This is a genomic window from Morganella morganii (assembly GCF_041099235.1).
GTDB lineage: Bacteria > Pseudomonadota > Gammaproteobacteria > Enterobacterales > Enterobacteriaceae > Morganella > Morganella morganii_E.
In genome coordinates this window covers 1-40,773 of record NZ_JBFZSO010000016.1, presented here as the reverse complement: position 1 = coordinate 40,773, position 40,773 = coordinate 1, and the positions used below count along the sequence as shown (strand labels likewise).

The window sequence follows — 40,773 nt, the reverse complement described above, 5'->3', positions numbered from 1 at the left end:
TTCATTAAGGCACCTGTGTTGTTCTGAGGTGAGCATATCACCTCTGTTCAGGTGGCCAAATTTATTAAACCACTACAAAATATCAATTTGAAAGAATCATCGTAACCGGTTCATCTATACCTGCATCCATAAGAGATCTGCTAGAGACAGAAACAAGCAAAACACTTAACAGGCGTGAAGTTGAGATAGCCAAAATTGTAAAGGAAGAGGTAGATATCGATTTTGGAGACTACGCATGTGTCAGTCCTGATTACTCAGATGTCACTTTTGAAGGTGGGGTGATTAGACGGATGACTGCACCCAAGCTATTTTACCCTTATGATGAATATCGTCTTTTTATAATGCGAGGAGCAGCTTTAGATACACACCCCAAAGGGAACGGTCAGTATGCAGACCTGTCTCAGATACTAACTGGAAAAGCATACTATAGAAAACCAGCATTTTCGTTCGGTGATAAATATCTACATGAAAAAGCTCATCATATCGGAAGTGATGCGACACCTAGCACAGTGCCTAAACCATTAATTAATCTACACATTACTTATCTAATGAAGACTCCTGTAATCTAGGAGATCTCTTGGTAAGAGTCTGGGATATAGTTTCTTGAACATCTTTAACTGTTGTTTTCATCGCTATATCCTTTGCTAGATGCATCTTGTTTAATTTGGTGCTGATATCCAAATTACACTTGCTAATCATGGATAACATTTCATCTTTCCATAGTGTTTGTAACGCAATCTCCTTGTTATAAAATGAAGAATTTCCAGCTTTTCGATACGGCTTTAGTTTAACCGTCCCTTCAATACATTCCGCCACGATAATCCCCCAATATTTAGGGCATTCTTCTAAAGCCTTTTTTAATTTGATTTTGGTCGTGACCAACGTGATTTTTCTGAATGCTTGGTCATAATAAAATCCCTGTCTTTTTAAGCGGTTTATATTGTCATTCTCACCCTTAATCTCATAGCAATGGGGCTCTTTATGCAATGCAACAACATCCGCTATGGCATTTCCCCTATGGATGTGGAGTTCCTCCACTATTCGACTAGGTTTGTGGCTTAACCTTGAGATGTAGTTTATTAATGCTTCTCTAATTTCTTTATCATTAAGTTTCATGGTACGTTTTATCTTCTTGGAGTCAGTTAATAATACAACAATAAATGAAGGCATGAAATGAGTAGCTACTTCAGTCTAAACAAGGGCAGATAGCTCATCTAATGACTTGATCGCTACAAGTTCAATCTGCTATCTGATCTGTTGTCATGATAATAGGTTCTTTCGTTATGGGATGTTTAGGGTGCTCAACACCAAGGTTTTTTGCGATTTTTTGCGTGAGGTTTAGAGGAAAAAGTGGGAACTGCTCTCTGATATCAACGACACTGTCTGAAAACTCAGATAAGTAAAAGAGTTCACTTTCTATTGAGGACATCATATGGTGATCTCTTTGAGATTTCCGACCATATATAATTGAGCGTATACCTTTAGACTTTACGTCCTGAATCCTAAGCCAAGGCTTATAGTCTGCACCTTGACCAATTCCATATTTACTCTTTAGTGCACGTTCAAAATCGGGCAACGATTCTAGTTTTCGTCCACGTCCCATAACACATAATCCAATAAAGCTTGCCTATTCTCAGCATAGTGCTCACGCACACTACAGGCAAACTTTATTGCTTAAAAACACCCTTATGGGCTAACTTTATTGCTTACGGGCAAACTTTATTGTTTCTACATAAAACGGCAGTGCCTGCGCACACGCCCGGGCTGAACTCCACGCCCACTGGAAGTTATAACCACCGAGCCAGCCGGTGACATCAACCACTTCACCGATAAAATAAAGGCCCGGCACATCGCGGGCTTCCATGGTTTTGGAGGAGAGCACCTGTGTATCCACGCCGCCGAGTGTGACTTCGGCGGTCCGGTAACCTTCTGTGCCGTTCGGCTGTACCTGCCAGTTCTGCAATTTTTCGGTGATTTCCTGCTGTGCGGCTTTGGATAACTGGTTCAGCGCAGTATCCGGCAGGTCACCGGTTGCCTGTAAACACTCCACCAGCCGTTTTGGTAACAGCTTTGCCAGTGCATTACGCAGGCTCAGATTCGGATGTTTTTCCCGCTGCACGGTGAAAAATTCCGCCAGATCGGTGCCCGGAAGTAAGTTAATGCTCACATACTCACCAGGGTGCCAGTAGCTGGAGATTTGCAGAACCGCAGGGCCGGACAGGCCACGATGGGTAAATAAGATATTTTCCGCGAAGCGGGTGCCACCCTGTGCGGTGACTGTGGCAGATACTGCCACGCCGGACAGTGTCTGTAAGGCTTCCAGCAGCGGCTTATGCAGCGTGAAAGGGACCAGCGCGGCGCGGGTCGGCAATACCGGCAGGCCGAACTGCTCCGCGAGGCGGTAACCCAACGGTGTTGCACCCAGGCCCGGCATCGATAATCCGCCGCTGGCCACCACAAGTGAGTGAGCGCTCACAACCTTTCCGTTTACGGTCACACAGAAATCATCCCCCTGTTTCTGTACCTCTGTCACTTCACTGCGCAGGCGGATAACCACATTTCCCTGCTCACACTCCGCCAGCAGGAGATCAACTATCTGTTGTGCAGAATCATCACAGAAAAGCTGGCCGAGAGTTTTCTCGTGATAGGCAATCTGATATTTTTGCACCAGGGCAATAAAGTCCCACTGTGTATAACGGGCGAGCGCTGACTTACAAAAATGCGGATTTTTGCTCAGATACGCCGCCGGTTCGGTATACAGGTTGGTAAAATTACAGCGCCCGCCTCCGGACATCAGAATTTTCCGTCCGGCTTTTTTGCCGTTATCCAGCACCAGTACCCGCAGCCCGCGCTGCCCTGCCTGCGCGGCACAGAACAGTCCGGCGGCACCCGCGCCTATTACAATCGCGTCAAACTTTTCCAAAATAGTGTTCTCTGTGTCTTTAAATGTGGAGAAATTCCGATAAATGTCTTAAATTTGTCATGATGATTAAATCAGGCCAAAAATTTATTCTTTTCAGAAAAGGAGCCTAATCCGATGATATACAAGGATTAATAATTCCTTAAGCTGATTTGATGAAGGTATCAAATCAAAAAAAGGCCATATTTCACTTCCCCGGGACGCATTTGTCGCTGATAATGCGCCGCGTTCATGTCCAACAACTGGCTTAACGTCTATGCTACATCTATTTACAGGCCTGGAATTTCACACCGGCCTTTTGTTAGTACTGGCACTGATCTTTGTGCTGTTTTACGAAGCCATCAACGGCTTCCATGATACCGCAAACGCGGTAGCAACTGTTATCTATACCCGTGCAATGCGCGCGCAGCTTGCTGTCGTCATGGCGGGTGTGTTTAACTTCCTCGGGGTACTGCTCGGCGGTCTGAGCGTGGCGTATGCGATCGTGCATCTTCTGCCCACGGACTTACTGCTGAATGTCAGTTCGGCCCATGGTCTTGCCATGGTCTTTTCCCTGCTTCTCGCCGCTATCATCTGGAACCTGGGCACCTGGTACTTCGGTATCCCGGCCTCAAGTTCTCATACCCTGATCGGCGCCATTATCGGGATCGGCCTGACCAACGCAATTGTGACCAACAGTTCCGTGGTTGATGCGCTGAATATTCCGAAAATGATCAGCATTTTCCTTTCTCTGATTCTGTCACCGCTGGTCGGCCTGGTGATCGCCGGATTAATGATCTGGTTCCTGCGCCGCTACTGGAGCGGCACGAAGAAACGCCGCCGTATCCACTTAACACCGGCAGAACGTGAGAAAAAAGACGGCAAACGCAAACCGCCATTCTGGACGCGTACCGCCCTTATCCTTTCCGCAGTCGGCGTCAGTTTCTCACACGGCGCAAACGACGGGCAGAAAGGTATCGGTCTGATTATGCTGGTTCTGATTGGTGTCGCCCCTGCCGGCTTTATGGTGAATATGAATTCCAGTGATTACGAAATCGCCCGTACGCGCGATGCCGTGGTCAACCTGGAGCAGTATTACACCACGCATAAGGATGCACTGGCACACGCCATTGAGCTGACCCCGGCACTGAACACGGAGAATACCGTTCTCAATGAACAGTTCCACTGTGACAGCTCCCGTACCGGCATCGTATTAAGACAGGCTCAGGATCTGCTCGGTAATATTCATACCTATGATGATTTATTGCCGGAACAGCGCAGCCAGATGCGTCGTCTGCTGATGTGTATTTCGGATACCGCTGCAGAAGTGGCAAAATTACCGGAAACCAAACCGGAAGATGCGCGTTTCCTGAAACGTCTGTCCAATGACCTGCTGAATACTGTTGAGTATGCGCCTATCTGGATCATCATTTCTGTCGCGCTGGCGCTCTCTCTGGGCACCATGTTCGGCTGGAAACGTGTTGCAGTGACTATCGGTGAGAAAATCGGTAAGAAAGGCATGACATACGCCCAGGGCGTGTCTGCGCAGGTCACCGCGGCTGTCTCCATTGGTGTGGCAAGTTATACCGGGATGCCGGTATCCACCACCCAGGTGCTCTCCTCTGCGGTGGCAGGTACGATGATTGTTGACGGTGGTGGTGTTCAGACCAAAACCATCAAAAACATCATGCTGGCCTGGATTCTGACACTGCCGGTGTCCATTATCCTGTCCGGTGTGCTCTACTGGATCTCCCTGCAGATTATCTGACAGCGGGTTGCTATCCTCTGAAACTGAAAAGCCTGACACGTGTGTCAGGCTTTTTTTTGCATCCGGTAACCGGTTACGGCCAGATAATCATCATCAGCAGAGAGGCAATCACAATCCCGCATATCGCACTGATCATGGTGAACTGACGGCGGATACGTTCGCAGCGCAAAATCACTTCAGGATCATGATGAGTGAGATATTCCCGCTGATTGATATAGCGGATAAGGCGCAGCTGCTTCTGCCACTGGGTGTGGTCAGTAAACGCATTATTGCCGCCGACAGCGTGGTAGAGCAGCGGGTCGCTGTCACGCAGGACGGAGAGTAATGCCCGGGTGGATGAATAAAACCGGATCATGTTAATCAGACAAAGAAAACATAACGCCCAGAACAGTGTAAGTATACTGAACATAATCCACTCCTTAGACTATCTGCGGAGAAGGAACCGGTGATATCAGTGTCTATCACATCATACTGACAGTATTTTATGTATTCAGTATGAACAATGCTGTGAAGTTCCACAAACTCTCGCATTCTTTCACGATAATCTTCTGAAAATATCCGTTTTGCCACTCTCAACCTTGTGAGAAGTGCGCAGACTGGTATATCTTATAAATCAGACATTCTCTGCTGCCTGATAAAAGCATTGAGTTGTGATCAGCATTACACTCTTTAATGATATTAAGCAGTTATAGTATTCATAAAGGATAGCGGCGCAAGCCCTGCCAACCCCTTAACCTTTTGAACGGAAGGAGTTTCTTATGGCATATAAACATATTCTGGTCGCAGTCGATCTTTCGCCTGAAAGTGAAGTGTTAGTAAGCAAAGCAGTTTCTATGGCAAAACCTTACAACGCCAAAGTTTCTCTGATCCACGTTGATGTCAATTACTCTGACTTATACACCGGACTTATCGATGTTAACCTGGGTGATATGCAGCAGCGCATTACTGAAGAAACCAGTAATTCACTGAAAAACCTGGCGAAAAACTCTGGTTATGAGATTCAGGAAATGCTCAGCGGCAGCGGTGATCTCGGCCAGGTATTAGTCGATGCCATCAGAAAATATGATATGGACCTGGTTGTCTGCGGACACCACCAGGATTTCTGGAGCAAACTGATGTCTTCCGCCCGTCAGCTGATTAACACCGTTCATGTCGATATGTTAATTGTTCCGCTGCGGGATGATGATAACGCATAATCCTCTGCTGAAAAATTATTCATGTAAAATGCCTGCTTATGCAGGCATTTTTTTTGGCTGAAAATGCGGCGGTCTTGCCGGTGAAAAAGGGCGTCAATGAATTTTTTTTGTTATATATGAAAAAAACAGCTTGAAAACAGGATATAAACAAGAGATAAATTCAAGTGGTAAATGCAAACACATCTCACATTATTCGAAAAATAAAACAAAAATGTTCGGGATACCTCACAAAGTAACGTAACCCGATATCATTCGTGTCACAGATATGCCGTACGCGAAAATATTCCGGAGAACCTGCCCCGGGAAACGAGTGCGCCCTGCATAACTATTGCATGAATGAGAAGGGCATGACAGACAGGAAATCAACATGAGTAACTTTATCTCTTTGGAAACGTTTCTGGAAAGTGTTCAGCGCCGTGACCCGTCACAGCCGGAATTCCTCCAGGCCGTGCGCGAAGTTTTCTCCACACTATGGCCGTTCCTTGAAAAGAATCCGCAGTACCGCGATCAGAACCTGCTCGCCCGCTTTGTTGAGCCGGAGCGTGTGATCCAGTTCCGTGTGACCTGGGTTGACGATCAGGGTCAGGTGCAGGTTAACCGCGCATGGCGTGTGCAGTTCAGTTCTGCTATCGGCCCGTTCAAAGGCGGTATGCGCTTCCATCCGTCCGTAAACCTCTCCATCCTCAAATTCCTCGGCTTTGAGCAGACACTGAAAAATGCGCTGACCACACTGCCGATGGGCGGCGGAAAAGGCGGCTCTGATTTTGATCCGAAAGGCAAAAGCCAGGGTGAAGTAATGCGTTTCTGCCAGGCGCTGATGACCGAGCTGTACCGTCATCTGGGTGCGGATACGGATGTCCCTGCGGGTGATATCGGTGTCGGCGGCCGTGAAGTCGGCTACATGGCGGGGATGATGAAAAAACTGTCCAATAACACCGCCTGTGTGTTTACCGGCAAAGGCCTCTCCTTCGGCGGCAGTCTGATCCGTCCGGAAGCCACCGGTTACGGGCTGGTTTACTTCACTCAGGCCATGCTGGAACGTCACGGAATGAGCTTCGACGGTATGCGTGTTGCGGTTTCCGGCTCCGGTAACGTGGCGCAGTACACTATCGAAAAATGCCTGTCACTGGGTGCGAAAGTGATCACCGCATCTGACTCCTCCGGTACCGTGGTTGACGAAGACGGTTTCACCGCCGAAAAACTGGCGCGTCTGACCGAAATCAAAGACCGTTACGGCCGTGTGGAAGAGTACGCAAAAGAGTTCGGCCTGGTGTATCTGAAAGATCAGACGCCGTGGGCTGTTCCGGTGGATATCGCTCTGCCGTGCGCCACTCAGAACGAGCTGGATCTGGCAGATGCTGAAGTACTGATCAAAAACGGCGTTAAAGCGGTGGCGGAAGGCGCAAACATGCCGACCACTATCCCGGCAACCGATGCCTTCCTGGCCGCAAATGTCCTGTTTGCACCGGGCAAAGCAGCGAATGCGGGCGGCGTGGCAACATCCGGCCTGGAAATGTCACAGAACTCCGTCCGTCTCGGCTGGAAACGTGATGTGGTGGATGAACGTCTGCATAACATCATGCTGGATATCCACAATGCGTGCGTTGAGTACGGCAGTGAGGAAAAACAGACCAACTATGTGCAGGGCGCGAATATCGCCGGCTTTGTGAAAGTCGCTGATGCCATGCTGGCGCAGGGTGTGCTGTAAGTCGTTAAACTGTTACTGAACAATGTCACAGTGTCGAAGGGGGTATGACAAGCGTTACGGAAGTCTCACTTGTTGCCCCTTCGCGAATCGGGAACTGCCCTGTCCCCTTTTCAGATATTATTCAGTGTTATCCCTCTGCTTTCACGCAAGGGTAGATATCAAAACGATGATTTTTGGTTTCAATCGCCGCTGCCGCTTTCTGTCCGGCTAACGGCTCCGCATAATCCGGCCGTTTCACCACCACACGACGGGTTGCCAGCGCCAGCGCAGGCGCCAGCAGAAGATCCGCATCCTCATCCGCGCCCACCAGCGACTGAAACACCCGCATTTCTTTCTTCACCAGCGCGCTTTTCTGCCGGTGCGGATACATCGGGTCGAGATAGACCACATCCGGCGGTGGTGTGATGTCCGCCAGCGCATCAATCCCGGACGCATGGATAAGGATCATCCTCTCCTGCATCCATTCCCCGATTTCACTGTCCCGGTAAGCCCGCTGTAAACCATCATCCAGCAATGCCGCAACGACCGGATGACGCTCAATCATCCGCACATGACAGCCCAGCGAGGCCAGCACAAAGGCATCACGCCCGAGACCGGCTGTCGCGTCCACCACTGACGGAAGATAGGATTTCTTAATCCCGGCAGCCTTTGCCACCGCTTCACCGCGTCCGCCGCCGAAACGACGGCGGTGAGCCATCGTCCCCCCGGCAAAATCCACACGGATCCCGCCGAGTTTCGGTTCATCGCACTTGCGCAGTTCCAGCCCTTCCGCCGTCAGCACCAGCGCCATCGGCGCGGTATCATCATGTTGCAGGCCCCACCGCGCCGCCAATACATCAAGGGCGCAGCTGTCTGCGCCCTGTTCACACTGTAAACGAATCTTCACGTATTACCCGTTGATTCCGTAGCCTTTTAACATCGCATCCAGTTCCGGCTTACGGCCGCGGAAGCGCTCAAACAGGACCATCGGCTCTTCCGAACCACCCCGGCTGAGAATGTTATCCAGGAAAGATTGCCCGGTGACCGGGTTGAAGATACCTTCCTCACTGAAGCGGGAGAATGCATCCGCCGCCAGCACATCGGCCCACAGATAGCTGTAGTAACCCGCAGCATAACCACCGGCAAAGATATGACTGAATGCATGCGGGAAGCGGTTCCACGGCGCAGCAGGCACCACAGAGACTTTCTCTTTCACAGACAGCAGTGTCGGCATTACCTGAGCGCCGGTTGCCGGGTCATATTCCGCATGCAGGCGGAAATCAAACAGCCCGAACTCCAGCTGACGCAGAATAAACATCGCAGACTGATAATTCTTCGCCGCCAGCATATTGTCGAGCAGTGACTGCGGCAGCGGCTCGCCGGTTTCATAATGACCGGAGATAAAGGCCAGTGCCTCAGGCTCCCAGCACCAGTTTTCCATAAACTGGCTCGGCAGCTCAACCGCATCCCACGGCACACCGTTGATGCCGGAAACATCCGCCACATCAATCTGTGTCAGCATATGATGCAGGCCGTGTCCGAACTCATGGAACAGAGTCAGCACTTCATCATGGGTAAACAGCGCCGGTTTGCCGCCGACCGGTTTGTTAAAGTTACAGGTCAGATACGCAACCGGTTTTTGCAGGGAATTATCTTTGTGACGCATACGGCCAATGCAGTCATCCATCCACGCCCCGCCGCGTTTGTGCTCGCGGGCATACAGATCCAGATAGAAACTGCCGCGTAATTCACCGTTCTTATCAAATAAATCAAAGAAGCGGACATCCGGATGCCAGGTTTCCACCCCGAAACGCTCTTTGGCTGTGATCCCGTAGATCCGGCGGATCACTTCAAACAACCCGCTGATCGCTTTTTCTTCCGGGAAATACGGACGCAGCTGCTCATCACTGACAGAGAACAGATGCTGTTTTTGCTTATCTGCAAAATAGGCCATATCCCAAGGCTCGAGTTTATCAACGCCGTAATGTTCTTTGGCAAAGGCGGCCAGCTGAGCCACTTCCTGCTCACCCTGATGATGGGCGCGCTCCGCCAGGTCATTCAGGAAATCCAGCACCTGCTGCGGGTTTTCCGCCATTTTGGTGGCGAGGGATTTTTCCGCATAATTTTTAAAGCCGAGTAACTGTGCCAGCTCATGACGCAGCGCTAAAATCTCCGCCATCACACCGCTGTTATCCCACTTACCGCCGTTCGGCCCCAGCTCGGAAGCGCGGGTGCCGTAGGCTTCGCTCATCTCTTTGCGCAGCTCGCGGTTATCGGCGTAAGTCATTACCGGCAGATAGCTCGGCATATCCAGGGTAAACAGCCAGCCCTTTTCACCTTTGGACTCCGCCAGTGCCTGTGCAGCCGCAACTGCACTCTCCGGCAGACCGGCCAGCATGCTTTCATCGGTGATAAGCTTGCTCCAGCCCATGGTTGCATCCAGCACATTATTGCCGAACAGCGAACCCAGCTCAGACAGACGGGCAGAAATCTCGCCATAGCGCTTCTGTTTCTCCGGTGGCAGACCAATGCCGGATAACTCAAAATCACGCAGGGAATTTTCCACTGACTTGCGCTGTGCCTGAGACAGTGACGCAAACGCAGGGCTGTTTTTCAGTGATTTATAGGCGTTATACAGCCCTTCGTGCTGACCCATCCAGGTGCTGAATTCTGACAGCAGCGGCAGGCACTGCTCATAAGCTTCACGCAGTTCAGGGCTGTTTTTGACAGAGTTCAGATGACTGACCGGCGACCAGACCCGGGATAATTTATCCCCGGCTTCAGCCAGCGGAAAACACACATTTTCCCATGTAAAATCAGGTGAATGACTCACCACCTGCTCTACCGTCTGACGATAATTATCCAGCGTTTCTTTCACCGCAGGCACAATACATTCCGGATTGATGGCAGAAAATGCCGGTAACTGATTCTGGGTCGGGGTAAGCAAAGGGTTCATCATAAACCATCCTGTTGGCTGCTGGTGCATGTCCGCCGCAGCGCACATACACATGAAAAATGAAAATCGAAACTCTCTATAAGATGGGGACACACTCAGGCAAGTTCAATGATTTTTAGTGTTATTATGCTGATTAAAAATCATTCTCGTAAAAAATCGCACGATACTGATGTATCTCAAAGGAAAAAGCGCAAGAGAACTTTTGAATCCCTGCCGGAAAGCGTATACTGTGCAACCTCAAAATGGAAGATCATCGTCCCCGGTGGGGCGGCCGGACTTCAAATCCGGTTGGGGCCGCCAGCGGTCCCGGGCAGGTTCGACTCCTGTGATCTTCCGCCAATCAAGTTCAACACACCTCTCCTGAAGTCAACTATCCCTTTATATTTCAATACAAAGTCATCACTCCAACTCAACTCAGTTCAACTGAAGTCAATCCACATCAACCCCAATTCGGGGGTGTAAAATAGGGGTGTATTTCGGTATGGTATACCGGCACCCCCAAATCACTTTTTTCTTTGTCATAGACTGAGCGCTCGGAGGTTTTGGTTATGGCCCTCACTGATATAAAAATTAAGGCAGCAAAACCACTGGATAAACCCTACAAACTTTCTGACAGTGGCGGCCTTTATCTGCTCGTAAACCGTAATGGATCTAAATACTGGCGATTAAAATACCGCTTTGCCGGTAAAGAGAAAATGCTCTCCATCGGAGTGTACCCGCAGGTCACATTAGCTGAAGCCAGAAATCAGCGCGATGAAGCAAAAAAATTACTGGCACAAAACAAAGATCCGAGCGAAGAAAAACAACTGGCTAAACTGGAAAAATATTTATCTTCAGAAAGTACCTTTGAGGCCGTAGCCCGTGAGTGGCATACATCAAAAGCAGATCGTTGGTCACTACGTTATCGTGAGGAAATTATCGATACCTTTGAAAAAGATATTTTTCCATACATCGGCAAGCGCCCCATAGCAGAAATAAAGCCTCTGGAGCTTCTGGAAACGCTGCGTAGAATGGAGAAGCGCGGAGCCTTAGAGAAGATGCGCAAAGTTCGTCAGCGCTGCGGAGAGGTCTTTCGTTACGCAATCATCACGGGCAGAGCTGAATACAACCCTGCACCAGATTTAGCTACTGCTCTAACCCCACCAAAGAAACAGCACTTCCCATTCTTAACCGCTGAAGAACTGCCGTATTTCCTGAATGACTTAGCTGGATATACAGGAAGTGTGATTACTAAAACAGCGACTAAAATTATTCTGCTGACAGCTGTACGTACACAAGAGCTCCGCTTTGCCCGTTGGCAGGATATTGATCTAGAAAAAGGGATTTGGGAAATTCCTGCTGAAGTGATGAAAATGAAGCGCCCACATGTAGTGCCATTATCTAAACAGGTGATCGAGCTGTTTAATTCACTTAAGCCGCTATCAGGGCATTATGAGCTTGTATTTATAGGGCGTAACGACCATAGAAAGCCGATCAGTAAGGAAAGCGTAAATCAGGTTATTGAGTTGTTGGGGTATAAAGGAAGGCTAACAGGACACGGCTTCCGCCACACGATGAGCACGATATTACATGAAAAAGGATTCAATTCAGCATGGATTGAAACCCAGCTCGCACATATCGATAAGAATGCGATCCGTGGCACATATAACCATGCTCAGTATATGGATGGACGCAGGGAAATGATGCAGTGGTATGCAGATTACATGGATGAGTTGGAGGGGAGTTTAGATAATGTTGTTAATATGAATTTTAAGTAATACTAAATAGCCATCTTTACGCGTAGGCGTAAAGATGGCTATTGTGCTGTGCTTTATTTTTTTATATTATAAAATATATAAGGTATTTAAGCAGTATGGATAAAGATCTCTGAAAGAGAATGGGACTTTTTGTTGGGATACTTACACAGTGACCCCCGGAGGAAGAAGCGGATTCCGTGAAGCGGCTGGAAAAGTTAAGAAATCGACAGGCAAAAGGAAAGGCGGAGTAACGTAAGTCTGGGGTGAATTGATTAAATAATGCACAGGTTAGTGAGGTGGCTGCGGAACGGTGGATACAGTCTGTTTTCCCTCAGGATTCACTGATTTACCCACAGAATTTCTGGATAAAATGCCTTGCTCTGCTCTTCCTGTCAATGCTATACGTTTTACCGGACAGTTCGGTAAATCGGTTCTGAAATCAGTTTACCGGTTTCCGGCGTGTAATGGATACCGTCAGCAGTACGCAGAACAATCCCGTTTTATGCGATCTGTTGTTCTCGTTGTTCACTCTCTGCGAGAAAGTCTAAGTGAAGTAATTTGGCTTTAAACTGCTCGTCACCCAGTGAGATTCTCCAGCGTTTCTCCATAAACTCGAACAATGCGAGACCTCGGGAAAGAATAGTCTCAGGTAGCCATTCCTCTAACTGAGCAATTTCATTTTCGGCTGCTGAACCGTTGTAATAACCAATGCCTGAACCATTATTCTTCTTGTCATCGAATCCATCGTTTTGCAGGCTGGAGTTTTTTGCTCGGCTCAATGGTACTAAGTTGCCTAGGGAGTTAGCTAACCATGTAGTTTGCTCTTTGGTCAAATTTCCGAAGCGATCCTGCCAATATTGGTTAGAAGGGGTCTGTGGGAATATATGCTCAATGGTGATCTTATCTTTGCTTGTCGCTTTGAGATCATTCCAACCAAGTTTCATGGTTTCTTGTTTGCCACGTTTGGTTAGCCAAGCGTCATATTCAAACAAGAAGTAACGCAAGCCATCCCATTTAAAGAAACCTTGTTCTCCTAACTCATACTTTTCTGCAATGTAGCTGTAAAACCGAGCTGGGTCGTAGTAGTAATCGGCCCATTCATTGATCGTACCGATGACTGAATTGATGGTTCGATTGCCTTTCAATAACTCTCTTGCCATACCAAAAAACTCAGAATCGCCAGTATTAGAACGACGATGACATAGCGAAAATAGGGTGAAGTTATAGCGCTCCGCTGCTGAAAGTAGGTCGTTAATCTCTTCCAACGGCTGCCTGGATACAAACGCGGCGAGCAGGAGAGGTCTGAATGCACGGAAGCTTAGACGTTGCAATCTATCAAGTAGCAACTTGTTCTTATCGTCATTATAGTTAGGAAGATAGAAGTATGGGTTGTGAATATAGAACCAATGACGAATTGATTCTTGTAAGCTTTCGACGTAATCACTGATTTCTTCTACTGATACACGCTCATCTTCATCCTTTGGATGAGTAACATTGCGAGCGGTGAACTTCTCGTTTAGAAGGTATTTAATGTAATCGTCGCCTTTGTTACGGCTGTACTTAAAGTACATTGTCCAATGGTTACGTAAGAAAATGTCTTCATCAAGAGGGCGCTCAGGATTCTTGCCGAGATATTCGTACATGGTTTTCCACGCACTGTTAATTTTACTACGTAAAACTTCATGCCCTTCGTGATTGTGGAAAAGAGTCGATAGGTAGATCAAGCGGTTTTTTAGCAGCTCAAGACTAGTCAGAGGCTTACCACGGTTGTTCATCGTTTCGAATGTGACGAACACATCAATCTCTTCGTCAATCTCGTAGAGATTAAATTTAATTTTTTGAGTGAGCTTCTTAAAAATTAGTGCAATTTCGTCTTCAGAAAGAGTCGATAATTTACCTTTGAAGTAAGATTTAGCCACTTTGAGGTTTTGCGTGTATAGGGTTTCCTGGTGCTGGTTACTATGTGAGTGTTCACCAAAGATGATGGTTTTAAGGTACTCATCGCTAGGGTTGTCCTTTTCGTACCCGAAGATGAAGCTTTGTCGCTGTCCATCGTCTGCTTTGTGTAATACATAGCGGCTGCGTATGGTTTCAAGCGATTGATAGTTGAGTTGAGCGTCTTCGCCTACTGACTCCAAAATAGCTTGAATCAAAATCACTGATGTCGTTAAGCGCTGTTGCCCATCGACAATGTAGAAGGGTTTGAATCCAACGCCCTCTATAATCCATTCGTCTTGTTCCCACTTTTGCCATAATTTTTGTGCAACAGGTTCTAGTGTCACAACACCAGTATAATGAACTCGTCTTGGATCAAGTTGAATGATGTCTTCCCAAAAGTCATCAAGTTGGATTGAAGACCAAGCATAGCCGCGTTGGTAATCAGGAACCCTGAGTATTCGTCGTTCAAAAATATCGTTTAGACTTTGTAATTTCATTATTATGATTCCTGAAACTTTGGGGAACTGGTCGGAGTCATTACTGATCCTTTTATCACCGCTAACAGCCGTTCTCTTTCAGAGACAATTCAAGCCCTGCACACTCAGTGCAGGCAGCATTTTTTAAATTTATTACCACTGCCGCACGGACATGGGTCATTACGCCCCGTCAGTCCAGCCTCACGCCGGACGGGAGGGTAATCCCCCCATTTTCCACAGAGATTTTCAGTAGAATGTGGTTAACTGAGCCCGCTTCTGCATTGGCGTAATACCGCCCAGGCCCATATGTGGCCGCTCATGATTATAATGCCATAACCAATTTGTCGCGACCTCCTGCACTTCGCTGATGTGACTAAAAATAGTCTGATTCAGCCAGTCATAACGCATTGTCCGGTTAAAGCGCTCAATATACGCATTCTGCTGCGGCTTTCCCGGCTGGATATATAACAGCGTTATTTTCTGCTTTATTGCCCATTCCTGAAGCTGATGGCTCAGATATTCCGGCCCGTTGTCACACCGGATACAATCCGGTTTTCCACGCCATTCTATAATTTGCTCCAGCGAACGGATAACACGGCCGGCCGGTAATGAAAAATCCACATCTATTGCCAGTGCTTCACGATTAAAATCATCAATAACATTGAATGTCCGGAATGACCGGCCATCATCCAGTTGGTCATGCATAAAATCCATCGACCAGGTTTCATTTATTTTTTCAGGAACCGTCAGTGGCGCTGGTGGTAACCGGATAATCCGGGTTTTCGGTTTAATCCGTAAATTAAGTTTTAACTCACAATAAATACGATACACACGTTTATGATTCCAGCGGAAGCCTTTTACATTTCGCAAAAATAAAAAGCACAACCCGAATCCCCACTGATTATTTTTTGTTGTCAGCTCAGTCAGTAAATCTGCAATCTGCTGATTTTCATCACAAAGTACCGGCTGGTAACGGTAGCCGCTTTCACTGATGCAAAACACGTTACACGCAAGCCGGATACTGATGCCCCTGATCGCCACAGCAGCCTGAGGCAGCTCACGGCGCTGCGGCACGGTTACCACTTTTTTTGCATGGCTTCCTGAATAATCTCGGCTTTAAGGCGTTCTTCGGCATACATTTTTTTCAGTCGCCGGTTTTCATCCTCAAGCTCTTTCAGACGGGCCATCATGGACGCATCCATCCCGCCGAACCGTGAACGCCATTTATAAAAACTCGCGCTGCTCATACCGTGCTCGCGGCACAACTCAGGAACCGGTGTTCCGGCTTCGGCCTGCTTCAGGATCGCGATGATCTGACTATCGGTAAAACGTGATTTTTTCATATGAATCTCCCCGATTCATGTTACGAGAAAATTCCACTTATGAACACTCTGGTTTTTCGGGGGGATTACCATTGCATTGTCACAGACACCTAGAAACAACCTGAAGTGCATAATAACGGACTTATCTAGCAGTAACTCTAAATTTATTTTCACCGTAAGCTACTATGATGGAATATGTTATTTTCTCAAAAAAGAAGATATGGGGGAGGGAAACTTAAACCTTGGTACGTGAACCACAGATAAAACGAACCAGTATATCACGTAAACTAAGGAGTAATTATACTCTCAGGGAAGTCAGAAAGTTGCCAGAGGATGTAAAGAATGGGTTGGGTTGGTAATGGCTAGATAAACAGCCCAAAAGATATTATTGCAACATAATTGCTTATCATAGCTAAGTTAGTTCTAGCCAGTGAAATGAGGTTTGATTTGTAATAAGGCAAAATGTAAGTTTTGGAATAAATGTAAAATATCAAAAAGAATCACATAAAAGCACTTCAGAAAAATATTTTATCTGCCAGTAACCAACTAAAAATCGCAATTATAGCTTGAAATATAAATAATAGGGTCTTATGCACTGGCTAATTTTCGAACATCTTTAAAGCTTGGCACTTAGAAATATCAAACATACTTACTGTATATAATTAAAGAAATGAAAGCCATTAAATAAATAGCACCATAGACATTAAAAGAAAAATAATCAACCTCAATGAAATTGATAAAAAAATCTTACTAAAAATGATAACACAATGAAAATTAAATTTTAACCTCATGATTTAATTATAGTTTTAGAAAAATATTACATTTGCCTTTCAAGAGAAACACCAATGTCAGCCGCCATTTTTTGTATAATTCTCCATTCTAACGGCCATTCCTTCTGTAAAATAGACTTACGTCTTTTAATTAACCAGTAAACGAAAATGGTAACACTCTGTTCATAGAAACTGCTTTTATTTTTACCATCACGAATCAATGATTCTAACTCAGGTGTATCTTCAACAAATTTGTATAATCTACTTATGATGTCAGCATCAATGGTTTTTTTGAATGTATCCAATATTAATATGGCCGATTTTTGATTATTTGGTTTTTCCTTTATTAAAGTCATATAAAGTTGATCGAGTGTTTTCTGAGTTCCTATATAAGCATCAGGTGAATTGTTCAGGGCTTTAGCAACTGAACAAAAAAAATCATCAGTTGTTTCAATTAATGCCATACTTCTTGCTACCGTTCTATGTATATCAGGCTCAACGATAGTTTTAGCTTTATAAATGGCGTCATGCGTTAACTCTGCATAAGCGTGTTGCAATAGAGTTCTCACCTGTATTTCACAAGGAATTCCTTCCTCAATAAATACTCCATTATGATCAAATGATTGTTTGGCTGTTACGATGAAATGAACAGATTGATATGTAAAAATTAAAGGTGTATTTAGGCGCTCTTCATCATAATGTCTTGAAGTCTTATAGAACCATTTATCACTTCTTTTTATTACATCGCATACATCATCTATATCCGATGTAAGCAATACAACAAATCTAACACCAACTTTATCTTCGATTTCTTTATAAGGGTCTTCATATGATTTTTCTAATCTATGAAAGGCTTTATCAATTAGAGATTCTTTTTCTTTAACTCTTGGCGTCGCTGGTTGTTTCAAAAAGCTATTAAGATTGCGGCATTTATTATCAACGAGTTCCGTACATATATTGGAAACGACAAAGTCCCCCCATGCTCTATACATAGGCTCTTCTTGGTTCCAACGTTGCAAAAACTCTGATTCATTCATAGTTTTATTCTTGAAGTATAATTTTATCTTTAATAAGAATAGTAGTCCATTCTGCAGGTTCTCCGTTCTTATCTAAGTCACCTTCCGTAGACTCAATAACTATATTATTTTTAAAAACTTCTGCTGGGGCTGTAATTTTAATGTTTTTGCTAAAATTTAACTTTCTTGTTTTTAATTTGCTTTCGATATGTTCGTTATCTCTTGTAAAAGCTGTCTGTGGAATTCCACTTTCGCTTGCATACTCAAGATAAAGATCTTTAACTTCATCATCGAAGAATCTCTCTGCATACTCTTTTGCTGAAATGACATCGGATTTCTCATGCTTCAAATAAGTAACCAAGGCGTTTTTTAAGTCATTTCTTTTTTCTGAGCTTATATCTAGTTCATTTAGGAAATCACTAGTCTTCTCATAAAAGTTTTTTGTTGTGCGAGCACTTGTTTCAGGATAGCCGCAACCTAAGAAATGTTGATAAAAATATTGAGCAGCAGCTTTTCCATCAGATTTGCTTATTTGATAATCAGAGATCATGACATCCCATGATTTGTTCAAATCATCTTCTTGAGCAGTGTTACTTGATTGGAAAAAACCTGCTGTCTTATAGAGTTTTGTTGAGGGAGTAAGAAGTATTTCTTCAACAAATTTTAACGAGATTTGACCTGTTTTTGGATCAACAATTTTTTCATAGGCACTGTAAATGTCTGCTTTAATTATACCGATAAATTTTCGCTTATTTACTCCATAGTCACCAGTGAATATAACAACGATGCCTCCGGGTATTGCTCTTCTTGTTTGGGCATCAGCTAGCTTGTTTGCTATATTATAAGTTTGATCGATATATTCATCCCCTTCTTTACCAAATAAATTGGTAGCCATGAAAGGTACATATCCTTCACCGTGCTCTATAATTTTCATTTTGACGGCTTTTGATCCATCACCAAGAGCATCTATTACTCGGGATTTAAATCCCTGCAAGGCATCTTCATCAAATGTGATAAAAGACGAACCTCGTGTAGGCTCAACTTTTAAACCCTCGTCATCTCGCTGATGAATTTGATGAATAATAATTTTATCAATACTCAACTTGCTAATATTCATTGCGGTGTAGTTCCATTGTTTTTATTGTCTGAAAGATTATTTTTACTTTCAATATACTCTTTGTTAATATTATTCCATTCTTGACTGTCTTTTTCCCAGATGGCTTTATATTCATTAAAAAGCTCATCCACATCAAGTTGATTTATATCCGACCTGATTTTCAAATAATTAACTTTATTTTTAAGTTGATACATTGATAACAAGGTGGCTTTTTGTCTAAACCATAATTTCTGATAATCAAATCTTGCAGTCCAACCACTTACCAATGTAAGTGCAGCGCTAAAGATAAGCGCGATGTTTTTTTGTATTTTCTCGTGACCGACAAAGTCAAAAGCTAATATCAATGTTGTTGCCGTGCTGAAAAGAAGAGAAATCAAGAAAAAAAACTTCAATTTCGTTTTATTGCTCTTAGTCTTGTTTTTTATTATTTCAACACTTTTATCTATTTCTTCTAATAAAAATTGTAATGAAGTTTCTTTTGACAATTATTCCACCTGAAACATTTTCCAATGTATACTATTTCCACGCATGTACTGGTAAGAGCTCCTACCAGTACATGGCGGCATAGCTACCGCACTTCATGCACTTGTACTAATGCATGGAGATTTCTAGCTAACTGAATCGCACATTTTTTAAAACTATAAATCATAAATTGCGCAAAATCGAGCTACCATCTCAAAACATATGCTCAATATAAAAGAATTAAATTCTATAGATCAGAGAATTAGAAATGCTCTCTTTTCAAACCAGCATTGTGATGTAACTGCTGCAAATAGTTCCCATACCACTGCATCATCTTTCTCCTCCCCTCGAGATACAACACATGGTTATAAGTCCCACGAATCGCATTCTTATCAACATGCGCAAGCTGGGTCTCAATCCATGCGGTATTGAACCCTTCCTCATGCAAAATCGTACTCATCGTGTGCCTAAAACCATGTCCAGTAACCTTCCCCGTATACCCAATCCGTTTGAATACCTGATTAATACTCGCTTCACTCATCGTTTTACGTGGATCATTGCGCCCAGGGAACACCAACGGATATTGCCCAGACATTACTTTGAGCTGCTGTACGATTTCTAGCGCTTGGGTAGAGAGGGGTACAAGATGAGGCCGTTTCATCTTCATACGCTCTGCAGGTATTTCCCACACCGCTTTCTCAAGATCAAACTCACTCCAGAAAGCACCTCGAAGCTCGCCAGTGCGAACTCCCGTAAGGATCAACAGACGAGCGGCAAGAACAACCAGCGGGCTTCCGGTATAGTCAGATAGGGCTTTAAAGAAGTCTGGTAACTCCTCAACAGTAAGGAAGGGATAATGCTTCGATTCATGCCCTGACATCGCGCTGGTTAGATCCGCTGCAGGATTGTATTCCGCACGACCAGTCACTATGGCGTAGCGAAAGACTTCACTGCAGCGCTGGCGAACCTTCTTGGCCTTCTCTGTCGCGCCACGGCTTTCCATTCGACGCAGCACATTAAGCAGAACCAACGGTTTGACTTCATTCACCGGCAGTTGGCCGATATAGGGGAAAATATCTTTATTGAAGGCTTCGATAATATCGGAGGCATAGCCTTCTGACCATCTGCTCACCTTCGTACCGTGCCACTCAAGTGCCACAGACTGAAACGTGTTGTTGAGTTGCACATCGCGAACCAGCTTTTCTTCTTTCTTGGCAAAAGATGGATCGATACCCTCAGCCAGCTTTTTCTTGGCGTCATCACGCAGTGCTCTTGCTTGCGAAAGCGATACTGCTGGATAGACACCAAAAGCCAGACGTTTCTCTTTTCCATTGAAGCGATACTTCATCCGCCAGTATCTGGAACCAGAGGGAACAACCTCAAGATACAAACCAGCACCATCTGCCAACTTATAGGCTTTCTCTCTGGGTTTAGCCGCGTCTACCTGTCTCGCATTAAGTTTCATTGGGGGCATCTCCCTAGACCGAACACAGAATGCCCCCACTTATGCCCCCAACTGTGACTTGATTTCGGTTGAGTCCAGTTGATAACAGGAGATAAAATACGGGCCATAAACCGCATTATACGGGCTTTTAGTTGAATTCGGTAGACTTGGGAAGAGTTTGAAATGGTGCCAATAATAGGAGTCGAACCTACGACCTTCGCATTACGAATGAAAGCAACACCCAATTATGCCTATATAATTCTGGTCTCTGATGGAAAACAGTTGTTCACGGTCGATTCTGCCGATCATTACAAAGTGCCGGAAGCAAGGTGACTCAGCTTCATGATTACTCACGGGACTCTGCAATACGGGCCTGCAGCCAGGCGTCAACCTCACTTGTCAGCCACCGGGAACGGTTTCCCAGCTTAATTGGTTTCGGGAACTGCCCTTTCTGGATCAGCTTGTAAAACCACTTATCCGTTAATCCGGTTAATTTCGTGATCTCTTTCATCTCCATGAGAGGGTCGTCAAGCAGGAAAGGGGTAGTGGTGGTATTGATGGTATTCATGGGGAATCTCCTGTCTTTGTTTAATTAAGGCAGAAGTGCTATCGATGACGCAGCGGATATCACTTCTATAAGATTCCCCTTGTCTGTAAAAAAAGATTTACCGGCGTGTTTTACGCCGTTTGTTTCTGATGGTTCCCCGCCAGAATGTCCGGTCGATCCCCGGCACCTGCAGTTTCACCCACTGGTCTGTTTTGCAGATATAGTTCACAGCGGTCATCAGGCCTTCCCGTCGCTGGCTCTCACTGCGGTGCAGCATGCCAATGCCGCAGATACGGTAATCTGATTTAAAGCGGTTGCAGTTAAAGTAGAGCCCCTGTCCCTCGGTGATGGTTTCCTGCCAAAACTCACCGATGAGCCTGGCTATCGTGATATCCTGTCTGACATGCTGGCCGTTGAAGAAAAACAGGCAGTGGTAGTGAAAGCCTTTCTCACGACCGTATTCCAGTTTCAGGATATAACCGACGCAGTGTTTAAACAGGGGTAACCGCTGTATTGCTTTGTACAGGGCAATCCGGTGACGGGTTAAATCCCCGGCCGTGACTCTGTGACAGACCCGTTTTCCGTAGGACAGATCTGTCCGTACCACCAACAGCTTTGCATGGCGTTCAAACAGGTTTTCAATATAGCGGCAACAGAACCGGTAATTCTTGCGGGCACTGTTCTTAAAGGTACTGACAGCGTTTTTATACTCCTTGCTGTCCACTGACTGAATAAACTCACAATAGGCGTCATTTAACTGTTTAATATCCTCCTCTGAGTCAGGATAGTATTCCGACAGCATCGGAACATAACGAATATGATATTTATCAGCAAGAGAAACAATGAGCGGAATAACCGGATGTAACTTACGGCGGTTACCGGTGACACGGGAAAGTGAAAGGATGTTTTGTATTAATTCATAAAACAACTGACCAGTTTTAGTGGCCTCGATTTGTAATTGATCACCAAAGCAGTGCCCTTTGAAAGGTAAAGACTGACTCTTTCTTTTAATTAATGCAGTGGTGTGTGACGCGATTAGCCGGAATAACTCACGATCTGTTGTGTCATCGGTAATCTCCGTACCATTATTGTAGATTTGTGACAGTGCTAGTATTTCACTGGTTATATCGTCATTCATGATTAATTTCCTCTGGTTGATGATGGTGTTTCTGTTCATACAACAGAGGGATGCATTTATTTTTTTACTGAGGCGGAAGGTTCATAACAGATGGATTTAAAAGATGATTAATGACATCCATTCTGAGTGATCCTTCAGATGTGGATAACAACTGAATTTACCCACTGAGATTAATTAATGAAAATTATTTATGAAGAAGGGTAAGCAATTCAGGGTTATGTCACTATTATCTGTATCAGTAACAGGAGTGCCATCAGATATGTTTGGTTATTCGATAAAGAGATGCGGTTATCAATAATTAAAAAGATGAATATGAGAATAGATGTCATGATTAATCTGATAACAATAACTCCGGGTAAGATAAATATAATAATAAATAATCCTTTTTGATTGCTACCTGAGTTTATTAAAACAGTATGCACAGACAGTATTTACAGCGGGCTTCACGATGAACAAGATACCTGAAAGTTAGTCTCCTCTCAGAAGTAGTCACGGGAAAAAATAAGTAACCGTGAACATCATCTTTTCCTGTAAAAAGTACTGCCTGACCCAGTATTTTCAGATAACCATGTAAATTACATGATAAAAACACTTCATTTTCAACTCATTAAAAAGACAATAAAACTATTCTTAATCTACGTTATCACGACAACGTCACTTTTTCAGAGACCAAAATAAACTACAATAACGACATACTGACTACGTAGTAGTGGACGGATTATGAACGATAAAAGCTATGAGATTGATGAGTTGCTGAAAGTGAAAGACCTGAGGAAAACGGGTATTTTTGTATTTTTCATGTCAACAGAGCCCGGGTTTGAATGGGTTGAAAATAAATATTTATCAGGTGACAGAAATGACAAGTCACGTTTAAGGGATTTAATCCATGAAGTTATTGGCATGGCGAACAGTAATTACAATTACCTTACCAATAAAGTTTTAAATGATGTAAACAATAACCTTATCAGTATTGATAAGTTTGAATGGATTAAAGAAGACAGTGTTGCCTCTGCATATTGCTGGGTAATGTTAAATAATATAAAGCCCTTAACCATAACAAGCGATAAATATACTCAGGCAATTCAACAGTCAAACGTGGTAAAACCCACTGTTAATAGTTGGTCGGGCAATAAAGAATTCAGGGGTTTACCTGTATCACAGCAAATAGAATACATCAAAAGTAAATTTGGTATAAAAGAGAATCATGTCAACACTGAAGAGATGTATCGCGACTCCCAGACTGTCTTTGATCATATGAACCTGAAGTTTGGTGAAAAAGAAAATATTATAAATATGCTTAAGGATGAATGGATAAAATCCTTCACCGCAGTAAAAAATATAAAGTGGCTGAGTAAGGATGATGATGATGCCTGTAACTGGATATGGGATTATATCTGTAACTACTCTGTCGATAATATAAAGATACCTGTCTGGCCTCTCCGGTTCTTTAACCCCGAAAGTTCCGGAGATAAATATATTTGTTTTTATGCCGCCCTGCGGGCATGGAATGATAACCCCGGAGGGAAGAAGTATTTTTTATACTCTCTTAAAAAGGCATGGCAGCAGCGTTCTTTCCGGAAAAAACAAAAAAATAAAAAAACACTGAGCTGCAGTCTGGATGATGAAGTAAAAAAACATCTGGAAGAATTGGCTGAAACCTATGAAATGACGATCACCGATTTGGTGACCCGGTTAATTGAGAATGAGTACAGAACACCGAAAAAATAATTTTACGGAATCAGTGATTTTTCAGATACACATTAACCAACTGATATGACAGGGGAAACAGTGGCTCGGATAACTGACCGGCGACACACCCTGTCGTTTCCCCGTTTTTTACCCCCCGAAAACAGCGATTTTCCGCGTCATATCCTGTCAGACCCCCTTGTTATGCTGTGGTTGTCTTAAATCACCTGTAAGGAATTTCTGTTATGGCAACCTACCGTATCGACCCTGACCTCGCGTTTATCGGTCAGTGCAGCAATGAGGACCTCGGTCTGCTGGTCTCCGTCCTGACTCATGACAGCAAAGACGGCAAAAAGCGCCTGGCGGAGTCTCTGACCACCTCCCCGGAATATCAGCTCTTTTACCCCGACCATCAGAAGTACTGGCCTGCCATCTGTGCCGAACTGCAGGCCTTCGGGGCCAACAGTCTGGTCACGCTGCTGCGCGGCAACAAAGGCGTGCTCTACCGTGAAATCCTGCACGATGTCTGCGACAAGCTGAAAGTGAACTACAACAAAGAAAGTCCGGTGGAAACCACCGAGCTGAACCTGCTGATGAAAGTCCTGGAGAAAAGCCTGCGGGAGATGTCACAGGACGAGCTGGTCCGTTTTGCGGACGGACTGAAGCTGAATCTATCCGCGCCGACTCCCCAGCTTATTCTGCTCGCGGTACAGGCCGCCGTCACCAGCTCCGGTGTCGCAGCCCTGCAGTTTGCCACCGTTGCTGCTGTCGGGGTGATTGAGGCGATGGGCGGCATTGCCACCTGGGGGACACTCTTTGCCGCCAACCGGGCACTGGGGGTACTGGCCGGTCCTGTCGGGATTGCGCTGAGCTCCGCCTGGCTGATAGCCGATATCGCCGGTCCCGCTTACCGGGTCACCGTTCCGGCCTGCATCATTGTAGCGTACCTGCGCCAGAAGGCCCTGGCGGCCTGATTTCCGTATTCCGTTATTCCTGTTTTCTCTGACTGACTCACGGAGGCTGCGCTCATGCATACGTCAGATTCACGCCATGACCGGCTTGCATTCCGGCTGGCCATGATTATCAGCCGCCTGTTCCGCGGCGAAACACTGTATCCGGCACAGCTCGCCCGTGAGTTTAATGTCTCGGCCCGCACACTGCAGCGTGATTTCAGTGAGCGCCTGGTCTTTCTGGACACGGAGCCGTATCTGGGCGGATACCGGCTGACCGCCGGTCAGCGCCCCTACCGGACAGACAGCGATATCCTGTACTTTGCCGATATCACCCATATCACCCCGCTGTTCCCCTCGCTTGACCGCAGGCTGCTGTCCGTTCTGCTCAGTCCGGAAAACGGTGCCCCCTGTCTGGTCTACCATGAGCCACCGCAATCCGCCCCGACGCTGTTCGGCGGCTTTTATGTGGTGACACAGGCGATTGTCCGCAGGCGACTGCTCAGCTTCCGCTGTGACGGTCAGGAACATGAGGGCATGGCTCCCTACAAGCTGATTTATTTTCAGCGGGACTGGTATCTGTGCGGGGAATGGCAGTCTGCCCTGCGGGTGTTCCGGTTCAGTCAACTGCAGAACATTGCCGTGTCCGGACGCCGCTTCCGGCAGGATGCGGTTATCGCACGGACAGTCACCCGGCCCGAATTTATCACCGCATTACCCCATTATCAGTTTATCCGTTCATTACCTTAATAAGGATGTCACCATGAAAAGAAGTCTGACACTGCTCGGTTGTTTACTGCTGTCCGCCCCGGTTTTTGCACTACGCATGCCCGGTGAGGTGCAGCCTGACCGTTACACTTATTACCTGACCCCGGAATACGGACAGCAGCTGAAAATGCAGAACGACGGCAAAGGCCGGAAACCTTCGTTGCAGCCACTCCCTGCCGGAGAACTGAAAAGTGAGACAAGAGCGGATTTATCCAAAGGCTATCCGGCCCCGGTGGCCATGACCTGCATCAGCAGTATTTACTATAACACCGGTGCCCGGGCCAACTGGCTGAAGGTGGGCTGTATCGATAATAACGGTCTGGAGTATGAAACCAGTAAGAAATGGCCGCCGAAATCCGTCGCGGAGCGGGTCTGTAAAGCCGGAGAGGGAGACTGTGAGTCCTTCCTGCAGATGGATACTGACAGCTGGTCCGGTCCGCAGTAACTGAGGCATGCAAAAAGGAAACACAGATGTCTGTTTTTAAATTAATAGCCACCACGCTCGGTGTGGCAACGGTGGCATTAGCCACGTACTGCGCCTGGCAGTCGGCATCTGAGGTGGCAGACAATGAGAACGCCACCGCAGCGGAAAAGCTGGCGGCAGGCCTCAGCGCGGCGCTGGCCTGCTCAGCCGTGCTGGGCGGTACCCTTGACCGTCTGCTGGGTCGGCTCTTTCCCCGCTGACCTGTACAAAAGACCAGTTTATTACATTACCCCTGACGGCAGACATTCACAGTCTGCCGTTTTTTTATGCGCCATTCACAAACCAGTACCCCACTGTTTCACCCCTAAATACAAAGGAGTTTCACGATGACGTTATCAGCACTTCTGCCGCAGGAGCCCGCAGCCATCAAAAGCAATCTGGTTCATCTCCGTGGCAGAGACTCATTCTGGCAATTTTATTTCGGCAGCGTGCCGGACTGGCAGCGCCTGGAAGGCGATATTTTTAAGATGATGGATAATCTGTGTGACATTTATCACGGTGCCTTCTGGGAATTCAGCATGCTCACCAACGGTGGCGCATTTATCTGGCCTGACATGATTGAAACGTCACTCCCGATGGTTAACCGGCATAACGGCAATGACGCGGAACTGAGCCCCGAAGCGGCCGGTATCGCGGTATGCCTCATCACTTACAGTCTCTGGTCATTTAAAACCGAAAGTCCGGAGATGGTGGAGTATTTTTATCAGTTACGGGACTACGCCCAGCAGCATGACGAGTGTGCCGCTATTTTTCATCTGATTGATTAACCGGGAGCTACGCCATGAACAATATAGCAGCACCCGCATCACCGGCAGCTGTCTGGCAGACACTGCTGACTTACCTGCTGCAACAGCACTACGGCCTCACTCTGAATGACACGGAATTCAGTGATGAGCGCGTGATTGAGGCCTGCCTCAGCCGGGGGATGTCGTTGTGTGAGGCACTGAATGCCTTTGCGGGGAAATACGCACTGGTCCGCACTGACCGGTGCAACAACGGTATCACTGAGCCGTCACACGGTATCACTGCGACCGATATTCTGCGGGCACGGAAGGCAACCGGTCTGATAACACTCCGCAGCAGCCATATCCCCCGCAGACACTGCACCGTATAAAAAGCCCGTACCTCATCTTATCTCTTTCTTTATCCCGTTCAGTCCCGGCGCTCATCTGACAGCCACGTTATCTGTTTAATTTTACAGGAGAATTACTATGACCCGTTTAGCCTCGCGCTTCGGCAGGGCGAATATCATTCGTCGTGACCGCCCGTTAACCACCGAAGAATTATACTGCACTGTACCCAGTGTCTTTTCAGCAGAAAAACATGAATCCCGCAGTGATCGCTATACCTATATTCCCACCATAACCCTGCTTGAGAGCCTTCAAAAGGAAGGTTTTCACCCGTTCTTTGCCTGCCAGACCCGTGTCCGTGATGACAGCCGCCGGGAGCACACCAAACATATGTTGCGCCTGCGCCGCCATAACCAGATTACCGGTATCCAGGTACCGGAAATTATTCTGTTAAACAGCCATGACGGTACCAGCAGCTATCAGATGCTGCCGGGATTATTCCGTGCGGTCTGTCAGAATGGGCTGGTCTGTGGTGATACTTTTGGTGAGGTCAGAGTGCCGCACAAAGGTAATGTCGTCGATAAAGTGATTGAAGGGGCATATGAAGTGCTGGAAACGTTTGATGCGGTGGCTGAAAAACGCGAACAGATGCAGTCCCTGCGGTTACCGCCTCCGGCACAACAGGCGCTGGCATATGCAGCTATCACGTACCGGTTCGGGGATGACCACCAGCCGGTCACGGAAGAACAGGTGCTGCAACCCCGCCGGTGGGAGGACAAAAAAGATGACTTATGGACGGTGTACCAGCGTTTGCAGGAAAACCTGATTAAAGGCGGGTTATCAGGACGTACTGCAACAGGAAAACGCTCCCGTACCCGATCAGTGACCGGTATAGATGGTGACATCCGTCTAAATAAGGCGCTGTGGGTGATGACTGAAAAAATGTATGAACATTTAGGAAGTCGTCAGCCTGTATGAAGATAGTGTATAATTGCCACAATGTTTAACCTAGAAGATCGCTGTTGCCCCTTAATAAGGCAATTTGTTCCGGTATAGTTTATACCTTGGGGGTGCATATGGGGGTTTATTATTAATTCAAATAGATATTTTTCTTTTAAATCATACTGTTTTCCTTCATATGCGACTCCTGTGATCTCCGCCAATTATCTTCTTCTGCACATCGCTAAAACCTACCCCGGTAATATCATCAGCACACAACTAACCGGTGTGAGTATTTTAACATTTATTTTTCCGGGTATATTGGTAGCATCTGTGTTCATTCCGCTGAGATAACAACCTGTAAAACAGAGGCCGTGCAATGAGTGATAATCTTCCTGAGGCACCACAGGGCGAATTTATTCTGTTCCGAAGTGAAGATGGTCAGACTCATGTCGAATGCCGCTTTGAATCCGATACGCTGCAGTTATCTCAGTCCTCGATTTGTGAGCTTTACGGAAAAGCTAAAGCCACGATTAGTGAGCATATCAGCAACATTTTTACTGAAGGCGAGTTAGTCGAAAATTCAGTTGTTCGGTTTCACCGAACAACTGCGGATGATGGTAAACAGTACAATGTAAAATACTTCAATCTCTCAGTGATCCTCGCTGTCGGTTACCGCGTCCGCTCCGTTCGCGGCACACAGTTTCGCCAGTGGGCAACACAAACGCTGGAGCAGAATTGTAAGCACACTCGTTTCAATTCCACACATTTTTTGATATTTCGTTATTTTTGGCTAATAATGGGTTTATTCACAATGCCATTTTTATATATAAAGATGGCAATAGTCACAAACACTATTTTATACTTTTATATCATGACAAGAAATAAATTCATAATAGCATAAACGAAGAGCGCTAGGAGTATTAGTTAATGCGGGAGAAAATAAATTAAAATATGGCTTGAATAGATTCTTATCTTTTCTTAAGTCACCACTCCAATCAAATTTCTTAACTGTTCTTGATATAGTCTCTAGAAATAGTTTGTCATTGATTTCTTTTACTAATGTGTCACATACCACTGCAATTTCTTGAATGCCGTGAAAATCAACTGATATTGGTTTCTCCAAAAATTTACAATACTCATCTAACCCTAGAGAAAGAGCATTATTAGACCCTAAATGGCCAGAACGATGGACAACACAATGACGTAAATTGCATACGGTATCATAGTCAAAGAAAGCGGAATTAAGAGAAGGTATTTTACTATATCCTCCCAAATTGATATCTAAAAAAGCATTTAAGCTTTTTACTATATTAGATGAGGATGTGAATGATGCATTCTCTAGCAATGCTTCTGGAAGAAGTGTTTTTTGGTGATGTAGCGCTGCACCATAAGTTACAGTTGAGGAATAGCTATGTCGTTTAGAATGCTCATCTATGATAAGTAATTTTCTAATAATGCTTCTAAAGTATGTTTCCACGCTCGATACTAGCCCCAGAATAACTAAATTTGCTAGTTGGTACCATTCACTATTTAACGATGTTGCGAGTGAAAAAAATTGTTGTTTTTCAGCAGAAAAGAGTCCAGCCCCCAGTAACTTTATATTACTGGTTTTCTTATCGTGAAATATATCAATTGGTGATTTTTCTGGTTCTGAATAAGAATCATCAAAAAACGTTAATGATTTAATACTTGATGTAGCCCTAACACCAGAAATATTAAAATTAAAATTTTTTTTCATTTGCTTAGCCATTAGTACAAAAACTCGTTTGTCCATTCATTGATTTTTATAATAATTTTAGCTGCGTATTTATCGCCTACACCTTTAACCTTTCTTAATTCAACAGCAGAATTATCTGATGTCAAAACATCTTCAATAGTTTGGTATCTTGTTTTCCCAATAACTCTCTTTTGGAAATCAGTGAATGGCAATTCAATAAGTTTAGTTGACATACAATTTTTAAATGTAGAACTTTCAATTAGTTGCATGCCACATATATGGCAGTACCTCTGCCCCTCTGCAATTCTTGGTGCTTTACAGTTATCGCAAGGTGGTAAATCTAAAGAAATATTATTAATTTTATTTTCATTTAAAAGTCTATTAAATTTCTTTCTAACCGGATGCTTTTCTGATGGACCTTTTAATATATTTAATAATACAGAAGCATTAAATCCTTTGCTTTTTGTAAAAATTCTTTCTTTTATTAATAATGCAAGATGAGGGATAAACCTTTTAATTTTCCGCTCTGTACCATGAGAAATATCTTCTTGGGAGTAAATAATACCTGCTTCAATAAGAAATTTAATCATTCTCTCTGCTTTGATATCAATATCCTCGATACCAATAACTATATTTTTTTTATAATCATTGGGGAACTCATCAATTTTTTTATGGTTAAATGATTTAATTGTTTTTATAATCTCAGAGATCATTTCATCGCCAGTTTCGATGATTCTATTATATTGAGGCATTTTTTTTGCAATAGAACGATATTCATTTAGTATATTAGTACATTTTTCTGAGAGGATAGAATTAAACTTTGATTGGGGGCTTTTTCTATCAGAATCAATATACGACCTTAAATACATGATATATGTACGAGGTATACCAAATGCAGCATACATAAGAAGCTCTCTAATATCTTTGTCAATATCTAAGCTATTACCAAATCTAGTTGAAACAATTGCATCCATAAACTGTAAATAATCTTGGTCTTCAACATTCATCCAAATATCAACTCGCTCTGCATCTTGCCCAACATGAAAACGAGGACCATATTGTGTTGTTCCTGGGTATACAGATGCTTTAGGTGATATTTTTATAGTTTTTAGGCTTCTAAATATGTCGAAAAACTCAATCATATAGTCATTTGTGAATGTTAAAGCGGCATCATCTAAAAAAACAACAGCTCTTTTTCTGTCATTTTTTTCAATTGCATCCTCAATTAGTTTTTGAACCAAACTAATATTTAATTCAGATAAGATAATCGAGTATGACTCATTATATCTTTGTTTTTCCACATCAGAAATAAATTTTTCTAAAAAATCCAAATCAAAAGATATGTCGTTTATATATATATATTATACTCTTTAGAGCAGGATACTATTATTTTTGCTAAAACCCAAGCATGGAAAATATCAATAGCATTTGAGTTATCATGTAGATATGTCTCTAATCTTAAGTAATGATTAAATGATACATATAAAGGTAATGGGCGACTGTAATCTTTTCGACATTTAAAATAAGCACATCTCATTTGGTGGGTCTTACCTGCACCTCTAGGCCCCACAATTAGCTTAGCTCCAACCTGAATTAACTTTTTTTGTATATTGTCAAAATGCTTACTTGTTGCAGTCCATTTGATTAGGTCATTTTTTTCAATATAATCTGCACGCTCCTCATATTCAGCTTCATCAAAAAGGCTTAGATTTAAAGTATCAGACATTTGAGGCGACTCCTTTACCTTTTAGGGAAAATACAGTAAAATACTGTAAGTTTATACACATGAATGAAGCTTATAAAAACGTGATTGATTTTAACCAATACTATACTAGTAAAAGCATTAGTGATCTACTCTCAGGATTTATCACGCTATCTGAACCTAAGACTTGCTTAGAACTTAGTGCTGGAGAGGGGGCTCTACTGGATGCGCTAAAAGCGAGATGGCCTTCGATTCTCTGTACAACTATAGATATTGATCCTACAAATCATTTATTGCTAAAAAAAAAATTTCCTCAAGACAAGCATTATTGTACAGATGCCACAAGCCAAGAGTGTAACAATCTTCTGAATGGTCAAAAATTCGATTTAGCTGTATGCAATCCTCCATTTCAGATAATCAAAACAACTAAGAATATCAACAACTATATTTCTAATATATTTGGAGAGGAGTTTTCAACTAAAGGAAAAATTCGTGCTGAGTTGGTTTTTTTAGCAATCAATATTTTTCATATAAATACCAATGGTGTTTTAGCCATTATTGTTCCTGAGCTTATAGTAAAAGGAGTTAGATACCAAAAATTAAGAAAAATTTTATTTTCTAATTTTAAACTTCAATATTTAATTGAATGTAAACACAAGTCATTCAGGAAAACCGAGGCAAAAACTTTTATTGTTATTTTAAAAAAAGAAGTTGTTAGTGAGGTATATAAGTATTTTCACATAAAATATGATTCACAATCATTAATTTACTCAGAATATTGTAGTAATGTTGAGAATTTATATGTGAATAAAAACACACCATATAATACATTATCTCATAATTTTGAAGTTATCAGAGGAAATTTATCTGGTAAGCTATGTAGAGATTTAGACTGTAATTACATTCATACTACAAATATGAATCCTGATATGGATGAAATAATTTTCGATGAGTCAAAAATATCGAAAAATCATCGCATTGGAATATCTGGAGATATTATCATATCTCGGGTAGGCACACGAGTTTTAGGAAAAACAAATTATCTTTCTAAAGGAAGCGCTGTTATTTCGGACTGTGTCTTTGCAGTTAGATTTAAAAGAGAATTTGACAGAGAAAAATTTATTAAATATTGGTCAAAACACCGTAGCAATTGGATAAATGAAAATGCCACAGGGACATGTGCAAAACATATAACTAAATCTAGTTTAGCATCTCTAATTATTTCCATTATTTCTTAAATACAAGTTATTTTTATTTATAAAACACACTCTTTAAAACACAAGTAACTATTAACCATGCCATCTAAATAAAATAATTACTGAAACATAGTTTTTTATTGAGAATTACTTACTCGTGAACGTATTTAACTTTTGATACTTCAATGCTATAGACACAATTATTATAAATCGTGTAATACCTGCTTTATTATTTGTAAAGGATGAAAAATCATTCTATTATTGATATAACCAACATTAATAATGTAATAATCTTCCAGAAGCACCACAGGGCGAATTTATTCTGTTCCGAAGTGAAGATGGTCAGACTCATGTCGAATGCCGCTTTGAATCCGATACGCTGCAGTTATCTCAGGCTGAGATTGCAAACCTCTATCAGATAACACCTCAGGCAATAACCCGGCATATTAAAGCCATCTACGGAGAAGGTGAGCTTGTACAAAATTCAACTTGTAAGTCTTTCTTACAAGTTCGCCAGTGGGCAACGCAAACGCCGGAACAGTATCTGCTCAAAGAGTTTGTGATGGATAACGGGCGGCCGGTGTATTTACGGGTAAAAGAGATTTTCACACTGGCGGCAGACTACGAACCTTCAAATAAAGAAACCACGTGTTTCTTTCAGACCATCCAAAACAAACTACATTTTGCCTGATTATTAACGCCCGGTTTATGCCGGAACCAGACGTTATAAATACTGAGAGATAGCTGCTGACTAGAAATCAGTCTTAGAAAAACCGGTCATACCGTCCAGTTCCATTTCGCGGCCTAATGCCGTCATCGGATGGACAATGATCAGGCCCCGCACCGCTTTCTTCAGCTTGCCGATATCAGCCTGTTCTTTCTTCGTGATAAGACGTTTGAACGGCATATCCACCAGCTTCTGTGCTTCTTTGCTGAGTTTCTTGCTGCGTTGTTCCTTCAGACGCGCAATTTCAGTCTCCAGCGCGGCTTTTTCTTTCTCAAGTTCTGCGTACTTTTCCGTTTCGTTCTTCTGCAGCATACCTGCCATCTGGTGACGGGTAAGGTCTAAACGGTCGCTGAGAAGCTTGATTTGTGCTTTTTCGTTTTCTTTCATTTTAATTAACCATGACTAAATTTCCTGCCGGCAAGTATACACCATTCTGTATTAATCCTGCTCAGTAAACGCATTCAATATCAGCACTGTTACCTGCAGACAAAAATCCCCGGTCCGGACGGCGACTGATGGTAGAAAACAACCGGAAAACACGAATCAGAACTGTCCCGGATAAGGGAGTGTGAATATCGCATCTTTTTTCATTCCGCAGAAATAACGTAATATTATAGAAAATAAATACCTGATTCTTACCCGAATGGCTAATTTCCCGTCATCAAATAACATCAAACGATTACCTTTTAATATTTTCACATCTTTAGCCTGTCAGATAGTAATTTGAGGAAGAAAAAAAACGAATAAGAAGGTAGTTTTACAGAACAGCTATATTTTTATTCCATTTTAACCGATGGGATATTTTTATTTTAACGGAAAACTGACAGGGATATTTTATGAAAGTGTTATTTGGCTGTTTTCTCTTTATTTTTATGTCCGCATCCGGCTATGCCTGCTGGGCACCTAACTGTTACGGGGCTGTCGGTTTTGACCCGAAAACCGGCCAGACATCTGCGGGTACCGATTATTCAACTGCCAGGGAAGCTGAACAGTCACTGAAAGAAGATTGCCCGTCCTGCGAGTATATGACATTCAATAACTCTTGCGGCACTATTGTGTATTCCCGCCGTTATAATTTTACCGGAACATATTATGGCGGCAGTGATCGGGATCTCCGGTCATATGCACTCATACAGTGTGAAGAGAAAATAAACGATATCAATCTGAATAAAACCCGTAATGATAAACGCCGTTCCAAAGTACGCAGCCTTGCAGAAACAGACTGTAAAATTACAGTTTTAGCCTGCACGTACCGCGTCTATTAACCATTTTTTAAGCAAAGATAATGATTATCTTTATAGTGATAAATAGCTTCCGGGATGATAAATATGATCACAAAAATGAAACTACTGTTATGCGTATTCCCTCTGATACTGACAGGATGTGCAGGCTATGATTTATCCGGCCTTATCGGCGGAGAAAGCACACCAAAGAGTGATAATTTAAATATTGCCGCATACAGAATGTATGGTAAAACAATAACATGCTCTGAGATTGGTAACAGTGTATCCAAAGCATATCAGCTTAAAAAGAAAGGTAAAAGCAAGGAGGATATTTACTGGGAAATAACACCTGAGGACAGCACCTATATCCGGCAGGATATTTACACGATTCTGATTGATGTCGGTATGGCAGCTGATGCAGAAAATTACAAATTATTCACAGAAGCCTGCCGGAAAAACCTTAATACCTATCAGTCCTTATATGACGATTCATCCAAAAGTTTATATGCCCGCGTTGATCTGATTTATAACTTTGTCTATAACCAGGAATTAAAAAATTATCGGGCCAGTTTTTCCGGCGGACTTCATGCACCGATGTACCGTTACGGCAATTCAAAGAATAATACGGGATATGAATTTGTCCGGAATAAAAGCCGCGGCGGACTGGATGAAACCAGTAATGAGATCAATAACCTGATCTATGAACAAATGATTGAAATTCTCTATAAACCCGCATATATGGGCGAATCAAGGCACCCCGGTAATATTATGCCGTCACTGGACAGTGTCAGAAGAGAAATGGCACCGGAACTGGTGCTGAAACTGGTTAAATAACGGTGAATATAAGACACCGGCTGAGTCTGGTGTCTTTTTATTTTCAGACAAAAAATCCCCCCGCCGATATCCCGGCTCCCTGATACATCAGCAGCCCCGCAATAATAAATATCCCCCCGGCGATCAACCGGAGAATATCGCCATAATGCCGGTTTGGTTTTCTCCCCGGATTACGGGACAGGCGCAGTGCCAGGAAGCGCATGCTGTGGACAAACCAGGCTATCATACAAAGTGTGATGCCGGTTCCCAGCGCCATTGCGAATACGGCAATAATTCCCCAGTGAAAAACACCTATAACTGATGAGAACAGCAAAACCAATAATGCCCCTGAGCACGGGCGGCTGCCCATGGCCAGAATCATACCGGCTTGTGTCCGCCAATTGCCGGTGACTTTATTTCCCGGCATAACATGCTGGTGACCACAGCTGCATGTCTGAATTTGTCCGCTTTGCAGATAAACCGGTTTTAACACTGCCGGAGATTGACTACCCGATACGCGGATTGTTTTTATTTGCGGTTTATTGACCGTTGGCCTGATAAATAAACGGCGTAATGCGCGGATAACAATGATACTGCCAAAAAGAATAATAAATGCATAGCTGGCTTTCTCTGTTATCTGGCTGACATTATTTAACTGACGTACTGACAAATTTAATATAAACAATACAACAGAGACTAAAACAATGGCCACGGTACCCTGAAGCAGAGAAGCCAGGAGACTTAATAACGCGCTGTGGCGTAATTTGGCCGGATGTGTGGCGATATAGGCAGAAAGGATAACTTTACCGTGGCCGGGACCCAGTGCGTGCAATAAGCCGTATAAAAAACTGAAAAGGGTCAGCAGTCCGCCCGCTTTCAGCGGATCAGACACCACTTTCTGAATCAGCGCCGCCATTTCAAAATTCAGTTCCTTCTGTAATCCTGCACTGACATGCAGCAATGACGGCCACAGGCTGTACAGCAACCCGCCCGCGCAAAAAACAATAAGCACGACAGTGAGCTGAAGAATAATCCGTGAATATGATGTCATCCGTTATCTCACTCCGGGCAATGTAAGGTGATCTGCTGTGCAAACTGGCGACCGAGCGTCAGGTCATCATCCGGGGTATCGCCGGTATCCAGTGACAGCGCGTAATCTTTCAGGGTATCCGAAGGGTCTGCTTCGGTGAAAATTAACCGGCACTGTGATGCATCCGGCGGAGAAAGGTGAACCGCACCTTTGCCGTTGTAGGTCATGCTGACAAAAAAAGTCGGCTCATACGTTTTCAGTTCAATGGTGCTGCCGGTTAACGGTATCGGATGTAATAGTGAAATACGGAACGACATCACAATCTGCAATCCCTCACGCGTCATCCGGTAAGTGTCCGGAAAAAGTTTAAGAGGCTGTTTTTTATTCTGATAATTCAGTTCGGAAAAATAAGATTGTGCAATGATATTGGCCATCACAGAAGCCGCCTGCTTCTTCCACTGCGGGCTGTCTTCTTTGGTATTCATCAAATCATACAGAATATCTGCGGAAGTCATCGGATCCATTTTCCAGACATACTCAATGCCGGTCAGAGTCTGATTCTCTGTTACCAGCGTTGTTTCCATATCGATAAAACTGTGCGGGTGTGCAAGTGTCTGCGGACTGAACATCAGCAAAACTAAGAAAGAGAACAGTAACGTATTCATTCTTCTGATTAAATTCACAGATTATCTCACCTGGTAAAAGATGTTATAACATAACATAGTGCTGCGGATGAAAATACTGTTTTCTGAAACACGGTTGCGGACAGAAAAAACATCATAAAATGACGAAAGTGCGATCCCTGCCACAGATATCCACCATTCATTCACCTGTTCAATAAAACATCATAAAGATATAAGTCACACCGCCGATAACTCAAATATACCCTTATTTGTTTCGGGAGTTTTGTATGTCCTGGTATCCATCCCGCATTTCAACCCGCCTGACTATCGGAGGCATCCTGCTCCTGGCCGTCACTACTGCCATTATCATTGTTGTTATGCTGTGGCGGGGTCAGCCCCGCGTTGTGGAAATTAATACTGCATTAATTGAAGAAACCGGACGCGGCCTGACATCCAGGGTCAGTACTATTTTATCTCAGACGGACGGAAAAACTGTCAGTCTGGCGCGCCTGGCGGAGGTGCTGCCCAATGATGAGGCGCTGTACCGCTATATCCCGCCCAATCTGATTGAAAGCAACAGCCTGATCACCGGTGGCGGGATCTGGCCGGAGCCGGGGGCATTCACGCCGGGAATTGAGAAACGCAGCTTTTTCTGGGCACGGAACCCGGCCGGTGAGCTGGTTTTTTCTGATGAATACAATGCGGAAGGTGCCGGAAATTATCACAATGAAAGCTGGTACAGAAATGCGCGTGAGCAATCCACCGAAAGCTGCTTATGGTCAGATGTTTACAGAGATGCTGTTTCCGGTGTGAATATGGTGACCTGCAGTGTGCCGTATAAAACAGACGGAAAATTTGCCGGTGTGGCGACAACAGATATCCGCCTGGATAATATAGCCGCCATTATGCAGCAATACGGCAACAGCACCGGCGGCTATGCTTTTGTGACTGACCGCCAGGGGCAGCTGATCTATTTTCCGGGTGATGACAGTAAGCAATTCAAAACCTTTGATGAGCTGGCCGCACAGTCAGCCTGGCTGGCACCGGTGGCGGCAAGCCTGAAGCAACCACATTCTGAGCAATCCGCTATCGACAGTATCCGTATTGATAATGACGGGCAGCTGAACACCGCTTCACAGGTGATGCTGTTCCCGATGGCTGATACCGGATGGGTTATCGGTCTTGTCACACCGGAAGAGCGGATCACCGGGCTGGCAAAAGTGATGATGCAGGATGTACTGGAAGCCCTGCTGCCGATTATGGCGCTGTTGTTGCTGGGCTCCTGGCTGGTTGTCCGCAGGTTGATCACCCGCCTCGATGAGACCCGTAAAGCCCTCGATGATATTGCGCACGGAGAAGGCGACCTGACACGGCGGATGGAAGTGCGTGGTGCCGATGAGATCTCAGCTATCTCACAGGCATTCAATCTGTTTGCCGATAAAATCTCATCTATGTTGCTCACGGTACGCAGCAGCAGTTCTGTTGTGGCCGGGAATACCGTTAATCTGGCGGATAATAATAACGAGTTATCAGCACGGGTCACACAGCAGGCAGCGGCGCTGGAGCAGAGTGCTTCCGCAATGGAAGAACTGAACGCAACAGTGCATCAGAACAGTGAGAATACCCATCAGGCCGATGAGCTGGCGGAAACCACCGCACAGACCGCAAGCCGCTGCGGGGATATGATGCGTGATGTGATTTCGACAATGAACAGCGTCAGTACATCATCCGGACGAATGGTTGAAATCGTGTCGGTGATCGACAGTATTGCATTCCAGACCAATATTCTGGCATTGAATGCCGCCGTCGAGGCAGCACGCGCCGGTGATTCCGGGCGGGGCTTTGCAGTAGTGGCAACCGAAGTCAGATCACTGGCTCAGCGCAGTGCACAGGCAGCACAGGAGATTAAGGCGCTGATTGATGAGTCTGTGCAGAATGTCAAAACCGGCAGTAATCAGGTGCATGAAGCCGGAGAAACGCTGGCAGATCTGGTGATGGATGTGTTGCAGGTAAGACAGCTGATGAGTGATATCCGTGTTGCCGGTGAGGAGCAGAGCAAAGGGCTGTCCGAGGTAACGATGGCAGTCTCAGAGATGGATACCACGGTACAGCAGAATGCCACACTAATTGATGATGCCGCTTCACGGACACAAATCCTGCGAAGAGAAGCCGAACAGCTTTCGCAGATGGTATCGGCCTTTAAATTACCGGAACCGCGTTAATAATACAGATACGTTTCCCGGCAGAAAACTTTCTGCCGGGAAACGTGAGATATCAGTCCAGATCTGATGCGTCGTGACGTTCACGTATAAACCGGTCTGACGGCTCTCCGCCGCTGCGGTTAACCCGGCGTCCGCGCTGAACAGCCGGACGTGCCGCTATCTGCTTCGCCCAGCGGATCACATGCGGATATTCGCTGACAGACAGGAATTCAGCCGCGTTATACAACGTACCCAATACTAATCCGCCGTACCATGGCCAGGCGGCCATATCTGCGATAGTGTAATTATCACCCGCGATAAATTCATGCTGACTGAGCTGACGATTCAGGACATCAAGCTGACGCTTGGTTTCCATCGCATAGCGGTTAATCGGATACTCATATTTTTCAGGTGCATAGGAATAAAAATGGCCAAACCCGCCGCCGACAAATGGTGCTGATCCCATCTGCCAGAACAGCCATGACAGTGTTTCTGCCCGTTCAGGTTGTGTTTCCGGCAGAAACAGAGAAAATTTTTCGGCCAAATAGGTCAGAATTGCGCCGGATTCAAAGATCCGTATCGGCTCTGCATCACTTCTGTCGACCAACGCCGGGATTTTTGAGTTCGGGTTAATATCCACAAACCCGGAACCAAACTGGTCACCTTCGCCGATATCAATCAGCCAGGCATCGTATTCCGCATCGCGGATCCCTGCTGCCAGCAGTTCTTCAAGCATGATAGTAACTTTCTGACCGTTAGGTGTTCCCAGCGAGTAAAGCTGCAATGGGTGTTTACCAACAGACAGGGCTTTTTCATGTGTCGCCCCGGCAACAGGACGGTTGGTATTGGCAAATTTTCCGCCGTTTTTCTGTTTCCATTCCCACACAGCAGGCGGGATATAGGTTGGATCAGCCATGAAGATTCTCCTTTGTATTCTCTGCCGGATTTACGTGATCAGTTATTCAATCTACCTTCCGGTGCGCAAAATACAAACTGAATTATTTTGCTGATCGTTGTCAGTATTTCAGAAAAGGGGAACAGGCTGTTTTCAGGGAGGATTTCAGTGCGGGATATCAGAGGAAAAAATGCAGGTTTTCTTTCCCCAAACGCAAAAAAGCCACCCAAAGGGTGGCTTCTTCACTTAATAATAACCTGGCGGTTCCCTACTC

The 40,773-nt window shown here is 44.6% G+C and carries 38 protein-coding genes, 1 tRNA gene and 3 pseudogenes; 20 read left to right on the top strand and 22 right to left on the bottom strand.

Annotation, left to right across the window (positions count from 1 at the left end; genetic code table 11):
• Window positions 1–95: 95 nt before the first annotated feature.
• Complete coding sequence (locus AB7038_RS17570; RefSeq protein ID WP_369453724.1) at window positions 96–569, top strand: beta family protein; 474 nt, start codon at window positions 96–98, stop codon at window positions 567–569.
• On the opposite strand, the gene AB7038_RS17565 is transcribed toward AB7038_RS17570, so the two are convergent.
• The 3 genes from AB7038_RS17565 to AB7038_RS17555 form a co-directional block, all read right to left on the bottom strand.
• The gene (locus AB7038_RS17565) at window positions 538–1,116 is read right to left on the bottom strand and encodes a sce7726 family protein (protein ID WP_172412286.1); all 579 of its coding nucleotides are present in this window, start codon (window positions 1,114–1,116) and stop codon (window positions 538–540) included. The genes AB7038_RS17570 and AB7038_RS17565 overlap by 32 nt on opposite strands.
• A 121-nt stretch (window positions 1,117–1,237) precedes the next feature.
• Complete coding sequence (locus tag AB7038_RS17560) at window positions 1,238–1,603, bottom strand: hypothetical protein (RefSeq protein WP_440590471.1); 366 nt, start codon at window positions 1,601–1,603, stop codon at window positions 1,238–1,240.
• 96 nt (window positions 1,604–1,699) lie between these two features.
• Window positions 1,700–2,923 (bottom strand): NAD(P)/FAD-dependent oxidoreductase, encoded by a 1,224-nt coding sequence (locus AB7038_RS17555; protein ID WP_369453723.1) that lies wholly within the window; start codon window positions 2,921–2,923, stop codon window positions 1,700–1,702.
• A gap of 253 nt (window positions 2,924–3,176) precedes the next feature.
• Here AB7038_RS17555 and pitA point away from each other — a divergent pair, with 253 nt between their 5' ends.
• Window positions 3,177–4,667, top strand: a complete 1,491-nt coding sequence (gene pitA / locus AB7038_RS17550; RefSeq protein WP_015422357.1) for an inorganic phosphate transporter PitA — start codon at window positions 3,177–3,179, stop codon at window positions 4,665–4,667.
• A 73-nt stretch (window positions 4,668–4,740) separates the two neighbouring features.
• On the opposite strand, the gene uspB is transcribed toward pitA, so the two are convergent.
• The gene (uspB, locus tag AB7038_RS17545) at window positions 4,741–5,076 is read right to left on the bottom strand and encodes a universal stress protein UspB (protein ID WP_004904572.1); all 336 of its coding nucleotides are present in this window, start codon (window positions 5,074–5,076) and stop codon (window positions 4,741–4,743) included.
• Window positions 5,077–5,425: 349 nt separating this feature from the next.
• On the opposite strand from uspB, the gene uspA reads away from it, so the two are divergent.
• Together uspA and gdhA are read left to right on the top strand one after the other, a co-directional pair.
• Window positions 5,426–5,863: a universal stress protein UspA gene (uspA, locus tag AB7038_RS17540; RefSeq protein WP_004904570.1), complete on the top strand. Its 438-nt coding sequence runs from the start codon at window positions 5,426–5,428 to the stop codon at window positions 5,861–5,863.
• 367 nt (window positions 5,864–6,230) lie between these two features.
• On the top strand, window positions 6,231–7,571 hold the full coding sequence (gene gdhA / locus AB7038_RS17535; protein WP_369453722.1) for an NADP-specific glutamate dehydrogenase: 1,341 nt from the start codon (window positions 6,231–6,233) through the stop codon (window positions 7,569–7,571).
• A gap of 127 nt (window positions 7,572–7,698) precedes the next feature.
• Here the strand turns inward: gdhA and rsmJ are convergent, their stop codons facing one another.
• On the bottom strand, window positions 7,699–8,457 hold the full coding sequence (rsmJ, locus tag AB7038_RS17530) for a 16S rRNA (guanine(1516)-N(2))-methyltransferase RsmJ (protein WP_368890178.1): 759 nt from the start codon (window positions 8,455–8,457) through the stop codon (window positions 7,699–7,701).
• A gap of 3 nt (window positions 8,458–8,460) precedes the next feature.
• Entirely contained in the window at window positions 8,461–10,509 is a 2,049-nt protein-coding gene (gene prlC, locus AB7038_RS17525; protein WP_369453721.1) for an oligopeptidase A, read from the bottom strand.
• A 241-nt stretch (window positions 10,510–10,750) separates the two neighbouring features.
• On the opposite strand from prlC, the gene AB7038_RS17520 reads away from it, so the two are divergent.
• Window positions 10,751–10,845: transfer RNA gene (locus AB7038_RS17520), tRNA-Sec, on the top strand.
• 209 nt (window positions 10,846–11,054) lie between these two features.
• On the top strand, window positions 11,055–12,263 hold the full coding sequence (locus AB7038_RS17515) for a tyrosine-type recombinase/integrase (RefSeq protein ID WP_153642972.1): 1,209 nt from the start codon (window positions 11,055–11,057) through the stop codon (window positions 12,261–12,263).
• Window positions 12,264–12,742: 479 nt separating this feature from the next.
• Here AB7038_RS17515 and AB7038_RS17510 read toward each other — a convergent pair whose 3' ends face one another.
• The 9 genes and pseudogenes from AB7038_RS17510 to AB7038_RS17470 all read right to left on the bottom strand — a co-directional run bounded on the left by AB7038_RS17510 (window position 12,743) and on the right by AB7038_RS17470 (window position 22,472).
• Window positions 12,743–14,677: a DUF262 domain-containing protein gene (locus AB7038_RS17510; protein WP_153642971.1), complete on the bottom strand. Its 1,935-nt coding sequence runs from the start codon at window positions 14,675–14,677 to the stop codon at window positions 12,743–12,745.
• Window positions 14,678–14,781: 104 nt separating this feature from the next.
• A pseudogene (locus AB7038_RS17505) lies at window positions 14,782–14,871 on the bottom strand (SEC-C metal-binding domain-containing protein); the annotation flags it as partial.
• Window positions 14,872–14,902: 31 nt separating this feature from the next.
• Window positions 14,903–15,999, bottom strand: a protein-coding gene (locus AB7038_RS17500; RefSeq protein WP_153642970.1) for an IS3 family transposase whose coding sequence is annotated in 2 segments (ribosomal slippage) — window positions 14,903–15,747 and window positions 15,747–15,999 — 1,098 coding nt in all. Because the reading frame shifts where the segments join, the coding sequence is not laid out codon by codon here.
• A gap of 796 nt (window positions 16,000–16,795) precedes the next feature.
• Window positions 16,796–17,785 (bottom strand): GTP pyrophosphokinase, encoded by a 990-nt coding sequence (locus AB7038_RS17495; protein ID WP_063926979.1) that lies wholly within the window; start codon window positions 17,783–17,785, stop codon window positions 16,796–16,798.
• 4 nt (window positions 17,786–17,789) lie between these two features.
• Window positions 17,790–18,881 (bottom strand): nucleoid-associated protein, encoded by a 1,092-nt coding sequence (locus AB7038_RS17490; RefSeq protein WP_063926980.1) that lies wholly within the window; start codon window positions 18,879–18,881, stop codon window positions 17,790–17,792.
• Window positions 18,878–19,366, bottom strand: coding sequence for an SLATT domain-containing protein (locus tag AB7038_RS17485; protein ID WP_063926981.1), 489 nt, complete (start codon window positions 19,364–19,366; stop codon window positions 18,878–18,880). Before AB7038_RS17485 ends, AB7038_RS17490 begins: the two co-directional genes overlap by 4 nt.
• A 239-nt stretch (window positions 19,367–19,605) precedes the next feature.
• Window positions 19,606–20,808, bottom strand: coding sequence for a tyrosine-type recombinase/integrase (locus AB7038_RS17480; RefSeq protein WP_153642968.1), 1,203 nt, complete (start codon window positions 20,806–20,808; stop codon window positions 19,606–19,608).
• A gap of 325 nt (window positions 20,809–21,133) precedes the next feature.
• Window positions 21,134–21,355 (bottom strand): helix-turn-helix transcriptional regulator, encoded by a 222-nt coding sequence (locus tag AB7038_RS17475; protein WP_153642967.1) that lies wholly within the window; start codon window positions 21,353–21,355, stop codon window positions 21,134–21,136.
• Window positions 21,356–21,452: 97 nt separating this feature from the next.
• Window positions 21,453–22,472, bottom strand: coding sequence for a YagK/YfjJ domain-containing protein (locus tag AB7038_RS17470; RefSeq protein WP_194830256.1), 1,020 nt, complete (start codon window positions 22,470–22,472; stop codon window positions 21,453–21,455).
• A gap of 720 nt (window positions 22,473–23,192) precedes the next feature.
• On the opposite strand from AB7038_RS17470, the gene AB7038_RS17465 reads away from it, so the two are divergent.
• From AB7038_RS17465 to AB7038_RS17425, 9 genes and pseudogenes are all read left to right on the top strand, one after another.
• On the top strand, window positions 23,193–24,200 hold the full coding sequence (locus tag AB7038_RS17465; protein WP_153642965.1) for a hypothetical protein: 1,008 nt from the start codon (window positions 23,193–23,195) through the stop codon (window positions 24,198–24,200).
• Between the two features lie 203 nt (window positions 24,201–24,403).
• On the top strand, window positions 24,404–25,132 hold the full coding sequence (locus tag AB7038_RS17460; RefSeq protein ID WP_054424844.1) for a DUF3944 domain-containing protein: 729 nt from the start codon (window positions 24,404–24,406) through the stop codon (window positions 25,130–25,132).
• A 54-nt stretch (window positions 25,133–25,186) separates the two neighbouring features.
• A complete protein-coding gene (locus tag AB7038_RS17455; RefSeq protein WP_153642964.1) occupies window positions 25,187–25,858 on the top strand; it encodes a helix-turn-helix transcriptional regulator in 672 nt (223 codons plus the stop codon).
• A gap of 13 nt (window positions 25,859–25,871) precedes the next feature.
• Window positions 25,872–26,321, top strand: coding sequence for a hypothetical protein (locus AB7038_RS17450; protein WP_153642963.1), 450 nt, complete (start codon window positions 25,872–25,874; stop codon window positions 26,319–26,321).
• Between the two features lie 26 nt (window positions 26,322–26,347).
• Window positions 26,348–26,560: a hypothetical protein gene (locus AB7038_RS17445; protein WP_004241440.1), complete on the top strand. Its 213-nt coding sequence runs from the start codon at window positions 26,348–26,350 to the stop codon at window positions 26,558–26,560.
• Window positions 26,561–26,686: 126 nt separating this feature from the next.
• On the top strand, window positions 26,687–27,127 hold the full coding sequence (locus AB7038_RS17440; protein WP_153642962.1) for an antirestriction protein: 441 nt from the start codon (window positions 26,687–26,689) through the stop codon (window positions 27,125–27,127).
• A gap of 14 nt (window positions 27,128–27,141) precedes the next feature.
• Complete coding sequence (locus AB7038_RS17435) at window positions 27,142–27,474, top strand: TA system toxin CbtA family protein (RefSeq protein WP_153642961.1); 333 nt, start codon at window positions 27,142–27,144, stop codon at window positions 27,472–27,474.
• A gap of 97 nt (window positions 27,475–27,571) precedes the next feature.
• Window positions 27,572–28,408, top strand: a complete 837-nt coding sequence (locus AB7038_RS17430; protein WP_214051324.1) for a DUF932 domain-containing protein — start codon at window positions 27,572–27,574, stop codon at window positions 28,406–28,408.
• A 340-nt stretch (window positions 28,409–28,748) separates the two neighbouring features.
• Window positions 28,749–29,105: pseudogene (locus AB7038_RS17425) on the top strand (virulence RhuM family protein); the annotation flags it as partial.
• 123 nt (window positions 29,106–29,228) lie between these two features.
• On the opposite strand, the gene AB7038_RS17420 reads toward AB7038_RS17425, so the two are convergent.
• The 3 genes from AB7038_RS17420 to AB7038_RS17410 are packed head-to-tail and all read right to left on the bottom strand — an operon-like array spanning window position 29,229 to window position 31,815.
• The gene (locus tag AB7038_RS17420) at window positions 29,229–30,122 is read right to left on the bottom strand and encodes a hypothetical protein (protein ID WP_369453720.1); all 894 of its coding nucleotides are present in this window, start codon (window positions 30,120–30,122) and stop codon (window positions 29,229–29,231) included.
• A complete protein-coding gene (locus AB7038_RS17415; RefSeq protein ID WP_369453719.1) occupies window positions 30,122–31,420 on the bottom strand; it encodes a zinc ribbon domain-containing protein in 1,299 nt (432 codons plus the stop codon). Before AB7038_RS17415 ends, AB7038_RS17420 begins: the two co-directional genes overlap by 1 nt.
• Before the next feature lie 17 nt (window positions 31,421–31,437).
• A complete protein-coding gene (locus AB7038_RS17410; RefSeq protein WP_369453718.1) occupies window positions 31,438–31,815 on the bottom strand; it encodes a hypothetical protein in 378 nt (125 codons plus the stop codon).
• A gap of 59 nt (window positions 31,816–31,874) precedes the next feature.
• Here AB7038_RS17410 and AB7038_RS17405 point away from each other — a divergent pair, with 59 nt between their 5' ends.
• Both AB7038_RS17405 and rhuM read left to right on the top strand, forming a co-directional pair.
• Window positions 31,875–33,029, top strand: a complete 1,155-nt coding sequence (locus tag AB7038_RS17405; protein WP_369453717.1) for an N-6 DNA methylase — start codon at window positions 31,875–31,877, stop codon at window positions 33,027–33,029.
• A 277-nt stretch (window positions 33,030–33,306) separates the two neighbouring features.
• Window positions 33,307–33,675 (top strand): annotated as a pseudogene (gene rhuM, locus AB7038_RS17400) (RhuM family protein); the annotation flags it as partial.
• 63 nt (window positions 33,676–33,738) lie between these two features.
• On the opposite strand, the gene AB7038_RS17395 reads toward rhuM, so the two are convergent.
• Window positions 33,739–34,101 carry a YibL family ribosome-associated protein gene (locus tag AB7038_RS17395; RefSeq protein WP_123569790.1) on the bottom strand — a complete coding sequence of 121 codons (363 nt, stop codon included), beginning with the start codon at window positions 34,099–34,101 and terminating at the stop codon, window positions 33,739–33,741.
• Window positions 34,102–34,550: 449 nt separating this feature from the next.
• Between AB7038_RS17395 and AB7038_RS17390 the strand changes: the two genes are divergently transcribed.
• Both AB7038_RS17390 and AB7038_RS17385 read left to right on the top strand, forming a co-directional pair.
• Window positions 34,551–34,979: a DUF4189 domain-containing protein gene (locus AB7038_RS17390; protein ID WP_369453716.1), complete on the top strand. Its 429-nt coding sequence runs from the start codon at window positions 34,551–34,553 to the stop codon at window positions 34,977–34,979.
• Window positions 34,980–35,042: 63 nt separating this feature from the next.
• Complete coding sequence (locus AB7038_RS17385; protein ID WP_368890356.1) at window positions 35,043–35,771, top strand: hypothetical protein; 729 nt, start codon at window positions 35,043–35,045, stop codon at window positions 35,769–35,771.
• Window positions 35,772–35,814: 43 nt separating this feature from the next.
• Here AB7038_RS17385 and AB7038_RS17380 read toward each other — a convergent pair whose 3' ends face one another.
• Complete coding sequence (locus tag AB7038_RS17380; protein ID WP_369453715.1) at window positions 35,815–36,801, bottom strand: nickel/cobalt transporter; 987 nt, start codon at window positions 36,799–36,801, stop codon at window positions 35,815–35,817.
• 8 nt (window positions 36,802–36,809) lie between these two features.
• Window positions 36,810–37,463: a DUF1007 family protein gene (locus AB7038_RS17375; protein WP_349419589.1), complete on the bottom strand. Its 654-nt coding sequence runs from the start codon at window positions 37,461–37,463 to the stop codon at window positions 36,810–36,812.
• A gap of 227 nt (window positions 37,464–37,690) precedes the next feature.
• On the opposite strand from AB7038_RS17375, the gene AB7038_RS17370 reads away from it, so the two are divergent.
• Window positions 37,691–39,625, top strand: a complete 1,935-nt coding sequence (locus tag AB7038_RS17370) for a methyl-accepting chemotaxis protein (RefSeq protein ID WP_369453714.1) — start codon at window positions 37,691–37,693, stop codon at window positions 39,623–39,625.
• A gap of 52 nt (window positions 39,626–39,677) precedes the next feature.
• Here AB7038_RS17370 and yghU read toward each other — a convergent pair whose 3' ends face one another.
• Window positions 39,678–40,520: a glutathione-dependent disulfide-bond oxidoreductase gene (yghU, locus tag AB7038_RS17365; RefSeq protein WP_369453713.1), complete on the bottom strand. Its 843-nt coding sequence runs from the start codon at window positions 40,518–40,520 to the stop codon at window positions 39,678–39,680.
• Window positions 40,521–40,773 lie beyond the last annotated feature (253 nt).

Excerpts from the sequence above, each read along its gene's own strand:
- AB7038_RS17565 (WP_172412286.1), bottom strand. The coding sequence starts at position 1,116 with ATGAAACTTAATGATAAAGAAATTAGAGAAGCATTAATAAACTACATC.
- AB7038_RS17560 (WP_440590471.1), bottom strand. The coding sequence starts at position 1,603 with ATGGGACGTGGACGAAAACTAGAATCGTTGCCCGATTTTGAACGTGCA.
- pitA (WP_015422357.1), top strand. The coding sequence starts at position 3,177 with ATGCTACATCTATTTACAGGCCTGGAATTTCACACCGGCCTTTTGTTA.
- uspB (WP_004904572.1), bottom strand. The coding sequence starts at position 5,076 with ATGTTCAGTATACTTACACTGTTCTGGGCGTTATGTTTTCTTTGTCTG.
- uspA (WP_004904570.1), top strand. The coding sequence starts at position 5,426 with ATGGCATATAAACATATTCTGGTCGCAGTCGATCTTTCGCCTGAAAGT.
- gdhA (WP_369453722.1), top strand. The coding sequence starts at position 6,231 with ATGAGTAACTTTATCTCTTTGGAAACGTTTCTGGAAAGTGTTCAGCGC.
- prlC (WP_369453721.1), bottom strand. The coding sequence starts at position 10,509 with ATGATGAACCCTTTGCTTACCCCGACCCAGAATCAGTTACCGGCATTT.
- AB7038_RS17515 (WP_153642972.1), top strand. The coding sequence starts at position 11,055 with ATGGCCCTCACTGATATAAAAATTAAGGCAGCAAAACCACTGGATAAA.
- AB7038_RS17510 (WP_153642971.1), bottom strand. The coding sequence starts at position 14,677 with ATGAAATTACAAAGTCTAAACGATATTTTTGAACGACGAATACTCAGG.
- AB7038_RS17495 (WP_063926979.1), bottom strand. The coding sequence starts at position 17,785 with ATGAATGAATCAGAGTTTTTGCAACGTTGGAACCAAGAAGAGCCTATG.
- AB7038_RS17490 (WP_063926980.1), bottom strand. The coding sequence starts at position 18,881 with ATGAATATTAGCAAGTTGAGTATTGATAAAATTATTATTCATCAAATT.
- AB7038_RS17480 (WP_153642968.1), bottom strand. The coding sequence starts at position 20,808 with ATGAAACTTAATGCGAGACAGGTAGACGCGGCTAAACCCAGAGAGAAA.
- AB7038_RS17475 (WP_153642967.1), bottom strand. The coding sequence starts at position 21,355 with ATGAATACCATCAATACCACCACTACCCCTTTCCTGCTTGACGACCCT.
- AB7038_RS17470 (WP_194830256.1), bottom strand. The coding sequence starts at position 22,472 with ATGAATGACGATATAACCAGTGAAATACTAGCACTGTCACAAATCTAC.
- AB7038_RS17465 (WP_153642965.1), top strand. The coding sequence starts at position 23,193 with ATGAACGATAAAAGCTATGAGATTGATGAGTTGCTGAAAGTGAAAGAC.
- AB7038_RS17460 (WP_054424844.1), top strand. The coding sequence starts at position 24,404 with ATGGCAACCTACCGTATCGACCCTGACCTCGCGTTTATCGGTCAGTGC.
- AB7038_RS17455 (WP_153642964.1), top strand. The coding sequence starts at position 25,187 with ATGCATACGTCAGATTCACGCCATGACCGGCTTGCATTCCGGCTGGCC.
- AB7038_RS17450 (WP_153642963.1), top strand. The coding sequence starts at position 25,872 with ATGAAAAGAAGTCTGACACTGCTCGGTTGTTTACTGCTGTCCGCCCCG.
- AB7038_RS17445 (WP_004241440.1), top strand. The coding sequence starts at position 26,348 with ATGTCTGTTTTTAAATTAATAGCCACCACGCTCGGTGTGGCAACGGTG.
- AB7038_RS17440 (WP_153642962.1), top strand. The coding sequence starts at position 26,687 with ATGACGTTATCAGCACTTCTGCCGCAGGAGCCCGCAGCCATCAAAAGC.
- AB7038_RS17435 (WP_153642961.1), top strand. The coding sequence starts at position 27,142 with ATGAACAATATAGCAGCACCCGCATCACCGGCAGCTGTCTGGCAGACA.
- AB7038_RS17430 (WP_214051324.1), top strand. The coding sequence starts at position 27,572 with ATGACCCGTTTAGCCTCGCGCTTCGGCAGGGCGAATATCATTCGTCGT.
- AB7038_RS17420 (WP_369453720.1), bottom strand. The coding sequence starts at position 30,122 with ATGGCTAAGCAAATGAAAAAAAATTTTAATTTTAATATTTCTGGTGTT.
- AB7038_RS17410 (WP_369453718.1), bottom strand. The coding sequence starts at position 31,815 with ATGTCTGATACTTTAAATCTAAGCCTTTTTGATGAAGCTGAATATGAG.
- AB7038_RS17405 (WP_369453717.1), top strand. The coding sequence starts at position 31,875 with ATGAATGAAGCTTATAAAAACGTGATTGATTTTAACCAATACTATACT.
- AB7038_RS17395 (WP_123569790.1), bottom strand. The coding sequence starts at position 34,101 with ATGAAAGAAAACGAAAAAGCACAAATCAAGCTTCTCAGCGACCGTTTA.
- AB7038_RS17390 (WP_369453716.1), top strand. The coding sequence starts at position 34,551 with ATGAAAGTGTTATTTGGCTGTTTTCTCTTTATTTTTATGTCCGCATCC.
- AB7038_RS17385 (WP_368890356.1), top strand. The coding sequence starts at position 35,043 with ATGATCACAAAAATGAAACTACTGTTATGCGTATTCCCTCTGATACTG.
- AB7038_RS17380 (WP_369453715.1), bottom strand. The coding sequence starts at position 36,801 with ATGACATCATATTCACGGATTATTCTTCAGCTCACTGTCGTGCTTATT.
- AB7038_RS17370 (WP_369453714.1), top strand. The coding sequence starts at position 37,691 with ATGTCCTGGTATCCATCCCGCATTTCAACCCGCCTGACTATCGGAGGC.
- yghU (WP_369453713.1), bottom strand. The coding sequence starts at position 40,520 with ATGGCTGATCCAACCTATATCCCGCCTGCTGTGTGGGAATGGAAACAG.